Genomic DNA, 56,340 nt, shown 5'->3' on the forward strand with positions numbered 1-56,340 from the left:
CCAGCTCGCCACCGGCGCCGCGTCGGTCGCCTCGCAGGGTGGCACGGTGGTCGGTCAGGTGGTCGAGACCATGAGCGGCATCGAGGCCTCCTCGCGCAAGATCGCCGACATCATCAGCGTCATCGACGGCATCGCCTTCCAGACCAATATCCTGGCCTTGAATGCGGCGGTGGAAGCGGCGCGTGCCGGCGAGCAGGGCCGCGGCTTCGCCGTGGTCGCCAGCGAAGTGCGCACCCTCGCCCAGCGCTCGTCCAGTGCGGCCAAGGAGATCAAGGACCTGATCGACGACTCGGTCGGCCGCGTCGCCCAGGGCTCGGCACTGGTCGACCAAGCCGGCAAGACCATGCATGAGATCGTGGCCTCGGTGCAGCGCGTCACCGACATCATGGGCGAGATCTCCGCCGCCTCGCAGGAGCAGTCCGCCGGCATCGAGCAGGTCAACCAGACCGTGATGCAGATGGACGAAGCCACCCAGCAGAACGCCGCCTTGGTGGAAGAGGCCACCGCCGCCGCGCGGTCGATGGAGGACCAGGCCGGCCAGCTCAGCCAGGCCGTGGCCCTGTTCAAGATCGACCAGCAGGCGCCGACGGCACCGCGCCGCGCCGCGCCGCCGGCCGCGCTCGCCAGCGTCGGCGCCAAGCGACCGGCCAAGATGCCTGCACCGACAGCGGTCGCACGCCGGCCGGTGGCCGTTGCTGCAGCCAAGACCACAGACGTGGTTGCGGGCGGCAACGACTGGCAGGAGTTCTGATCGCGCTTCACCGCGCATCCCACTGACGCGGGTAACGAAGCCCGGGAGCGCCAGCTCCCGGGCTCTTTTTTTGAGTCATTCCACACGGCTGGAGGCGAATCGACGGGCGTGGCGCCCGGAAAAAGCGCGACGCCAATCCCTGTCGGAGTGAAGTCAACGTGAAGCGCATCTAAATCCGCACCATCCGGCCTTAAAGAACAGAGCGCACACGCCGATACGGCGGGAGCACACACAAATTGTCTACAAATTTGAACAAGAGTTGTCACAAGGCGACTGGAGCAAAGAAACGCCAAATAGCCGATTGAATTTCAATCGTAAACATCTATTAAATCTACAAAAACTATCAATTTCATGTTTTCTATTCGCAGACGAAATAGATAGGCACCACCCAGCGCCCCCGCGGACATCGACTCAGGCAAGGGGTACGCCATCCCCAACGCTTCACCTTTCCACCAGGACCACGACGATGACGCTCAAGAATCTCAGTCTTTCCGCCAGACTCGCGCTCAGTTTCGCGATCATCGTGCTGATCACGGTGATCATCGGCTCGATCAGCCTGAGCAGCCTCTCTTCGCTCAACAACGCCGCCGACATGAACGACCACACCTACAAGGTGATGGGCACCGGCGACATGATGGAAATCGATGCCCTCAACGTCGAGACCGGTGCGCGTGGCTATCTGCTGTCGGGTAACAAGGACCACCTGCAGCCGTTCACCAACGGCCTGGCCGCATTCGACAAGAACTATGCCGAAGCCAAGCGCCTGACGGCGGACAATCCGCGCCAGCAGGCGCGGTTGGAAAAGCTGCATGCCGCGTTCGACAACCTCGCCGGCGTGGAGAAGCAGATCACCGCATTGCGCGCGCAGTCCAACGATCCCGCGCAGATCGCCGCCGAGTTCAGCCAGGCCCGCGATCGCAAGGCGATGCAGGAGATCCGCGGCCTGCTGGGCGACTTCAGCAACGAGGAGCGCGGCCTGCTGGCCAAGCGCACCGAGACCCTGACCGCCGTGCGCGCGCAGAACAAGTGGGCGGTGCTGCTGGGCAACCTGCTGGTGATCGTGGCCGCGGTCGGCATGGCGATCGTGATCCGCCGCCAGTTGCTCAAGCGCCTGGGCACCGCGATCGGCGTGGCCGACGCCATCGCCCGCGGCAAGCTCGACAATGCGATCGACCTGCGCAGCAAGGACGAGGCCGGCGTGCTGCTGCTGAGCATGGACAAGATGCAGAGCCAGTTGCAGGCGGTGCTCGCCGCGCAGGCGGAGATGGCCCAGCGCCACGACGCCGGCCAGATCAGCTACCGCATGGACGAAACCGTGTTCCCGGGCGACTACGGGCGCATGGTCCGCGACAGCAACGCGCTGGCCGCCTCGCATATCGCGGTCAAGATGCGCCTGGCGCAGATCATGGGCCGTTACGCGATCGGCGACCTGTCCGAGGACATGGACCGCCTGCCCGGCGAAAAGGCCGTGCTCACCGAAACCATGGACACGGTCAAGCACAACCTGACCGCGATGAACACCGAGATCAAGCACCTGGCCGGCGCGGCGGCCGCAGGCGACTTCAGCGTGCGTGGGGATACCGAGCGCTTCCAGTACGACTTCCGCCTGATGGTGGAGAGCCTCAACCAGTTGATGGCCACCGCCGACGGCAACCTGCAGGCGTTGTCGGCACTGCTGCAGTCCATCGCCGCCGGCGACCTGACCGCGCGCATGCACGGCCAGTTCCAGGGCGTGTTCGCCACCATGCGCGACGATGCCAACGCCACCGCCGAACAGCTCGCGGCGATCGTCGCGCGGATCCAGACCGCGGCAGTCAGCATCAACGGCGCCGCCAGCGAGATCGCCGCCGGCAACGACGATCTGTCGCGCCGGACCGAGCAGCAGGCCGCCAGCCTCGAAGAAACCGCCGCGTCGATGGAGGAACTGACCTCCACCGTCAAGCAGAACGCCGAGCACGCCCGCCAGGCCAACCAGCTCGCCACCGGTGCAGCCACGGTTGCCTCGCAGGGCGGCGCGGTGGTCGGCCAGGTGGTCGAGACCATGAGCGGGATCGAGGCGTCCTCGAAGAAGATCGCCGACATCATCAGCGTCATCGACGGCATCGCCTTCCAGACCAACATTCTTGCCTTGAATGCGGCGGTGGAAGCGGCGCGTGCCGGCGAACAGGGCCGTGGCTTCGCCGTGGTCGCCAGCGAAGTGCGCACCCTCGCCCAGCGCTCGGCCAACGCCGCCAAGGAGATCAAGGGTCTGATCGACGACTCCGTCGGCCGTGTCGCCCAGGGCTCGGCGCTGGTCGACCAGGCGGGCAAGACCATGCAGGAGATCGTGACCTCGGTGCAGCGCGTGACCGACATCATGGGCGAGATCGCCGCAGCCTCGCAGGAACAGTCCGCCGGCATCGAGCAGGTCAACCAGACCGTCACCCAGATGGACGAAACCACCCAGCAGAACGCCGCGCTGGTCGAAGAAGCCACCGCCGCCGCGCGTTCGATGGAAGAACAGGCCGGCCAGCTGAGCCAGGCCGTGGCGGTGTTCAAGATCGAGGCGAGCAGCGCCCCGCTCGGCCATCCGGCTGTCCCCAGCGCACCGAGCCGCCCGGCCGCCCGGACGGCGGCCAAGCCGGCTGCCAAGCCCGCCGCCCGTCCGGTCCGGCAATCGGCCCGGCCGGTCGCGGTCGCGGCGGGCGACGACAGCTGGCAGGAGTTCTGAGCACGCGCCGTCGCCGCCGGTCCGCGTCGACGGCCCCGGGAGCGATCGCTCCCGGGGCTTTTTCGTTGTCATCGTCCTGTCGGCCGCCGAGCCGCCTTGGTCGTGCGTCACGGCGCCGCGACCGACGCTCGACATGCCGTGATCGGGGACCGATCGCGATGCGGTTGCCGTCCACCGCGACCGACAGAGCATCCGGTTCCGGCCGCAGGGCCGGTGCCGGGGCGCGTGTGGCGTTGCACCACAAACACGCCCTACATTTCTGGGACGCCGTGCCGATAACCGGAAGGTCGCGCACGTCTCCGCTCCGGTCTGCTGTGCCCGCAGGCAACAGGCTCCGGTCCACGACAGCGCGATCTTTCCCTCCTCTCCATCGAGACGACCGCGATGTCCACGACGTCCTCCACTCGCCCGAGCAGTGTCGCCACCCGCCTGATGCTCGGCGTGGCCGCGATCGCCCTGCTGTGCTTCGGCATTACCGCCGCCATCATCTACGCCCGCAGCAGTTCCGCCCTGCTCGCCTCCGCCAAGGTCGGCATGACCGACACCGCGCGCCTGGAATCGGAGCGCATCGGCAACACCATCGGCGCCTCCGCGGTCTCCAACCAGGCGCTGGCCAATGCCCTGCTCGCCCAGCGCGGCCACGACAAGGCCCGCGAGTTGTTCAGCGACAGCCTGCGCCGCGAACTGCAGCAGCATCCGGACTGGACCGGCATGGGCACGCTATGGGAACCGCAGGCGCTGGACGGCAAGGACGCGGACTACGTCAACAGCGCAGGCCATGACGCCAGCGGCCGCTACATGGTGTACTGGTCCTGGCAGAACGGGAAACTGGTGCGCGATCCGCTGCGCGACTACGACGTGGCCGGCGCCGGCGACTGGTATCTGAATCCGCGCAAGCTGCTGCGGCCGACCGTCGCCGAACCCTACGATTACGAGATCGCCGGCAAGAAGGTGCTGATGACCACGGTCAGCACGCCGATCCTGGAAGACGGCAAGTTCCTGGGCGTGGTCACCACCGATTTCGGCCTGGCCACGCTGCAGCAGCGCGTCGCCAAGCTGCGCCCGCTCGGTGCCGGCCACGTCCGCCTGCTCTCGCCGGGCGGCGCCATCGTCGCCGACCGCGATCCGGCACTGGTCGGCAAGAAGCTGCAGGATCCGGCCACCCGCGCCTTGCTGGCCGAGATCGCCCAGGGCAAGACCGTCGGCCGCGACAGCGTCGATCCGCAGACCGGCGCCACCGACGTGGAAGTGTATGTGCCGCTGCAGATCGGCCAGGCCCAGGAGCGCTTCGCGCTGGGCGTGGCGGTGCCGAAGGCGGTGCTGATGGCGCAGGCGCGCAGCCTGCTGTGGACCATCGTGGCGGTCGGCCTGTGCGCCGCGCTGCTGCTCAGCGGCGGCCTCTACCTGCTGCTGCGGCGGCTGGTGGTCAAGCCGCTGGCCAGTGCGGTGGAAGTCTCCAGCGCGGTCGCCGCCGGCCGCCTGGACAGCCGCATCCAATACGCGCGCAACGACGAATTGGGGCAGCTGCTGGGATCGCTGCAACGCATGCAGCAGCAGCTGCGCGCGGTACTCGACGCACAGAAGGAGATGGCCCAGCGCCACGACGCCGGCCAGATCAGCTACCGCATGGACGAAGCGGCCTTCCCCGGCGACTACGGGCGCATGGTCCACGACAGCAACGCCCTGGCCGCCTCGCATATCGCGGTCAAGATGCGCCTGGCGCAGATCATGGGCCGCTACGCCATCGGCGACCTGTCCGAGGACATGGATCGGCTGCCCGGCGAAAAGGCGGTGCTGACCGAAACCATGGACACGGTCAAGCGCAACCTCACCGCGATGAACACCGAGATCAAGCACCTGGCCGGCGCCGCCGCCGCCGGCGATTTCAGCGTGCGTGGCGACGCCGAGCGCTTCCAGTACGACTTCCGCCTGATGGTCGAGAGCCTCAACCAGTTGATGGCCACCGCCGATGGCAACCTGCAGGCGCTGTCCACGCTGTTGAAAGCGATCGCCGCCGGCGACCTGACCGCGCGCATGCACGGCCAGTTCCAGGGCGTGTTCGCGACCATGCGCGACGACGCCAATGCCACCACCGAACAGCTGGCCGCCATCGTCGCGCGGATCCAGACCGCCGCGGTCAGCATCAACGGCGCCGCGGCCGAGATCGCCGCCGGCAACGACGACCTGTCGCGCCGCACCGAACAGCAGGCGGCCAGCCTGGAAGAGACCGCTGCATCGATGGAGGAGCTGACCTCCACGGTCAAGCAGAATGCCGAGCACGCCCGCCAGGCCAACCAGCTCGCCGCGGGCGCCGCCTCGGTCGCCTCGCAGGGCGGCGCGCTGGCCAGCCAGGTCTCGGAAAAGATGAACGGCATCGAGGCCTCGTCGCGGAAGATCGCCGACATCATCAGTGTCATCGACGGCATCGCCTTCCAGACCAACATCCTTGCGCTCAACGCCGCGGTGGAAGCCGCGCGTGCCGGCGAGCAGGGCCGCGGTTTCGCCGTCGTCGCCAGCGAGGTACGTACCCTGGCCCAGCGTTCCTCGAACGCGGCCAAGGAGATCAAGACCTTGATCGACGATTCGGTCGAGCGTGTCGCCGAGGGGTCGGCCCTGGTCGAACAGGCCGGCACCACCATGCAGGAGATCGTCGCCTCGGTGCAGCGCGTCACCGACATCATGGGCGAGATCTCCGCGGCCTCGCAGGAGCAGTCCGCCGGCATCGAGCAGGTCAACCAGACCATCACCCAGATGGACGAGGCCACCCAGCAGAACGCCGCGCTGGTCGAGGAAGCCACGGCCGCCGCGCGTTCGATGGAAGACCAGGCCGGCCAGCTCAACCAGGCCGTGGCGCTGTTCAAGCTGGACACCAGCGCCGCGGTGGCGAGCGCCGCGCCGGCGCCTGTGCGCCGCCCCGCTCCGCCAGCCTCTGCTGCCCCGGCGGCAAAACCAAGGCGACCGGCAGCGGCGCCGTTGCGGGCGGTCCCGCGCGCGACCACGTCGACCGACGACGGGCAGTGGCAGGAGTTCTGAGCCGCTGCAGCGCCCCGCTGCCACCGCGAGGCGCGCTGTGCGTCTCGCGGTGCGGCTGCCGGGCACCGGGTGACGACGTCCACAGAACGCTTAGCGCGTCACGCTCGTAAAGAAAGTGTATTCAGGGTCGATATAGAAAGTGGAACTGCCATGCCATGGGCGCCGCGACGCGCGCCCCGGCGCCGGCCGCACTGCGCCCGGATCCACGGTTCCAACCGAACCGCCACGGGAGCCGCCATGAAGCGACGCGTCATCGCCACCTGTCTGACCTTGTGCGGCCTCGCCAGCCTCGCAGGCCATGTCCATGCCGAGGCCGAGCCGATCGCCACCGATCGCCCGGACTTCGTCGAATCCAGCCTCACCGTCGGCGACCGCTGCCTGCAGGTGGAAACCAGCGTGGCCTGGGAACGCGACGGCGATGTCGACGGCTATGCCACGCCCACGCTGTTCCGCTACGGCATCGGCCCGACCTGGGAACTGCGCCTGGAGACCGACGGCTGGCAGACCATCGACGTCCCCGTCGGCGGCGACGTCTCCGGCTTCTCCGACATCTCGCTGGGCCTCAAGCACCACCTGGCCAGCGAGATCGGCGGCGCCTCGCTGGCCTGGCTGCTGCACGTGGACCTGCCCAGCGGCGCGCGCAACGTGCGCGGCAGCGGCGCACGCCCCTCGTTCCGCCTGGTGGCCGAATGGGAACTCAGCGACAGCGTGTCCCTGGGCATGATGCCGGGCGTGATCCGCGACGAAGGCGACGGCGGACATCGCTACACCGCCGGCATCTTCGGCGTGGTGCTGGGCAAGGCCTGGAACGACCGCACCCGCTCGTTCGTGGAGCTGGCCCTGCCGCAGATCGCGCATGCCGACGACGGCGGCACCATCGCCCTGCTCGACATCGGCTCGGCCTGGCTGCTCACCCAGGACGTGCAGCTGGACGTGGTGTACAGCCGCGGCCTCAACGACCGTTCGCCGGACCACGCGCTCGGCGCGGGCCTGTCCTTCCGTTTCTGATCGGGCCACACCGATGAAAATCATGCATATGCTCGGGATCCTGGTGCTGGTGGCGGTGCTCGCCCTGCTCGCGCTGGGCGGGGTCGGCTACGGCGCGCAGCAGGGGCTGCTGCGCTCGGTCGCCGCGCAGGTCGTGTCCTCGGACGCGCTGCGCAACCACATGCAGGCCGACATGATGCACGACGCGCTGCGTGGCGACGTCACCGCTGCGCTGCTGGCGGCGGCGCACCAGGATGCGGACGGGGTCAAGGCGGCGCGCGCGGCGCTGGGCGAACACGCCGGCGAGTTCCGCAAGGCGCTGGACGACAACCAGAAGCTGCCGCTGGACGGCACCCTGCGCGCGCAACTGGATGCGGCGGGACCGGCGTTGCAGCGCTACATCGCCGCCGCCGACAAGGTGGTGACGCTGGCCGAGTCGCAGGGCGACAGCAGTGCCGCCTATGCCGACTTCACCGCGCAGTTCACGCGGCTGGAAGCCGAGATGGACACGATCAGCGACAGCATCCTGGCGCTGAACGAGCAGAGCCGCAAAGCCGCCGAACAGCAGAGCCAGCGCGCCACCTGGCAGCAGGCCGGCGCGGTGCTGGTGGCCGTGCTGTGCCTGGCCGCGGCCGCGGCCTGGATCCTGCGCTCGGTCGCGCAATTGCTCGGCGGCGAGCCGCGGGTGGCGATGGACGCGGCCCAGCACATCGCCGAGGGCCGCCTGGACCAGCCCATCCCGGTGGCGGCCAGGCACGGGCGCAGCCTGATGGCGGCGCTGGCGCGGATGCAGCGCGAACTGCGCGAGCGCATCGAACGCGAGCGCAGCGTCGCCGCGGAGAACCTGCGCATCCGCACCGCCCTGGACAACGCGTCCACTGGCATGTACATCGCCGATCCCGACCTGACCATCATCTACGCCAACACCGCGCTGCAGACCCTGCTGCAGACCCACGCCGAGGACATCCGCGCCTGCGCGCCGGCGTTCGACCGCTCTGCGCCCCTGCTGGGCCAATCGGTGGCGCTGCTGGAAGTCGGCAATTCGCAGGACGCGGAGATCTACCAGCGGCTGGATCGGCAGGGCGCGGCGCAGCGCGAGGTGCGCTACCGCGAGGTCTGCATCGCCCAGGAGATTTCCGCCATCCGCAATGCCGAGGGCGCGCACCTGGGCTTCGTCTGCGAATGGCGCGACCGCACCGCCGAGACCCGTGTCGAAGCGGAAGTGGCCGCGGTGGTGCGCAGCGCCGCCGCCGGCGACCTGTCGCAGCGCATCGACCGCACCGGCAAGCAGGGCTTCTTCCTGATGCTGGCGCAGCAACTCAACGGCCTGCTCGACGCCAACGCGATCAGCATCGCCGAGGTCTCGCGGCTGCTCAGCGCGCTGGCCGACGGCGACCTCGGCGCGCGCATGCACGGCGAGTTCCACGGCATCTTCGCCACCATGCGCGACGACGCCAACGGCACCGCCGAGCGCCTGGCCGACATCGTCGGCCGCATCCAGCGCGCCGCCGGCGACATCCACAGCGCCGCCACCGAAATCGCCCAGGGCAACAGCGACCTGTCGCAGCGCACCGAACAGCAGGCCGCCAGCCTGGAGGAAACCGCCGCCTCGATGGAAGAGCTGACCGCCACGGTCAAGCAGAACGCCGAGCACGCGCGCCAGGCCAACCAGCTCGCCGCCGGCGCCGCGGCGGTCGCCTCGCAAGGCGGCGCGGTGGTCGGCCAGGTGGTGGACACCATGAGCGGCATCGAAACCGCGTCGAAGAAGATCGCCGACATCATTTCGGTGATCGACGGCATCGCCTTCCAGACCAACATCCTGGCGCTCAACGCCGCGGTGGAAGCCGCACGCGCCGGCGAACAGGGCCGCGGTTTCGCGGTCGTGGCCAGCGAGGTACGGGTGCTGGCGCAACGCTCGGCCAACGCCGCCAAGGAGATCAAGGGTCTGATCGACGACTCGGTCGGCCGCGTCGCCACCGGCGCCGAGCTGGTACAGCGCGCCGGCCAGACCATGCAGGAGATCGTGGCCTCGGTGGGCCGCGTCACCGACATCATGGGCGAGATTTCCGCCGCCTCGCAGGAGCAGTCCGCCGGCATCGAGCAGGTCAACCGCACCGTCACGCAGATGGACGAGAGCACCCAGCAGAACGCTGCCCTGGTCGAAGAAGCCACGGCGGCGGCGCGGTCGATGGAGGACCAGGCGGCGCAGCTGAGCGAGGCGGTGGCGGTGTTCCGGCTGGAACAGCATGCCACGCGTGCCGCCCCTGCCCCAGCCTTCGTCGCCGCGGTGGTGGCCGGCCATTCGGCCACTGCTGCAACGTCGCATGCCACGCAGGCGTCCCAGCCGAACGCGCAGGCCCTCGCCGACGCGATCGGCACCCAGTGGCAGCCGCTCACCGCTTGAGGAGAAGTGTAGGGAAATGAATCAGACAGCGTCGGGAAGCGTCTTACGACCAACGACGCATCGAGAACTACGCCGTCACGCCGATATCACCCTCGAGCGATGGCGGCATGTTGTACGGCACGACATTGGGTTTCCTTTCTTCACTTTTCTGACCGCCACGCCCACCCCTCCGGTCACGTGAACGCAGCCGGAGTCTGTAGGGACAAGGACCTGGACGCCCCAGGGACACCGTCAACGAAGAGGTCGACATGAATGCCTTTCTGCAACGCTACAACGTGGGACGCCGCCTCGGCGGTGCCTTCGGCCTGCTGATCCTGCTGTCCTGCCTGCTTGTCGCGGCCGGCCTTTTATCCATGGCAGGCGCGCGCCATGAACTGGACAGCATCGTCAAGGTCAACGTCGAGAAGATGCGGATCAGCAACGGCATGCTCGATGCCAACTCAAACATCCTGGTCGCACTCGGCACACTGTCCATGGTGACCAGCGAGGATCTCAACCAGCAGGCGCTCGCCGAGATCAAGGATAAGCGCCAACGCTATAGCGACCTGCGCAACGAACTGGAAAAGTTTCCCGCAACCAGTGCAAGCGTGGTCAAATTGCGCGCCGACATCGATGCGGCGCGCGATATCGCGCGCACCCTCAACAATCAGGTGATCGACCTGGCGAACGCCGGGCGCAACGCCGAGGCGCAGACACTGCTGAGCGAGCGTTCGCGCCCGGCCACGCTGGCGTGGCAAGCGAAAATCCGCCAGAACGTCGCCTTGCAGGAACAGCAGACGCACGACGCCTACGCCACGGCAACGCGCGCCATGGCGCGCGGCCGCAACATGCTCATCGCAGGTGGAGTGGCCGTCCTGGTCGTCAGCGTCTTCCTGGCCTGGGCGATCACCCGCAGCCTGACCATGCCGCTGAACCGCGCCACGCGTGCCGCCGAGGCCATCGCCAGCGGCCGCCTGGACAACGACGTCACTACCGACGCTCGCGACGAGCCGGGCCGCCTGCTGCTGGCGATGGACGCGATGCAGCGACAGTTGCAGCGCTTCTCCGGCGAGACGGCGTTGATGATCGAACTGCATGCCGACAAGGACATCAGCCACCGCATGCCGCTGGATTTCCCGGGCGTGTACGGCGAGCTGAGCAAGGGCATCAACACCATGATGTTCGAGCACCTGGACGCCATCGTCGATGCCATCGGCGTGCTCAACGAATACGCCAACGGCGACCTGCGCCGCGACGCCCGCCGCCTGCCCGGCAGCCGCGCGGTCCTGCACGAATCGATGGACGCGGCCAAGGCCAGCCTGCTGGCGATCAACACCGAGATCAAGCGCCTGGCCGCGGCCGCCGCCGCCGGCGACTTCAGCGCCCGCGGCGATGCGGCGCACTTCCAGCACGATTTCCAGCTGATGGTGCAGGACCTCAACGCGATGATGGAGGTCAGCGACCACAACCTGGGCAAGCTGTCGGCCCTGTTGCAATCCATCGCCGCCGGGGATCTCACCGCGCGCATGGATGGCGAGTTCCACGGCGTGTTCGCGCGGATGCGCGACGACGCCAACGCCACCGTCGAACAGCTGACCGGCATCGTCGGTCGCATCCAGACCGCGGCGGTCAGCATCAACGCGGCCTCGACCGAGATCGCCGCCGGCAACGACGACCTGTCGCGCCGCACCGAGCAACAGGCGGCGAGCCTCGAGGAAACCGCCGCATCGATGGAGGAACTGACCTCCACGGTCAAGCAGAACGCCGAGCACGCGCGTCAGGCCAACCAGTTGGCGGTGGGCGCGGCTTCTGTGGCCTCACAGGGCGGCAACGTGGTCGGCCAGGTTGTTCAGACCATGAGCGGGATCGAGGCCTCGTCGAAGAAGATCGCCGACATCATCTCGGTCATCGACGGCATCGCCTTCCAGACCAATATCCTGGCCTTGAACGCGGCGGTGGAAGCGGCGCGCGCCGGCGACCAGGGCCGCGGCTTCGCCGTGGTCGCCAGCGAAGTGCGCACCCTGGCACAACGCTCGGCCGGCGCCGCCAAGGAGATCAAGTCGCTGATCGACGACTCGGTCACGCGCGTGGCCGAGGGCTCGGCGCTGGTCGATCAGGCCGGCCGCACCATGAGCGAGATCGTGGCCTCGGTGCAGCGCGTCACCGACATCATGGGCGAGATCTCGGCGGCCTCGCAGGAGCAGGCATCGGGGATCGAGCAGGTCAACCAGACCGTCACCCAGATGGACGAGGCCACTCAGCAGAACGCCGCATTGGTGGAAGAAGCCACCGCAGCAGCACGCTCGATGGAGGAACAAGCCGGCCAGCTCAGCGACACCGTGGCGTTGTTCAAGATCGACAACGTCGGCGTGCGTGCGGCGACGGCGCCGCATGCCACGGTCAACGCGCCGCGTGCGGCCAAGGTGACGGCGCGTCCGCAGCGGCAGCCCGCCAAGCGCACCGCGGTCGCGGCCGGCGGCGACTGGCAGGAGTTCTGAGTCGTACGGTCGCCATGCCGCCGGCATGGCGACCGGTCCCGGCGGTAACGCCCGGCGTTCGCAGCGCAGCCCTTACGCAGCTGCGCATTCCTGCAATACGCGAACCATAGCTTGGCGCATTACACGCCGGCGCATGTCGGAACCACGTCGGATTTTGCCTTCGCCGACCAACACGCGTCGGAAGGCAGACAGCTTCCTAACCGCCTGCCAACAAGGATCCGCACACCGCTCAATTCCTGGCCGCCATGTCGATATCCATGGGGTGGCAGCGCATCGCCACGAGGCGCCGCAACGCTGGCCTGCCAGCGCGTGCGACCCGACTCCTTCTGTCCCCAAAGGTCGGCTATGAACGCACTTCTGCAACGCTACAACGTCGGTCGGCGCCTGGGCATGGCGTTCGGCATCCTCATCCTGTTGTCCGGCGTGCTGGTCGCCATGGGGCTGCTGACCATGGCCAGGGCGCATCGCGAACTGGACAGCATCGTCAACGGCAACATGGAAAAGGTCCGCCTCTCCAACGAGATGCTGGACGCCAACACCAATGTGCAGATCGGGCTGCTGTCCATCACCATCGTGGATGGCGATGCGGCCAACCAGAAGATGATCGACATCGTGCAGCGCAACCGGGCGCGCTACAAGGCCGCGCACGATGCATTGTCGGCGATGCCGGCGACCCCGGCCGAACGCCAGGCCATGGCCATGATCGAGCGCACGCGGGCGCAGTCGGTGCAACTCAACAACCAGGTGCTGGCGCTGGGCGAGAAGGACCTGAACGCCCAGGCACAGGCATTGCTGCTGGGCGATGCCGCGGTGGCGATGGAGAAGCAGCAGGCGGCGATCCGCGCCAATGCCGATCTGCAGCGGCGCTTGAGCCGGGACGCCTATGCTGTCTCCTCGGAAGCGATGGCGCGGGGCCGCGTCATCCTCATTTCCGGCGGCCTTGCGGTCCTGCTGGTCAGCGGCCTGCTGGGCTGGACGATCACCCGCAGCCTCACCGGGCCGCTGAGCCGCGCCACCCGTGCCGCCGAAGCCATCGCCGACGGCCGTCTGGACAACGACGTGAGCACCGATGCGCGCGACGAACCCGGCCGCCTGCTGGTCGCGATGGGCCGCATGCAGACCCAATTGCAGCGCTTCTCCAGCGAAACCGCGTTGATGATCGAACTGCATGCCGACAAGGACATGTCCCACCGCATGCCGCAGGACTTCCCGGGCGTCTACGGCGAGCTGAGCAAGGGCATCAACACCATGATGTTCGAGCACCTGGACGCCATCGTCGACGCCATCGGCGTGCTCAACGAATACGCCAATGGCGACCTGCGCCGCGACGCCCGGCGCTTGCCCGGCAGCCGCGCGGTGCTGCACGAATCGATGGATGCGGCCAAGGCCAGCCTGCTGGCGATCAATACCGAGATCAAGCGCCTGGCGGCGGCGGCCGCCGCCGGCGACTTCAGCGCCCGCGGCGATGCCGCGCACTTCCAGCACGACTTCCGACTGATGGTGCAGGATCTCAACGCGATGATGGAGGTCAGCGACCACAACCTGGGCAAGCTGTCGGCCTTGCTGCAGGCCATCGCCGCCGGCGACCTCACCGCGCGCATGGAAGGCGAGTTCCACGGCGTGTTCGCCACCATGCGCGACGACGCCAACGCCACCGTCGACCAGTTGACCGGCATCGTCGGCCGCATCCAGACCGCGGCGGTCAGCATCAATGCCGCTGCCACCGAAATCGCCGCCGGCAACGACGACCTGTCGCGCCGCACCGAGCAGCAGGCGGCGAGCCTGGAAGAAACCGCCGCGTCGATGGAGGAGCTGACCTCCACGGTGAAGCAGAACGCCGAACACGCCCGCCAGGCCAACCAGTTGGCAGTGGGTGCGGCGGCGGTCGCCTCGCAAGGCGGCAGTGTGGTCGGCCAGGTCGTCGAGACCATGAGCGGCATCGAGGCCTCGTCGAAGAGGATCGCCGACATCATCTCGGTCATCGACGGGATCGCCTTCCAGACCAACATCCTGGCGCTCAACGCGGCGGTGGAAGCGGCCCGTGCCGGCGAACAGGGCCGCGGCTTCGCGGTGGTCGCCAGCGAAGTGCGCACCCTCGCCCAGCGTTCGGCCAACGCCGCCAAGGAGATCAAGACGCTGATCGACGACTCGGTCGGCCGTGTCGCCACCGGCTCGGCGCTGGTCGATCAGGCCGGCCGCACCATGAGCGAGATCGTGGCCTCGGTGCAGCGTGTCACCGACATCATGAGCGAGATCTCGGCGGCCTCGCAGGAGCAGTCCGCCGGCATCGAGCAGGTCAACCAGACCGTCACCCAGATGGACGAGACCACTCAGCAGAATGCCGCGCTGGTCGAAGAAGCCACCGCCGCCGCGCGTTCGATGGAAGAACAGGCGGTGCAGCTCAGCGATGCAGTCGCGCTGTTCAAGATCGACCGTGTCGCCACGATCGCGCCGCCGGCCGCGGTCCGCGCGGTACCGGCGAAGCCGGCGGCGCGGGTTGCGAGCAAGGCCGGCGCGGCGCCGCAACCGGCGGCACGCCGTCCGGTCGTGGCCGCCGCCAGCAACGGCGACGCCTGGCGGGAGTTCTGAGGCCACGGTGGCCAGGCGCACACGGCCTGGCCACCTCGCCTGCACCAGCGGCACATTCCGCCATCCCCTGCCTGATCGAACGCCGGCTGTCCCGACGCGCGCTCGACACGCGCCGCCATCGGCCATCGCCCTGCGCCTCCTCGCCACCATCGCGTGCCTGCCACGGCGCGCCAGCGCCCGACCGCCCCTGCCTCGCCCGACCTCGATGCCGGCCCGGCACGGCCGGATCACGCCCGCTGCAGGCGACACCAGCGACGGCGGCGCGGCACGTCCATCGGCGAATGGACCGAGCGAGGACATGCCAACACGCGCCGGTCACCGCGGTTCCCGCAGCCTTCTCGACAGGCCTGCACATCCCGGAATCGTGCGGCCGTTTGCAGATCGCGCAGCTCCTGCATCGGCGCTGCATCCGTAGCGCGCCGCAGCGCGTATGTCCTGCCCACTCCTTTCCTCACATGGGCGCCACAACCCTGATGGCCGCATAACTCCGCCGAGATCACAGATTCAATCTTTGTCTCAAGCCGCCGCTAAAGATCTGCCCGATTCGGCGGAGTGCTGGCGATCCCCTCGCATGCGCGCGTCTTCGCCCGGCGAAGTTCGATCGCTGTCCGCCCCCCCTTGCATTCCCACCGCATGCGCTTGCTCGCGAGCGCCTGCCTTCTTTCGCTTTTCCCCAGAGACCCGCGCAATGACGTCGCACTCCGCGAACCACGCCGCTCCGCCCGCCTCCGAACGCCGCTCCCGCCTGCGGATCTGGCACGACCTCCCCATCGCGCGCAAACTCAGCCTGATCGGGGTCCTGGCCCTGATCGGCCTGGCCATTCCGCTGCTGCTGTACACCCGCACGCTCAACGACGGCGTGGAGGTCAGCCGCGCCGAGTTGCGCAGCTATGCGCCACTGCGGCAGATGTTGACGCTGCTGGCAGCGCTGCAGGAAGAACAGGTCGGCGCCGTCGCCGACACGGCGCAGGCGCGCGACACCGCGGACCGGGCGCTGCGCGAACTGCAGCAAACCGTGCCCGCCCTGCCCGGCTTCGAGCGCAGCACGGCGGCGCTGGCGCAATTGCAGCGGACCCTGCAGACCAGGCGCAGCGACTTCGCGGCGGTCGCCGATCAGGCCGACGACGCGCTGGACGCCCTGCGCGACGACAGCCAGCTGGTCTATACGCCTTACGTGGAAAGCTACCACCTGGTGGTCAGCAGCCTGATCTACGCCCCGGCGACCAGCCAGACCCTGACCCGGCTGGACGCGATGCGCGACCCCTCGCAGGCCGGCGCCGACACCCCGGTCCTGCGCGCGCAGATCGCCGAACTGGCCCGCGATCAGGGCCGCCTGCGGCATGAGCTGAAGAAGGCGTTGGGCCTGCTCGAACAGCCGGATCCGGCCCTGTCCCAATCCGTCGCCGCCGAAGCCGCCGTCGCCGATCGCGCCCTGCCGCAACTGGCGCAGGCCCTGGACGGCCGCAGCGCCGATGCCGATCAGCGCTGGAACGCGGCCCTGCATGGCTGGGACGAGGCCTTGCACGGGCTGAGCGCCACCGCGTTGCAGGCGCTGCAGCGCCAGTCGCAGCGTCATCTGGACGCCTCGCTGCAGGCGATGTGGACCGCGGTGGCCGGGCTCGGCGTGCTGACGCTGCTGATCGCGGCGATCTGCGCGCACACCCTGATCACCCTGACCCGCAACGTGCGCCGCGCCGCCGGCGTTGCCGCCGACATCGCCGAGGGCCGCCTCGACGCCCGCATCGTGGTGCCCAGCCGCGACGAAAGCGGTCGGCTGCTGGCCGACATGCAACGCATGCAGCAGCAGTTGCGCGAGGTGCTGGCCGCCCAGACCGAGATGGCGCGGCGCCACGATGGGGGCCAGACCAGCTATCGCATGGACGAGAGCAGCTTCCCCGGCGACTACGGGCGCATGGTCCGCGACAGCAATGCCCTGGCCGCCGCGCACATCGCGGTGACCGAGCGCCTGGCGCAGATCATGGGCCGCTATGCCATCGGCGACCTGTCCGAGGACATGGACCGCCTGCCCGGCGAGAAAGCCCGCCTCAGCGAGACGATGGACACGGTCAAGCGCAACCTGACCGCGATGAACACCGAGATCAAGCACCTGGCCGGTGCGGCGGCCGCCGGCGACTTCAGCGTGCGTGGCGACGCCGAACGCTTCCAGTACGACTTCCGCCTGATGGTCGACAGCCTCAACCAGCTGATGGCCACCGCCGACGGCAACCTGCAGGCATTGTCCGCGCTGCTGCAGTCGATCGCCGCCGGCGACCTGACCGCGCGCATGCACGGCGACTTCCAGGGCGTGTTCGCGACCATGCGCGACGACGCCAACGCCACCACCGAACAACTGGCGGCCATCGTCGCGCGCATCCAGACTGCCGCGGTCAGCATCAACGCCGCCGCCAGCGAGATCGCCACCGGCAACGACGATCTGTCGCGCCGCACCGAACAACAGGCCGCCAGCCTGGAAGAAACCGCCGCGTCGATGGAAGAGCTGACCTCCACGGTCAAGCAGAACGCCGAACGTGCGCGCCAGGCCAACCAACTGGCCGCAGGCGCGGCCTCGGTCGCCTCGCAGGGCGGCGACGTGGTCGGCCAGGTCGTGCAGACCATGAGCGGCATCGAAGCGTCCTCGAAGAAGATCGGCGACATCATTTCGGTGATCGACGGCATCGCCTTCCAGACCAACATCCTGGCGCTCAACGCCGCGGTGGAAGCGGCGCGTGCCGGCGAGCAGGGCCGCGGTTTCGCCGTGGTGGCCACCGAAGTGCGCACCCTCGCCCAGCGCTCGGCCAACGCTGCCAAGGAGATCAAGACGCTGATCGACGAGTCGGTCGGCCGCGTCGCCGAAGGCTCGGCCCTGGTCGAGCGCGCCGGCACCACCATGCAGGAGATTGTGACCTCGGTGCAGCACGTCACCGACATCATGGGCGAGATCGCGGTCGCCTCGCAGGAGCAGTCGTCCGGCATCGAGCAGGTCAACCGCACCGTCACGCAGATGGACGAGAGCACCCAGCAGAACGCTGCGCTGGTGGAGGAAGCCACGGCCGCCGCGCGTTCGATGGAGGAGCAGGCCGGCCACCTGCGGCAGGCCGTGGCGGTGTTCAAGGTGCAGGCGGCGGCATCCTCGGTGCGTGCGCCGGCGGTACCGGCCGCGCGCAGGCCGACACACGCGGCCGCCTGAGTCCAGGCGCGCGGATCGCGCCACCCAGGCTCGGCCTGTCACGCCCCGGCCGGCGCACACCGCGCCGCCGGAACCACAACCCAATATGCCGATCGGCCGCGGAACGCCTCCGCGGCCGATTGCGTTTCCAGGCCTGCGCGACAGCCTTTTTTCGAAAACCCCACACCAGCGTCGTTACCACGGCGTGAAATGTGATGAATACGACCTTAAGGATCGACAGGTGCTGTCGATAACGTGAACAGCCGGTGAGTGCCGGCGTCGCGCTGGCCGGTTTCCAATGCAGGCACTATCCACCACGACGCCCCGTTGGGGAGGTTTCACCCGCCTGCCATGGGGGCTGTTGCTGCTGGTGCTCTGGAGCATCTGGGCGGCAAGCCGACTGGTAGCGCTCGCCAGCCCGCCGCCGGCCGACAGCGCCGAGGCCATTCGCGCGCGCCTGCTGGCCTTTGCGCCCGCCATCGACGCTGCCGACGGGCAGCCCGTGGCGTTCCGCCTGCGCGTGGCCGGCTGCGAGTGCGCCGCGCCTGCGGCGCTCGCACTCCCAGGGATGCGCAGCGTGGACCTGCGCGCCCGGCTGGCGCCGCCGTCCCTGCCCTATGCGCTGATCGTCCTCGATGCGCAGTCCCGCCTGATCTATGCCGGCCCGGCACAGCTGGCCGGATGCGGCACGTCCATCGCCGCCGCGTCGCTGCTGCCGCGGCTGCTCGCCACCGGCGGCGCTTCGCCGCTGATCTCTCCCGCCCAGTGCGGATGTCCCACCGACTCCAAGGAATCCCTCTCATGAGCGCCTCGCCTACCCAAGGCAGCTTTCTCGTCGGCAACGAGCGCTACGTCTACCTGCAGAAACTGGCGGCGCAGGCCGACCGGCTGTTCGTGGTCGTCGCGGTCCTGGCCACCCTCGCCAGCCTGGCCGCCGCCTGGCATCAGGGCGCGTGGACGCCGTGGCTGGCGGTCAGCCTGCCGACCCTGGCCGTCATCGCCCTGCAGGTGAAGCTGCATCCGGGCAGCCTGCTGAGCCGCTGCACCGTGGCCTTGGGCCTGATGGTGCTGGCCGCGGCGCTGATCCAGCAGGCCGGCGGCATGATCGAAGTGCACTTCGGCGTCATCCTGCTGATCGCGCTGCTGCTGTACTACCGCGACTGGCGGCCGATCATGGTCGCGGCCGCCGCGATCGCCGTGCATCACGTGCTGTTCTTCTGGCTGCAGCACCGCGGCCTGCCGGTGCGGGCGTTCACCGCCGAGGCCGGGATCGGCATCCTGGCGATCCATGCGCTGTACGTGGCGGTGGAAGCGGCGATCCTGGTGCCGATGGCGGTGCAGATGCGCCGGCAACTGCTGGACGTGGGCCACGACCCGCACGCCCTGGCCCAGGCCGCGCGCGCCATCGCCCAGCAACAGCCGCTGTCGGCCGCGATCCGCGAGCTGGACCTGCCGGAAGGCTCCATCGCCCACACCCTGGTGGCCGCCAACGCGCAGCTGCTGCGCAGCCGCGAGCAGGACAGCGAGGCCCAGCGCGAGACCCAGCGCATCCGCAGCGCGCTGGACGATGTCACCACCAACGTCATGATCGCCGATGCCGACCGCCGCATCGTCTACGTCAACCGCCCGCTGCTGCAGATGCTCAGCGAGGTGCAGGAAGACCTGCGCCGCGACCTGCCGCAGTTCGATGCCAGCGCATTGCTGGGCAAGACCATCGACGTGTTCCACCGCCATCCCGAACACCAGGCGCGCATGCTCGCCGAGCTGACCGGCACGCACCGCGCGCAGATCCGCGTCGGCGGCCACACCATGCGTCTGATCGTCAATCCGGTGACCGACGCGACCGGCAACCGCCTCGGCTTCGTGGTGGAATGGGCCGACCGCACCGACGAAGTGGCGGTGGAAGAGGAGATCGCCGGCATCGTGCGTGGCGCGGTCGCCGGCGACCTCGGCGGACGCATCCGCCTGGACGACAAGCACGGCTTCCTGCTGCAGTTGGGCGAGCAGATCAACGCCATGCTCGCCGCCAGCGCCTCCGGCCTGGGCCACATCCAGCAGATGCTGCGCGCGCTGGCCGAGGGCGACCTGTCGCGGCGCATCGACGCCGACCTGCTGGGCGTGTACGCGAACATGAAGGACGATGCCAACGCCACCGCCGAGCAGCTGTCGGCGATCGTGCGGCAGATCCAGGGCGCCTCGGACGCGATCAACACCGCCGCCGGCGAGATCGCCGCCGGCAACGACGACCTGTCGCGCCGCACCGAACAGCAGGCCGCCAGCCTGGAGGAAACCGCCGCCTCGATGGAGGAGCTGACCTCCACCGTGAAGCAGAACGCCGAGCATGCGCACCAGGCCAACCAGTTGGCGGTCGGCGCCGCGGCGGTCGCCTCGCAGGGCGGCAGCGTGGTCGGCAAGGTGGTCACCACGATGAGCGGCATCGAAGCCTCGTCGAAGAAGATCGCCGACATCATCAGCGTGATCGACGGCATCGCCTTCCAGACCAACATCCTGGCGCTCAACGCCGCGGTCGAGGCCGCGCGTGCCGGCGAGCAGGGCCGTGGCTTCGCCGTGGTCGCCAGCGAGGTGCGCGTGCTGGCGCAGCGTTCGTCCAACGCCGCCAAGGAGATCAAGGGCCTGATCGACGATTCGGTGACCCGTGTGGCCGAAGGCTCGGCCCTGGTCGACCAGGCCGGCCGCACCATGCAGGACATCGTGACCTCGGTCCAGCGCGTCACCGACATCATGCGCGACATCGCCTCGGCCTCGCAGGAACAGTCGGCCGGCATCGAGCAGGTCAACCAGACCGTCGTGCAGATGGACGAGGCGACCCAGCAGAATGCCGCCCTGGTCGAGGAAGCCAGCGCCAGCGCCCGGTCGATGGAACACGAGGCGGGCGAACTGGCACGGGCCGTGGCATCCTTCACCCTGGAGCAGCGCCCGCCGTCGAACGCGGTCGCCACTGGCGGCAACGTGCAGCCGGTCTACAAAAAAGTCCAGCTCAGCCGATAGCATGCGTGGGGCGGCCCGACGCGGTGCCGCCCCACCCACCTCCAGTACCCACTCTCCACCATGGCCGAAGGCACTCCCAGCGACTCCCCTGTCCCGACTTCGCCGGACGAAGAAGTGGAGGACGACCGTTTCCTGCTGACCAAGCCCCGGCAGATCCGCCAGTTGCTGCAGTCGCTGATCCAGCAGCGTTCGCAGGTCAGCGCGCACGTGGGCGGTCGCGACCAGGCCTTCTCGACCGCGTTGCTGGACCTGGACGAGGACAGCGTGCTGCTGGACCTGAGCGTCAACGAGGCCTCCAACCGCGCCGCCGAGCAGGCCGAGTACCTGCTGTGCTTCGCCCAGCTGGACAAGGTGCGGGTGCGTTTCCGCATCGAAAGCCCGCAGCGCACCGACGACAACGGCCAGCCGGGCCTGCGCGCGCCGCTGCCGGAATCGCTCTACTACCTGCAGCGGCGCGAGCATTTCCGCCTGGAGACCCCGATCACCGATTCGCCGTTGTGCGTGCTGCGCATCGACGACGATGCCGGCCAGGTCGAACTGAAACTGCGCGTGGTGGACATCAGCGGCGGCGGCCTGGCGGTGGCGCTGGTACAGGGCCAGCCGATGCCGCAGCTGCAGCAGAGCTATCCGAACTGCGTGCTGCAGCTGCCCGATGCCGACGCCATCCGACTGACCCTGCAGGTCTGCAACATGTATGTCTCCAAGCTCGCCAACGGCCAGGACACCCTGCGCGTGGGCATGCGCTTCCAGGACCTGCCGCGCGGTGCCGACGCGGCGATCCAGCGCTACGTGTTCCGCATCGAGCGCCAGCGCAGCGCCCGCAAGAGCGGCGTGCTTTCCTGAACGCCGCAAGCGGCCGGCCGATCCAGGTCTAAAGTTCGCCGTTGCCGCGCCGATCTAGCATCAGAGTCGCGCTTTCCCACCCACGCCACCACCCGCAATCCCGTGCGCACCAGGAGCACACGATGAACGACAAGACCACCTCCAATTCCGACGCCACCGGCGGCGAATTCCTCAGCTTCACCCTCGGCGAAGAACACTACGGCGTGGATATCCTCAAGGTGCAGGAAATCCGCGGCTACGACTCGGTCACCCGGGTCCCGGACGCCCCCGAGTACATCAAGGGCGTGATCAACCTGCGCGGCACCATCGTCCCGGTGATCGACCTGCGCCTGAAGCTGCGCCTGAAGGAAGCGCGCTACGACGCCTTCACCGTGATGATCGTGCTCAACGTCGAGAACCGCGTGGTCGGCATCGTGGTGGACAGCGTCTCCGACGTGATCCCGCTGAACGAAGAGCAGATCCGCCCGACCCCCGAGTTCGGCGCCGCGGTCGACACCCGCTTCATTTCGGGCATCGGCACCCAGGACGACAAGATGTTGATCCTGCTGGATATCGAGACCCTGCTCGACAGCGCCGAGTTCGGCCAGCAGCACGCCCACGTCGACGAGGCCGCCTGACCCCCGGCCGCTGCGGCGGCCGCCCGGCTGTAGACGAAACCCGCCGCAAGGCGGGTTTTTATTTGAAATGCGAACTGTTTATCACTTGGGCGAATCAAGTTAACCGGTTTCACGCCGATAGCTGAAGAGTGGCCGGCATCACACGGCCCTCACTTCAGCCCCCGTCCCCAAGGAGTCGTTCCATGAAACCGAGCTTTCCCATGCTGCTGGTCCTGCTGCTCGCCGCCAGCCCCAGCACCTTCGCCCAGTCCCAGCAGATGATCCCGCCGGAGATGGCCACCCGTTTCGTCGGCAAGGACGGCATGGTCTGCGGCAAGGTCGAGAAAGCCAAGTACGCGCAGAATTCCGAAGGCGAGCCGACCTTCCTGTACATGGGCGGCATGTTCCCGCGCCACACCTTCTCCGCCCGCATCGCCGGCGCCGACCGCAGCAAGTTCGGCTTCGCTCCGGAAACCCTGGAAGGCAAGGACGTGTGCGTGATCGGCAAGATCGAGCGGGACAGCTCGCGTGCCGAAATCCAGGTCAGCGCGCCGTCCAGCCTGAAGCTGGCCACCATCAAGTAAGCCATTGCGCCGCCGTGCTGGACCCGTGCACACGGTCCGGCGCGGCGGCGTTTGCTTTTTTGCCCCTTGTCGTCCCCCTCCGAATTATGGGAAACGCGCTCATGCAGTGGATTAAAGATCTGAAGGTGATGCCCAAACTGATGCTGGCGTTCGGCGTCGTGCTGGCGTTGATGCTGATCCAGGGCGTGGCCGCCTACCGCGGTCTTAACTCGCTCGATGGCGTGACCACGAATGTGTCGTCGCAGGTGGTGCCGAGCGTGCGCACCGGCGGCGAAATGCGCGGCATCCTCGGCGAATATCGCAATTCCGCCTACCAGAGTCTGATCCGCAGCAGCGATGCGCTGAAGAAGGAATCGGCCGCGCGCAAGGTTGCGCTGAAGAAGCAGATGGACCAGATCCTGGCCCAATATCCGCCCAAGATCGGCAGCCCGCAGGAAAAGACCATCTACGACCGTCTGGTCGCCGACTGGAAGAAGGCCAGCGCCTCCTACCAGTCCGTCGACGAAATGCTGCAGCTCGACCTGCACGACGACGCCATCGATACCTTCACCGGCGAGACCCGCACCCTGCACAACAAGGTGGTGGACGACGTCGTCGCCCTGATCGCCGAGAACGATCGCCAGGCCAAGGCCGCGGCAGACGCCGCCAGCGGCACCTATCGCAACGCCTCGGCAACCCTGCTGATCTGCCTGCTGATCGGCCTTGGCGCAGCGGTCGGTCTGGCCTTCCTGTTCGGGCGGATGCTGGCCAACAGCGTGCGCGATGCGGTCAAGGTGGCCAGCGACGTCGCCGCCGGCAAGCTCGACGGACATATCGACGCCAACAGCAAGGACGAGATCGGCGAGCTGATGCAGGCGCTCAAGCGCATGCAGCAGGACCTGCGCGGGCGCATCGAGCGCGACGCCGCGGTCGCCGCCGAGAACCTGCGCATCCGCACCGCGCTGGACAACTCCTCGACCGGCATGTTCATCGTCGACCTGGACTACAACATCGTCTACGCCAACCCGTCGATGCAGGGCCTCACCGACAAGTACGCCGAGCAGATCCACTCGGTGGCGCCGGCCTTCGATTCGAGCCTGCCGCTGGTCGGCTCGCCGGTGACGGTGCTGGAGTACGGCAACCAGCACGATCCCAAGACCCTGGCGGAACTGGAAAAGAAGGGGGTGATGGAACGCGAGATGGCCTACGTCGACGCGCGCGTCGCCCAGACCATCACCGCCATCCGCGACCAGCACGGCACGCACATCGGCTTTGTCTGCGAATCGCGCGACCGCACCCTGGAAGCGCAGGTCGAGCAGGAAGTGGCCAAGATCGTGCGCGAGGCCGCCGCGGGCGACCTCAGCGGGCGCGTCGGCATCGAAGGCAAGCACGGCTTCTTCCTGCAGCTGGCGCAGCAGCTCAATGGCCTGCTGCAGGCCAACGGCGACAGCATCGGCCAAGTGTCCAGGCTGCTGACCGCGCTGTCGCAGGGCGACCTCACCGCGCGCATGCATGGCGATTTCCAGGGCGTGTTCGCGACCATGCGCGACGACGCCAACGCCACCGCCGAGCAGCTGGCGGCCATCGTCGGCCGCATCCAGCAGGCGGCGAACGCGATCAATGCCGCCGCCGGCGAGATCGCCGCCGGCAACGACGACCTGTCGCGCCGCACCGAGCAGCAGGCGGCGAATCTGGAAGAGACCGCCGCCTCGATGGAGGAACTGACCTCCACCGTGCGCCAGAACGCCGAGCACGCGCGCCAGGCCAACCAGTTGGCCGGCGGCGCCGCCACGGTCGCCTCGCAGGGCGGCAGTGTGGTCGGCCAGGTGGTGCAGACCATGAGCGGGATCGAGGCGTCCTCGAAGAAGATCGCCGACATCATCAGCGTCATCGACGGCATCGCCTTCCAGACCAACATCCTGGCGCTCAACGCCGCGGTGGAAGCCGCACGTGCCGGCGAACAGGGCCGCGGCTTCGCGGTGGTCGCCAGCGAAGTGCGCACCCTCGCTCAGCGCTCGGCCAACGCCGCCAAGGAGATCAAGGGCCTGATCGACGCCTCGGTGAGCCAGGTGGCCAACGGCTCGACCCTGGTGCGCCAGGCCGGCCAGACCATGACCGAAATCGTCGCCTCGGTGCAACGCGTCACCGACATCATGGGCGAGATCGCCGCCGCCTCGCAGGAGCAGTCGGCCGGCATCGAGCAGGTCAACCAGACCGTCACCCAGATGGACGAGACCACCCAGCAGAACGCCGCGCTGGTCGAAGAAGCCACCGCCGCCGCGCGTTCGATGGAAGAGCAGGCCGGCCAGCTGATCGAGGCCGTGTCGATCTTCCGCGTCGAGCAGTCGGCGCAGGCCAGCGCGGTCCACGCGCCGCAGGCCGTGTCCGCGCCGCGGGCGGCAGCGCCGGCGAAGAAGCCTGCGGCCGTCGCCGCCGCCAAGCCGGCGGCGGTGCGTGCCCGCAAGGTCGAGCCGGCCCTGGCCGATTCGGACTGGCAGGAGTTCTGAGACAGGCCCGGCCTGTCGCTGCATCCCCCCATCCCCGGCCTTCGCGCCGGGGATTTTTTTGACCGCCGCGCCAGCGCGAGGATTGTCTACGGATCGGTCGCGCCGCACGCTCAATTTCCCCGTTCCCGGAGCCGTTAAACCTTTGGGAACCTTTCCAAGGATCAGGTCGATGTCGTCTCGCTCGTTGCTCACCCGCCTCTCGGATCTGCCGCTGCGCCGCAAGTTCCTCTGGCAGACCTTGTTGCTGGGTGCCGGCATCGTCCTGCTGGCAGTGATTGCCGCGCGCATGCAGTACCTGGACATCCGCAACACGCGCGAGCAGGCACTGAAGAGCCAGATCGAGCTGGCGCTGGGCGTGGTGCGCGCCTATGCGGCCGAGGTGGACAAGGGCAGCATGCCGCTGGCCGAGGCGCAGCGCACCGCCCTGCGCACCCTGGAATCGATGCGCGCCCGCGACGGCGTGGACTACTTCTACGTGCACGACCTGCACCCGACCATGCTGATGCACCCCACCCGCCACGACCTGGTCGGCAAGGACATCGGCCAGGTGCTCAGCGCCGACGGCAAGCCGATCTTCCGCGAGTTCGTGAAGGCAGCCGAGGCCGGCGGCGGCTACGTCGACTATCTGTGGCCTAAGCCCGGCAGCGACAAGCCGGTCGAAAAAATCTCCTACAACGCCGCGTTCGCGCCCTGGCACTGGGTGATCGGCACCGGCGTGTATATGGACGACGTGCAGGCGCAGGCGCTGGTCTTCACCGGGGTGATGACCCTGGCCGGCGGCATCCTGGTGCTGCTCACCTTCGGCATCAACTGGTTGATCGGCAGTTCGGTGCTGCGACCGGTATCGCGCAGCCTGGAGGCGATCCGCGCGGTGTCGCGCGGCGACCTCAGCGTGCGCATCGACAATCCCGGCCGCGACGAGACCGGCGAGATGCTGCGCGCCACCGGCGAAATGATCCGGATGCTGGAACGCTTCTCCAGCGAGACCGCGCAGATGGCGGTGCTGCACGCCGACAAGGACATGTCCCACCGCATGCCGGAGGATTTCCCCGGTGTGTACGGCGACCTGGCTGCCAGCATCAACCGCATGATGTTCGAGCACCTGGACGCGATCGTCGACGCCATCGCGGTACTCAACGAGTACGCCAACGGCGACCTGCATCGCGACGCGCGCCGCCTGCCCGGCAGCCGCGCGGTCCTGCACGAATCGATGGACGCGGCCAAGGCCAGCCTGCTGGCGATCAACACCGAGATCAAGCGCCTGGCCGCGGCCGCTGCCGCCGGCGACTTCAGCGTGCGCGGCGACGCCGGGCGGTTCCAGCACGACTTCCGGCTGATGGTGCAGGACCTCAACGCGATGATGGAGGTCAGCGACCGCAACCTGGGCAAGCTGTCGACCCTGCTGCAGGCCATCGCCGCCGGCGACCTGAGCGCGCGCATGCACGGCGACTTCCACGGCGTGTTCGCGCGGATGCGCGAGGATGCCAATACCACCGCCGACCAGCTCGCCGACATCGTCGGCCGCATCCAGACCGCGGCGCGCAGCATCCACGGCGCCACCACCGAACTGGCCGCCGGCAACGACGACCTGTCGCGCCGCACCGAACAACAGGCGGCCAACCTGGAAGAGACCGCGGCCTCGATGGAGGAGCTGACCTCCACGGTCAAGCAGAATGCCGAGCACGCCCGCCAGGCCAACCAGCTCGCCACCGGCGCGGCCGCGGTGGCCTCCCAGGGCGGCCAGGTGGTCGGCCAGGTGGTCACCACCATGAATGGCATCGAGGCCTCGTCGAAGAAGATCGCCGACATCATCGGCGTGATCGACGGCATCGCCTTCCAGACCAACATCCTGGCACTCAATGCCGCGGTGGAAGCCGCCCGCGCCGGCGAACAGGGCCGCGGCTTCGCGGTGGTCGCCACCGAGGTGCGCACCCTCGCCCAGCGCTCGGCCAACGCCGCCAAGGAGATCAAGACGCTGATCGACGACTCGGTCGGCCGCGTGAGCGAGGGTTCGGCCCTGGTCGACCAGGCCGGTCGCACCATGCAGGAGATCGTCGCCTCGGTGCAGCGGGTGACCGACATCATCGGCGAGATCGCCGCGGCCTCGCAGGAACAGTCGATGGGCATCGAGCAGGTCAGCCGCACCGTGGCGCAGATGGACCAGGCGATCCAGCAGAACGTCGCCGTGGTCGAGGAAGCCAGCGCCTCGGCGCGCGCGCTGGAAGACCAGGGCCGCAGGCTCGGCGAGGCGGCGGCGGTGTTCCGGCTGGACCCGGCGCAGGCCGGCGCGAACGGCGGCGCAGGCCCCACGCCCGCGGCCCCCGCACGCGGCGCGGCGCGGCAGGCGCCGCTGCGGCTGGTGCGCACGGCAGTCCCGGCCATCGAGGCCGATTGAGCGGCCATACCGTTGCGATAGAAACAATCACGCACGACACGCTGATTCGCACCACGGCGCGGTTCAAGCTATCGCCGCGCTAGTCGATATCAGGATCACGCTTCGTGGTCCGCGCCCGTCATCGCCGGATCACCACCGCGACCGTTCAGGGAGCACGTGATGCCCAGCCGCCGACATCCGCCATCGTCCACCCTGCCGTCGCGGCGCCGCGGCGCCGCACGCGCGCCCCTGTTCGGCATGGGTTCCCGCCCGCCTGCGCGCGCCGCCACTGGCGCGGCGCGGCCCTCGCCCCGCTTCGTCTCCGCCGGCTGACCGCCGGCCGCCCTGCCTTTTTTCAACCGCTGCTGCACATGGAATGCCCATGAACGTACTTGCGCACCTGAAAATCCGCGACAAGCTGATCTTCGCCTTCGCCGTGACCACGCTGCTGACGGTCGTGCTGGGAGGCTTTACCTACTCCCGGACCAACCTGTCCATCGCCGAGCTCACGCACATCCAGCACGATTGGGTGCCGGCGACCCAGGCACTGGCCGAGGTGCGCGCGCAACTGGGCGAATTCCGTACCTACGAACTGGCGCAACTGTCGCGCGCCGGCGATCCCCAGGCGCAGGCCGATTACTTCAAGCGCATGCAGAAGGTGCGCACGGAGGTGGCGAAGAACCAGCAGGTCATCGCCGCGATGATGCGCGACCAGAAGCAGATGCAGATGTACGCCGGCGTGCAGGAGACGCTGAAGGCCTACCTGCAGGCCAACACCGAGATGGGTGCGGCGCTGCGCGCCGGCGACGTGGCAGGCGCACAGAAGATCTCCGACACCCAGTCGCGGACGCTGCGCCGGACCCTGTTCGAGCGCATCGTGGCGCTGACCCAGTACAACGTCGCCGAACTGAACCGGGAGATGGAGCGCGCCGACAGCCAGCTGGCCAACACCAAGACCCTGATCGTGACGCTGCTCGGGCTGGCCGTGCTGTTCGCCAGCGTCACCGCCTGGCTGATCGCGCGCGGGATGGCGCGCCAGTTGCACGCGGCCAAGCGCCTGTCGCAGGCGGTGGCGCGCGGCGAACTGGAGGGCGCCACCTATCCGCACGGCAAGGACGAGATCGGCGAGCTGATGGACGACATGCTGATCATGCGCTCGCGCATCCACAGCGTGATCCGCGCCCAGGACGAGATGGCCCGGCAGCACGCGTGCGGCACCATCAGCTACCGCATGGACGAGAACGCCTTCCCCGGCGAGTACGGGCAGATGGTCAAGGGCACCAACGAACTGGTGGCCTCGCACATCGCGGTGAAGATGCGCCTGCTGCAGATCATCCAGCGCTATGCGATCGGCGACCTGTCCGAGGACATGGACCGCCTGCCCGGCGAGAAGGCCGTGCTCACCGAAACCATGGACATGGCCAAGCAGAACCTGACCGCGATGAGCGAGCAGATCAAGCAGCTGGCGGAGGCGGCCGCGGCCGGCGCCTTCGGCACGCGCGGCGACCCGGAACGCTTCCAGTACGGGTTCCGGGTGATGGTGCAGGATCTCAACGCGATGATGGAGGTCAGCGACCGCAACCTGGGCGAGCTGTCCACGCTGCTGCGGGCCATCGCCGCCGGCGACCTGACCGCGCGCATGCACGGCGAGTTCCATGGCGTGTTCGGTCGCATGCGCGACGACGCCAACGCCACCGCCGCGCAGCTGGCGGCGATCGTCGGCCGCATCCATGCCGCCGCCGCCAACATCAATGTCGCCTCCACCGAGATCGCCAGCGGCAACGGCGACCTGTCGCGCCGCACCGAACAGCAGGCGGCCAGCCTGGAGCGCACCGCCGCCTCGATGGAGGAGCTGACCTCCACGGTCAAGCAGAACGCCGAGTACGCACGCCAGGCCAACCAGCTTGCGGCCGGCGCCGCCGCGGTGGCCTCGCAGGGCGGCGACGTGGTCGGCCACGTGGTCACCACCATGAACGGGATCGAGGCCTCGTCGAAGAAGATCGCCGACATCATCGGCGTGATCGACGGCATCGCCTTCCAGACCAACATCCTGGCACTGAACGCGGCCGTCGAGGCCGCGCGCGCCGGCGATCAGGGCCGTGGCTTCGCCGTGGTCGCCACCGAGGTGCGCACCCTCGCCCAGCGTTCGGCCAATGCCGCCAAGGAAATCAAGACGCTGATCGACGAGTCGGTGGGCCGCGTCGCCGAAGGCTCGGCCCTGGTCGACCAGGCGGGCCGCACCATGAGCGAGATCGTGACCTCGGTGCGCCGCGTCACCGACATCATGGGCGAGATCGCCGCCGCCTCGCAGGAGCAGTCCGCCGGCATCGAGCAGGTCAACCAGACCGTGGTGCAGATGGACGAGAGCACCCAGCAGAACGCCGCCCTGGTGGAAGAAGCCACCGCCGCGGCGCGCTCGATGGAGGAACAGGCCGGCCAGTTGGGCGCGGCCATCGCCGCTTTCAAGCTGGACACCTACCACGGCGTGGCCGCCAACGCGCCGACTGCGCAAGCCGCGCCGGCCCCGGCCCGCGCCAGGCCCCGTGGGGCGGCGCGCCCGCGCCCCGCCAGCCCCGCCGCCAGCGAGGCCCAGTGGCAGGAGTTCTGAGCCCGCAGGCCACCGCCGGCGGTCTTTCCTGACTGCCGGCTGTCAATTTCGTCCGTTCCCGGCCGATAACCCGATTGACCGACCATCGCTGCGCACCATGGCCATCCAGACTCCCGCTTCGCCCTCCTCCGGTTCCGACAATCGCGACTTCGACTTCAGCGACCGCGATTTCAAGCGGGTCTGCGACCTGATCTACCAGAAGGCCGGCATCGCCCTGGCCCCGGCCAAGCGCGACATGGTCTACGGCCGGCTGTCGCGGCGCCTGCGCGTGCTGGGCCTGCGCTCGTTCCGCGACTACCTGGACTGGCTGGAGCGCGAAGGCGGCGACGAATGGGAGGCGTTCACCAATGCGCTGACCACCAACCTGACCTCGTTCTTCCGCGAGCCGCACCATTTCGAGCGGCTGCGCGAAGAGTTGCAGAAGCACTCCGGCGCGGCGCCGCTGAAGATCTGGTCCTGCGCCTCGTCCACCGGCGAGGAGCCCTACTCGCTGGCGATCACCGCCTGCGAGGCGTTCGGCACGCTGACCCCGCCGGTGCGGATCCTGGCCACCGACGTCGACACCCAGGTGCTGGCCACCGCCTCGCGCGGCGTCTACGCGCTGGAACGCGTCGCCAGCCTCGATCCCGCCCTCAAGCGCAAGTATTTCCAGCGCGGCAGCGGCGCCAACGAAGGCCACTGCCGGGTGCTGCCGGCGCTGCGCGACCTGCTCGAGTTCCGCCAGCTCAACCTGCTGGAACCGCGCTACGACGTCGCCGGCCCGTACCTGGCGCTGTTCTGCCGCAACGTGATGATCTATTTCGACAAACCCACCCAGCGCGGCATCCTGTCGCGGCTGATTCCGCACCTGGACGACGACGGCATGCTCTACACCGGCCATTCGGAGAACTATCTGCATGCGGCCGACCTGATCCAGCCCTGCGGCCGCACGCTGTATCGCCGGGCGCAGAAGGATCGCGCATGAGCGCCGCGGCCATGGCCCTGGACCAGGTGATGCGCTATCACGACACGCGCTTCCAGACGATGGCGGCCAAGCTGTTGCCGACCCAGTACCTGGTGGTGGACGACGACACCGCGCTGACCACCATCCTGGGCTCGTGCGTGGCCGCCTGCATCCGCGACCCGCTGCTGAAGATCGGCGGCATGAACCACTTCATGCTGCCCGACGGCCAGAGCGGCGACGGCGCGCCGGCCCGCTACGGCAGCTACGCGATGGAAGTGCTGATCAACGACCTGCTCAAGCGCGGCGCCGCCCGCAACCGCCTGGAAGCCAAGGTGTTCGGCGGCGGCAACGTGCTCAAGGGCTTCACCAACAATCCGGTCGGCACGCGCAACGCCGACTTCGTGCTGAACTACCTCAAGGCCGAACATATCCCGGTGGTGGCCGAGGATCTGCGCGGCATCCATCCGCGCAAGATCTGGTTCTTCCCCGCTACCGGCCGCGTGGTCGTGCAGCGCCTGCCGCACGCGCACGAGGAAGCCGAAATCGCCGCGGCCGAGTCGGCGGTGCGCGCCCGTCTCGCCAAAGCCCCCGTCACCGGTGCCGTGGAGTTGTTCGAATGAGCCTGGAAGCCCCTTGCCGCGTGCTGATCGTCGACGACTCGGCGGTCGTGCGACAGATCCTTACCGAAATCCTGTCGGGCGCGCCCGGCGTGGAAGTGGTCGGCTCGGCCGCCGACCCGCTGCTGGCGCGCGAGAAGATCAAGCGCCTGAATCCGGACGTGATCACCCTGGACGTGGAAATGCCGCGCATGGACGGGCTGGCGTTCCTGGAAAACCTGATGCGGCTGCGGCCCACGCCGGTGGTGATGATCTCCTCGCTGACCGAGCGCGGCGCCGACACCACCCTGCAGGCGCTGTCGCTGGGCGCGGTCGACTTCGTCTCCAAGCCCAAGCTCGACGTGGCCCGCGGGCTGGAGGAGTACGCCGAAGAGATCATCGCCAAGGTCAAGAATGCGTCCAAGGCCAAGGTCCGCGCCCTGGACCGGCCGGCCGCGCCGAAACCGGCCGGCGCCACCGCCACGCCCGCCGCGGTGTCCTCGCTGAAGTTCCGCACCACCGACCGGCTGATCGCCATCGGCGCCTCCGCCGGCGGCACCGAAGCGCTGCGCGTGGTACTGGAAGGCATGCCGGCCGACGCGCCTGCGGTGGTCATGACCCAGCACCTGCCGGCCGGCTTCAGCACCGCCTTCGCCGACCGCCTCAACCGGCACTCGGCCATGGCCGTGCGCGAGGCCAGCGAAGGCGAAGCGATCCTGCCCGGCCACGCCTACCTGCCGCCCGGCGGCAAGCACCTGCAGGTGATCCGCGACGGTGCGCGCTGGCGCTGCAAGATCGACGACGGCCCGCCGGTCAACCGGCACAAGCCGGCGGTGGACGTGCTGTTCCAGTCGGTGGCACGCAACGCCGGCGCCAACGCCATCGGCGCGATCCTCACCGGCATGGGCGACGACGGCGCGCGCGGCCTGCTGGAAATGCTCCAGGCCGGCGCCAGCACCCTGGTCCAGGACGAGGCCACCAGCGTGGTCTGGGGCATGCCCGGCACCGCCTTCCGCCTGGGCGCGGCGCAGGAGGTCTTGCCGCTGGACAAGATCGCCGAGCGGCTGATCGCGCTGTCCGTGCAGGCGCGCTGACACCATGCCGGGCCGCCGCGTCACAACGTCGAGCGTGCCCAGCGACGTCAGCGTGGAGGCGGCGCGGGTGGCATCGGCCCGTTCCGAACTGGACCTGCTGCTCTGCCTGCAATACGCACCGGAAGGCGTGCTGATCGTCGATCCGCAGGCGCGTGTGGTTGCCTTCAACCACACCGCCGAGGCGCTGTGGAACCGTCCCCGCGCGCAGGTGCTGGGGCGTCCGCTCGGCGAGTTGGCCGATGCCGACGTGCGCGACGACTTCATCGCGCATTGCCTGCACGACGGCGGCAGCGGCAGCTACGAGCTGCTGTTGCGCGACTACGATGGCGCAGCGCGCTGGCTGGCGGTGAGCGCGGCGCGGGCACCGCAGCACTACAGCCAATTGCAGGTGCTGTTCGTGCGCGACATCAGCGCCGAGCGCGCCCGCGACGCCAGGATGCGGCTGCTGTCGCTGGCACTGGACTCCAGCGACGCCGCCATCGTCGTCTGCGATCCGGAGTTGAACATCCTCTACGTCAACGCCGGCTTCAGCCAGGTGTTCGGCTATGCCGAGAGCGAAGTGCTGGGGCATCTGCCGAGCAACGTGTTGGCCGGCCCCGGTACCGACATGCAGACCGTGCAGCACACCCGCGAGCGCGTGCGCGCCGGTTTCGGCCACCAGGCCGACATCCTCGCCTACCGCAAGGACGGCACCCCGCTGTGGGCCACCCTGGTGGCCACCCCCATCGCCAGCGAGGATGGCAGCCAACAGCACTACATCCTCTCGTTCACCGACATCACCCAGAGCAAGATGCACGAGGTGCTGCACAAGAACGTGCTGGATGCGCTGGTCCGCGAACAGCCGCTGATCGAGGTCGCCACGCTGATCTGCAAGGAGGTCGAGCGCATCGCGCCGGAACTGATGGCCGCGATCGTGAGTGTCGACGGCAGCGGCTGCCTGCAGCCGCTGGCGGCGCCGAGCATGCCGGCGCGGTTCGGCGAGACCATGAGCAACATGCGCGCCGGACCGCGTGCCGGCGCCCTCGCCACCTCGATCTGGCGCGGCAAGCAGGTACTGGTCCTCGACCCGCACACCGACCCGCTGTTCGCCGACTACATGGGGCTGGTGCAGCATGTGCAGCTGGGCACCTGCGTGGCCACCCCGATCAAGTCCAGCAGCGGTCGCGTCCTCGGTAGCTTCGCGCTGTGCTATCGGCAGGTGCGCGAGCCATTGGCCTGGCACCTGCGTCTGATCGAGCTCTGCGTGCATCTGTGCGCCCTGGCGCTGGAGCGCGAGCAGACCAGGGCACGCGTGCACCAGCTCGCCTTCTACGATTCGCTCACCGGCCTGCCCAACCGGGTGATGTTCAGCGCCCGCGCCGAGCAGGCGCTGGCCGCCGCCGAGCATCAGGGCGCACCGGTGGCGATCCTGTTCGTGGACCTCGACCGCTTCAAGCGCATCAACGAGACCCAGGGCCATGCCGCCGGCGACGGCCTGCTGCGCGACATCGCCCGGCGCATCGGCGACACCCTGGGCCTGACCGATCTGGTCGGTCGCCAGGCCGGCGACGAGTTCGTCCTGATGCTGCCGAACTGCAGCGTCGAGCAGGCCGCCGGCGTCGCCGAACGCCTGCTGCTGGCGCTGGCCGAGCCGCTGGTGGTCGGCCAGGTGACCCTGCACCCCAGCGCCAGCATCGGCGTGGCCATGTTCCCCGACGACGGCCGCGACATCGAGACCTTGCTGCGCCATGCCGACCTGGCCATGTTCCGGGCCAAGCGCGAGGGCGGCGACAGCGTGTGCTACTTCAGTTCCGACATGAACCGCATGGCGCAGGAACGCGTGGCGATGGAGACCGCGCTGCGCGACGCCCTGCATCGCGACAAACTGCAACTGCACTACCAGCCGCAGCTGGACAGCCAGGCGCCGCACGCGCTGTACGGCGTGGAGGCGCTGCTGCGCTGGGAACATCCCAATCTCGGCGCGATCTCGCCGGCGCGGTTCGTGCCGATGGCCGAAGAATGCGGGCTGATCGACGAACTCGGGCAGTGGGTCTTGCGCGAAGCCTGCCGGCAGATGGCCGACTGGCGTCTGCGCGGCATCGCGGTGCCGCGCGTGGCGGTGAACCTGTCGGCGAACAACTTCGCCGACCCCGAATTGCCCACGCGGGTGGAAGCCCTGCTCGCCGCGTCCGGCCTGCAACCGGCCGACCTGGCACTGGAAATGACCGAGAGCGTCATGCTCTCCAACACCAACGCGGTGCTGGCCAACCTGCGCCAATTGCAGGCCAGCGGCGTGCTGCTGTCGCTGGACGACTTCGGCACCGGCTATTCCAGCCTCAGCCATCTGCACCAGTTGCCGGTCAACGAGCTCAAGCTGGACATGAGCTTCGTCAGCGACCTGGAGCACTGCCAGACCTCGCGGGCGCTGACCACCTCGGTGCTGCGGATCGGCGAGACCCTGGGCATGCACACGGTCGCCGAGGGCGTGGAAACCGAAGCGCAACGCGCGTTCCTGGCGCGGCTGGGCTGCCGCGTGCTGCAGGGCTTCCTGTTCGCGCCGGCGCTGCCGGCGGCGGCGCTGGAACACTGGCTGCAGGGGCGAGCGTCCGCACCACAGGCCTAGCGCAGGCAAGCGGCGAACCCGCCGTCGTACGCAGCGCAGGCACCACCAACGAAGAAGCCCGGCAGTGCCGGGCTTCTTCGTTGCGACCGTGCCGCATCGGCGGCACGTCGCGTCAGCGCATCGCCGGGGCGATCAGGCCGCGACCGTGGCGGCCACGTCCTGGTAGTCCTGGATCTGATCGAAGTTCATGTAGCGATAGATCTGTTCGCCACTGGTCTTGATCACGCCCACGTCGGCCATGTACTCGTCCTTGGTCGGGATCCGGCCCAGGCGCGAGCAGATCGCCGCCAGTTCCGCCGAGCCCAGGTACACGTTGGTGTTCCGCCCCAGGCGGTTGGGGAAGTTGCGGGTGGAGGTCGAGAACACCGTGGCGCCCTCGCGCGCCTGCGCCTGGTTGCCCATGCACAGCGAGCAGCCCGGCATTTCCATGCGCGCGCCGGCGGCGCCGAAGGTGCCGTAGTGGCCTTCCTTGGTCAGCTCCGAGGCGTCCATCTTGGTCGGCGGCGCGACCCACAGGCGGGTCGGGATGTCGCGCTTGCCTTCCAGCAGCTTGGCCGCGGCACGGAAGTGGCCGATGTTGGTCATGCACGAGCCGATGAACACTTCGTCGATCGCCGCACCGGCGACGTCGGACAGGGTCTTCACGTCGTCCGGGTCGTTCGGGCAGGCCACGATCGGCTCGTGGATGTCGGCCAGGTCGATCTCGATCACCGCCGCGTACTCGGCGTCGGCATCGGGCTCGAGCAGCTGCGGGTCGGCCAGCCACTCCTCCATCTTCTTGATCCGCCGCGCCAGCGAACGCGCGTCGGCATAACCTTCGGCGATCATCCACTTCAGCAGGGTGATGTTGCTGGTCAGGTACTCGACGATCGGTTCCTTGTTCAGGCGCACCGTGCAGCCGGCGGCCGAGCGCTCGGCGGAGGCATCGGACAGTTCGAACGCCTGCTCCACCTTCAGCTCCGGCAGGCCTTCGATCTCCAGGATGCGGCCGGAGAAGATGTTCTTCTTGCCTTGCTTGGCCACGGTCAGCAGGCCCTGCTTGATCGCGTACAGCGGGATCGCGTTGACCAGATCGCGCAGGGTCACGCCCGGCTGCATCTGCCCCTTGAAGCGCACCAGCACGCTCTCGGGCATGTCCAGCGGCATGACGCCGGTGGCGGCGGCGAAGGCCACCAGGCCAGAACCGGCCGGGAACGAGATGCCGATCGGGAAGCGGGTGTGCGAGTCGCCGCCGGTGCCGACGGTGTCGGGCAGCAGCATGCGGTTGAGCCAGCTGTGGATCACGCCGTCGCCCGGACGCAGCGACACGCCGCCGCGGGTGGAGATGAACTCCGGCAGGGTGTGGTGGGTCTTGACGTCCACCGGCTTCGGATACGCCGCGGTGTGGCAGAACGACTGCATCACCAGATCGGCGGAGAAGCCCAGGCAGGCCAGATCCTTCAGCTCGTCGCGGGTCATCGGGCCGGTGGTGTCCTGCGAGCCGACCGAGGTCATCTTCGGTTCGCAGTAGGTGCCCGGGCGCATGCCCTGGCCTTCCGGCAGCCCGCAGGCGCGGCCGACCATCTTCTGCGCCAGCGAGAAGCCCTTGCCGGTGTCCGGCGGGTCCATCGGCAGGCGGAACAGGGTCGAGGCCGGCAGGCCCAGGAACTCGCGCGCCTTGGCGGTGAGGCCGCGACCGACGATCAGCGGGATACGGCCGCCGGCACGCACTTCGTCGAACAGCACGTCCGACTTCATCGCGAACTCGGCGATCACCTGCCCGTTCTTCAGCGCCTTGCCTTCGTACGGACGCAGTTCGACCACGTCGCCGTGCTCCATCTGCGACACGTCCAGCTCGATCGGCAGCGCGCCGGCGTCTTCCATGGTGTTGTAGAAGATCGGCGCGATCTTCGAACCCAGGCACACGCCGCCGAAACGCTTGTTGGGGATGTACGGAATGTCCTCGCCGGTCCACCACAGCACCGAGTTGGTCGCCGACTTGCGCGAGGAACCGGTGCCGACCACGTCGCCGACGTAGGCGACCAGGTGGCCCTTGGCCTTGAGGTCGGCGATGGCCTGGATCGGGCCGCGCTTGCCGTCCTCTTCCGGCTCGAACGGGGCGCCGTCGCGCTTGTTCTTCAGCATCGCCAGCGCGTGCAGCGGGATGTCCGGGCGGGTGGTGGCGTCCGGCGCCGGCGACAGGTCGTCGGTGTTGGTCTCGCCCGGCACCTTGAACACGGTGATGGTCAGGCTCTGCGGCACTTCCGGCTTGCTGGTGAACCACTCGGCCTCGGCCCAGCTCTGCAGCACCGCCTTGGCGTGCGCATTGCCGGCCTCGGCCTTTTCCTGCACGTCGTGGAAGGCGTCGAAGATCAGCAGCGTGTGCTTGAGGCCCTCGGCGGCGACGGCGCCCAGCTCGGCGTTGTCCAGCAGCTCGACCAGCGGATGGATGTTGTAGCCGCCGAGCATGGTGCCCAGCAGTTCGGTGGCGCGGGTGGGCGAGATCAGCGGGGTCTTCTCGCTACCGAAGGCGACCGCGGCCAGGTACGAGGCCTTGACCTTGGCGGCGTCGTCGACGCCGGCCGGCACGCGCTGGCTCAGCAGCTCGACCAGGAACTGCTCCTCGCCGGCCGGCGGGTTCTTCAGCAGTTCGATGACCTGCGCGGTCTGCTGCGCGCTCAGCGGCAGCGGCGGGATTCCGAGCGCGGCGCGCTCTGCAACGTGGTGGCGATAGGCTTCCAACATGCGGGTTCTCCGGAAAAATACGGTGGGGATGTGCGGCAGCGGCGGCGCGGCGTCAGCCGGCAGGCTTGGGGACGATGATCTTCAGGCCTTTGAAGTAATCGCGGAAAAAACGGTCGTCGTGGGTGATCAGGCCATCGCATTGCAGCAGCGCATGCGCACCGATCAGGAAATCGGCCACCACCCGTTCGCGCTTGCCGCCACGGGCGCGGAAGCGGCGCTGCATCTCGCCGGCGCGCAAGGCCGACTTGGCCTCCAGCGCGCTGAAGCGGATGCTCATGTCCTCCAGCACCGACAAGGCCTCGGCGCCGTCGCGCAGCGCGCTGCAGACCTCGGCCAGGACGATGTCGCAGACCACCACCGGGCCGGTGCTCAGGCACTGTCGCAGGCAGGCTTCGGTGGCGTCGGCCTGCGGGCCGTCGGCCAGCAGGTCCACCAGCACGGACGAGTCGATGGCGATCATGCGCCGGCGTCGGGCTCGGGTTCGAACGGATCGCCCGGGGCACGGCCGCGGATCGCGCGCATCGCCTCGTCGGTGCTGGCGAAGCCGTCGAGCTTGAAGCGGCCGCGGGCGCGCGAGATGGCATCGTCCACGCTCTTGCGCAGGATGATCCGGCCGCCGTCCAGTTCCACCTTCAGGATGGTGCCCTTGCTCAGGCCCAGCGCATCGCGCACGGCCTTGGGCAGGGTGATCTGACCGCGTTCGGCGACAGTGGCTTCCATGGGACGGGCTCCGCAAGGTATGTACGAATTTTACATACTTGAAGCGTCATACTCAAGCCCGCATACAGCGGCGGTCACACCTGCCATACACACTGAATCGGTCAGAATGACCGCAGTCCCTACAGCCGCGACGCCATAGGAGTTCCGTGATGAGCGATTCCTTTTCCACCCGCGCCTCGCTCGAGGTCAACGGCCAACGCTACGCCTACTACAGCCTGCCCAAGCTCGCCGAGCGCTTCGATATCGCCCGCCTGCCCTACTCGCTGAAGATCCTGCTGGAAAACCTGTTGCGCCACGAAGACGGCGGCGTGACCGTGGGCAAGGACCACATCGAGGCAGTGGCCAAGTGGGATCCCAAGGCCGAACCCGACACCGAGATCGCCTTCATGCCGGCGCGCGTGGTGCTGCAGGACTTCACCGGCGTGCCCTGCGTGGTCGACCTGGCGGCGATGCGCGATGCGGTGGTCAAGCTCGGCGGACGCCCGGAGCAGATCAACCCGCTGATCCCCTCGGAACTGGTGATCGACCATTCGGTGCAGGTGGACGTGTTCGGCAAGCCCGACGCGCTGGACCTCAACGGCAAGATCGAATTCCAGCGCAACAAGGAACGCTACGGCTTCCTGCGCTGGGGCCAGAAGGCCTTCGACAACTTCAAGGTGGTGCCGCCGAACACCGGCATCGTGCACCAGGTCAACCTGGAGCACCTGGCGCGGGTGGTGATGACCGGCGAGCGCGACGGCGAGGCGATCGCCTACCCGGACACCGTGTTCGGCACCGACAGCCACACCACGATGATCAACGGCATCGGCGTGCTCGGCTGGGGCGTGGGCGGCATCGAGGCGGAAGCGGCGATGCTCGGCCAGCCCTCGTCGATGCTGATCCCGCAGGTGGTGGGCTTCAAGCTCACCGGCAAGCTGCCCGAAGGCGCCACCGCCACCGACCTGGTGCTGACGGTGACGCAGATGCTGCGCAAGCACGGCGTGGTCGGCAAGTTCGTCGAGTTCTTCGGCGAGGGACTGCAGCACCTGCCGCTGGCCGACCGCGCCACCATCGGCAACATGGCGCCCGAGTACGGCGCCACCTGCGGCATCTTCCCGATCGACGCCGAATCGCTGACCTATCTGCGCCTGTCCGGGCGCAGCGAGGAGCAGATCGCGCTGGTCGAGGCATACGCCAAGGCGCAGGGCCTGTGGCACGACGCCGACAGCGCGCATGCCGAATACAGCGCCGTCCTGGAACTGGACATGGGCGAGGTCAAGCCGTCGCTGGCCGGTCCCAAGCGCCCGCAGGACCGCGTGCTGCTGGAAGACATGCAGCGCAACTACCGCGACAGCCTGGTGCCGTTCGCCGACGCGCGCGCCAAGCGCCGCAGCGATGCCGTGCAGGAAGACCGGCTCAAGAACGAAGGCGGCGGCGGCACTGCGGTCGGCGCCCAGGCGGCGCATGCGCAGGACGCCGAGGCCAGCGGCGCCGGCTGGCAGTTGCGCGACGGCGCGGTGGTGATCGCGGCGATCACCTCCTGCACCAACACCTCCAACCCGGCGGTGATGCTCGGCGCCGGCCTGCTCGCGCGCAATGCCGTGGCCAAGGGCCTGAAGGCGCAGCCGTGGGTCAAGACCTCGCTCGGGCCGGGTTCGCTGGTGGTCACCGACTACCTGAAGAAGGCCGGGGTCATGCGCGACCTGGAACAGCTCGGCTTCTACGTGGTCGGCTACGGCTGCACCACCTGCATCGGCAACTCCGGCCCGCTGCCCGAGGACGTCTCCGCGGCGATCGCCAAGGACGACCTGGTGGTGGCCTCGGTGCTGTCGGGTAACCGCAACTTCGAAGGCCGCGTGCATCCGGAAGTGAAGATGAACTACCTGGCCTCGCCGCCGCTGGTGGTCGCCTATGCCATCGCCGGCACCACCGACATCGACCTGACCCGCGACCCGCTGGGTACCGGCAGCGACGGCCAGCCGGTGTACCTGCGCGACATCTGGCCGAGCAACAAGGAGATCGGCGACACCATCGCCGCCACGGTCGGCCCGGAGATGTTCAAGCAGAACTACGCCGACGTGTTCAAGGGCGACAGCCGCTGGAACACCATCGCCTCGCCCGATGGCGAGCTGTACGCGTGGGATGGCGCCTCCACCTACATCAAGAACCCGCCCTACTTCGACGGCATGACCATGCAGGTCGGCCGCATCGAGGACGTGCACGGCGCGCGCGTGCTGGGCCTGTTCGGCGATTCGATCACCACCGACCACATCTCCCCGGCCGGCAACATCAAGAAGGACTCGCCGGCGGGCCGCTTCCTGCAGGAGCGCGGCGTGCAGCCGGCCGACTTCAACAGCTACGGCAGCCGCCGCGGCAACGACGACGTCATGGTCCGCGGCACCTTCGCCAACATCCGCATCAAGAACCTGATGTTCGGCGGCGAGGAAGGCGGCAACACCCTGTACCACCCGCCCGGCGGTGGCCAGCCGGAAAAGCTGGCGATCTACGACGCGGCGATGAAGTACAAGGCCGACGGCGTGCCGCTGGTGGTGATCGGCGGCAAGGAGTACGGCACCGGCTCCTCGCGCGACTGGGCGGCCAAGGGCACCAACCTGCTCGGGGTCAAGGCGGTGATCGCCGAGAGCTTCGAGCGCATCCACCGCTCCAACCTGGTCGGCATGGGCGTGCTGCCGCTGCAGTTCCTGCAGGGCCAGAACGCGCAGTCGCTGGGCCTGGACGGCTCGGAGGTGTTCGAGATCACCGGCCTGCAGGACGGCGCCAGCAAGCGCGCCCAGGTCAGCGCGACCAAGGCCGACGGCGCCGTGCAGACGTTCGAGGTGGCGGTGATGCTGCTGACGCCGAAGGAAGTGGAGTATTTCCGCCACGGCGGTCTGCTGCAGTACGTGCTGCGTCAGTTGGCCGCGCGCTGACCGACCCTGCGGTTTCCGGCAGCGGAAACCCGGCCCCCGCGCCAGCGCGGGGGCGCTGCGCCGGCACGCGAACCAATGGTTCGCAAGCGTGCCGGCTCGCCCACCACGGCGGTCTGCTGCAGTACGTGCTGCGTCAGTTGGCTGCGCGCTGATCCGCCCGCGGGTGTCCGACAGCGGAAGCCCGGCCCCCGCGACTGCGCGGGGGCGCTGCGCCGGCGCGCGAACCCGTGGTTCGCAAGCGCGCCGGCTCGCCCACCACGGCGGCCTGCTGCAGTACGTGCTGCGGCAGTTGGCTGCACGCTGATCGACCCGGCGGTTTCCAACAGCGGAAGCCCGGCCCCCGCGCCAGCGCGGGGGCGCTGCCAGGGTCCGCGAATTGACGCTTGCATGCGCGCGCACGCGAGAGCAAAGGCTTTCGCCTTTCGGCGAGTTACTTTTCTTTGCTTGTGCAAAGAAAAGTAACCAAAAGAAAGCACACCCTGCCTCGCGCCCTCCGCGCTGCGCGCTCCGGGTCCGCGTCCAGCCCGGGGATCCGCGGAAGGGGCATCCTGCCCCTGCCGCGGACGGCGCACGTCCTTGTGCGCCGCCCCTTCGGGGTTTTTCCCCGAACTGGCCGCCGCTTCGGAAGGGAACAGGTAAAAGCAACAGCAACAGCAGAGATGGTCTTCGGCACGCTTGCCCTAACAACGCAAAACACGCTCGCCCGCGAGGCAACCACCCCACCCCTGTTCGCCTTTTCCCTACGGAACGGTATGCTGCCGTTGCCGGTTCTAGCGGATACTGTCCGTACAGAGCCCAACAATACGTTTCCTGGAGGGGGAATATGAGTCTGGATCGTCCGTGGTTGCAGAGTTATCCGGCCGGCGTTGGCGCCGACATCAACGTCGACGAGTACCGCTCCGTCGCCGCGGTGTTCGAAAGCTCCGTGGCCAAGTTCGGAGACCGCCCCGCCTACTGCAACTTCGGTAAGACCCTGACCTACCGCGAGGCCGGCGAACTGGCCCGGCAATTCGCCGGCTACCTGCTGGGCGAACTGCAGCTCAAGAAAGGCGACCGCGTCGCCCTGATGATGCCCAACTGCCTGCAGTACCCCATCGCCACCTTCGGCGTGCTGCTGGCCGGCATGACCGTGGTCAACGTCAATCCGCTGTACACCCCGCGCGAACTGCGCCACCAGCTGATCGACTCCGGCGCCAGCGCCCTGGTGGTGATCGACAACTTCGGTACCACCGTGCAGGAAGTGCTCGCCGATACCCCCGTCAAACAGGTCATCACCACCGGCCTGGGCGACATGCTGGGCTTCCCCAAGGGCCCGCTGGTCAACTTCGTGCTGAAGTACGTCAAGAAGCTGGTGCCGGACTACGACATCCCCAACGCGATCCGCTTCCGCGACGCGCTGACCCTGGGCCGCCTGCACACGCTGCCTCAGATCGACATCGAACCGGACGACATCGCTTTCCTGCAGTACACCGGCGGCACCACCGGCGTGGCCAAGGGCGCCATGCTGACCCACCGCAACCTGGTCGCCAACATGCTGCAGGCCGGCGCCTGGATCTCGGCGACCGGCAAGCTGGAGGAAGGCAAGGAAGTCATCATCACCGCGCTGCCGCTGTACCACATCTTCGCGCTGACCGCGAACGGGCTGGTCTTCATGAAGCTCGGCGGGCTCAACCACCTGATCAGCAATCCGCGCGACATGCCGGGCTTCGTCAAGGAGCTGCAGAAGACCCGCTTCACCGCCTTCACCGGCGTCAACACCCTGTTCAACGGCCTGCTCAACACCCCCGGCTTCGACAAGGTGGATTTCTCCTCGCTGAAGTTCACCCTCGGCGGCGGCATGGCGGTGCAACGCGCGGTGGCCGAGCGCTGGAAGCAGGTCACCGGTGTCACCCTGGTCGAAGCCTACGGCCTCACCGAGACCTCGCCGGCGGCCTGCATCAACCCGCTGACCCTGACCGAATACAACGGCGCGATCGGCCTGCCGATCCCGTCCACCGACGCCTGCGTCAAGGACGACCAGGGCCAGGTCCTCGCCCATGGCGAGGTCGGCGAGCTGTGCATCCGCGGGCCGCAAGTGATGAAGGGCTACTGGCGCCGGCCGGAGGAAACCGCAAGCGCCATCGATGCCGACGGCTGGCTGCACACCGGCGACATGGCGCGGATGGATCCGCAGGGCTTCTTCTATATCGTCGACCGAAAGAAGGACATGATCCTGGTGTCCGGCTTCAACGTGTATCCGAACGAGGTCGAGGACGTCATCGCGATGATGCCCGGCGTGCTGGAAGTGGCCGCGGTCGGTGTGCCGGACGAAAAATCCGGCGAAGCGGTCAAGGTGGTCATCGTGAAGAAGGACCCCAACCTGACCGCCGACGAGGTGAAGGCGCACGCCCGCGCCAACCTCACCGGCTACAAGCACCCGCGCATCGTCGAGTTCCGCAAGGAGCTGCCCAAGACCAACGTCGGCAAGATCCTGCGGCGCGAACTGCGCGACGCGCCGCCGCAATAAGCAGGTCCGACGGGCGCCCACGCGGCGCTCGTGCAGGCGCTGGCGGGGCGAGTTCCGGCCGCGGCACCCGGGTGTAGCATCCGCCGAGTGGAAACGCACTCGCCCGCTGCGCCACGCCATCTCCGCGGGCGTCTTTCCGAGAGCCCGCCATGAGCACGATCGACACGCTGCCCCGTACCCGCGCCTACTCCAGCATCCGCATCGATGCGGACGGCGACGACGATAGCCATTGGCTGTACATGCATGCGAATCCGCAACTCGGAACGCGTCCCTGCTTCCATAGCCAGATGCTCGATGACGTCCTTGCAGCGCTGGAGGTCATGACGACGCGATCGCAGGCGCCCAGGAAGAGCGCGCTGCAGCATCTGGTCATCGCCTCGGACGCCAATGTCTTCAACCTCGGCGGCGATCTCGCGCTTTTTTCCGACCTCATCCGCCGCAAGGACCGTGCGCAACTGCTCGACTACGCCTATCGCTGCGTCAACGGCGTCCATCAACTGCATCGCGGCCTGTCGGGCGATGTGCGCACCATCGCCCTGCTGCAGGGCGATACGCTGGGCGGGGGGCTTGAGATGGCGTTGGCCTGCCACACCATCGTTGCGGAGGAAGGCGTCACCATGGGCTTGCCCGAGGCGATTTTCGGGCTGATTCCCGGCATGGGCGCTTATTCGTTCCTGTGCAAGCGGGTCGCTCCGCATGTCGCCGAACGGATCATTCTGAGCGCCGACCTCTACAGCAGCGAGCAGATGCATGCGATGGGCATCGTCGATGTGCTGGTCCCGCGGAATCAGGGCATCGACCGCGTGAAGCAACTCATCCACGACCAGCGCCGCAATCCGCAGTCGTACCTGGCGATGAACGCCGTGCGCAATCTGGCGCAACCCGTGACGCTGCAGGAACTGCAGGCGATCACCGACATCTGGGTCGACTCCGCGTTGGCGTTGGACGAGAAATCGCTGCGCACGATGGATCGGCTGGTACGCGCGCAGACCCGGCGTGCGCGGGACGTCGCAGCCTAGGGCAAGACGTCAGCGGTCTGCGATCAGTGGTCGGCCCGGTGCCATGCCCGGGCCCTACTGCGGGGTCAGCGCAGCTCGTTCTCTTCGGAACTCGCGCTGCGGCGCGCGCGCGCCTCGAGTACTTCCCTGCCCTCGGTCAGACTGGCATTGAGTGCCATCAATCGGGAGCGCCATTCGCTGCGCATCTGCCATTCCGCCATCTGCATCAGTTCGCCACCGAGGCTGGCCAACCGGATCAGACCCAGATTGCTCGCCACGCCCTTGATCGCGTGGGCATGTTCGCGCAGGCGTTCCCAATGCTCCGCGTCGCCTGCGATCTGCATGCCGCCCAGACAGCCTTCGGCGTCGTTGAGGCACTGCGAAATGAACTCGCGCTCGAATCCCTCGCCCATGCCCAGCCCGGCCAGTTCGTCGAGCACAGAGGAATCCAGCACCCCTTCGGCGGTGGCACTCAACTGCCTGACCTGAGCCTCGCCCGAACCGCGCAGGCGTCCTTCCACCGCGATGTCGGCCAGGGTATCCAGCAAACGGCTGGCCACCACCGGCTTGGCCAGGAACGTGTGCGCACCGGCCTGCTCGCAACGCTGGATCGCATCGGGCGTGACGTCCGCGCTGAGCACCACCACAGGCGTTCGCGGGCCGCCAGCCTGCATGATCCGCAACTGCTTCAGCATGTCCAATCCGCTCATGCCCGGCATGTGCAGATCGACGATGACCCCGTCGAACTCGCTCTCCGCCAAGGCGTCCAGCACCGATTCGGCCCCTTCGACGCAGATCGGACGGTGACCGGCCTTCTGCAGCAGGCGCTGCAGCACCATGCGATTGGCGGCATGATCGTCGGCCACCAGAATGCGCATGCTGCGGATGCGTGCACGGTGGCGCAGGAAGGGATCGGAAAAGGCGATGACGTTCCCGGGCTGACCGTTTTCCTCGGGATGTTCGGCAGCAGCCGCTTCCGTTTCCGGCGCTTCCTCGACGCTGCTCGCAGCGATCTCGAAAGGCAGATCGAACCAGAACCGGCTGCCGCGCGGCAGGTTCTCCTGATAACCGATACTGCCGCCCATCGATTCCACCAGGCCTTTGGCGATCGTGGTCCCTAGCCCGGTGCCCTCGTAGCGCCGGGCCAGCCCCACATCCGCCTGCTCGAACGCATCGAACAACCGCGATCGCATCGATTCCGGCACCCCGATACCGGTATCGACAATATCGAAACTCAGCCACGTCCGCTCTGCGTCGCTGCGCAGCAGCTTGACCCGCACGTCGACGCGACCGGAATCGGTGAACTTGATCGCGTTCCCGGCCAGATTCAGCAGCACCTGGCGCAGGTGACCCGCGTCGCCCAACAGATGGTTCGGCACTTCGGCAGCGATGTCGACGAAATAGCCGATCGCCTTGGCCCGCGCCTGCGGCTGCAGGATCAGCCCGATCTGCTCCACGGTCTCGCGCAGCGAGAAGGCGCTCTTGTCGACGCGGACCTTTCCGGCCTCGATGGCGGAGATGTCCAGCACCTCTTCGACCAGCGAGAGCAGGCTCTTGGCAGAGGCCTGGATGGTGCTGACGCACTCGCGCTGCTCGGCATCGAGCCTGGTTGTCGACAGCACCTCGGTCATGCCCGAGAGGCCATTGAGCGGCGTGCGGAACTCGTGGCTCATATTCGCCAGAAAGCGGCTCTTCGCCTCGTTGGCGCGCTGCGCTTCCTTGGTCGCCTGGGTCAATTGCCGCAGCAGCCCAGACAGATAGAGCGGCACCGCCAGCAGGCCGACGACCAGACCGATCCCCAGCCCAAGGTTGTTGCGCCAGTAGGGTGTCACCAGCACGGTGGTGCCGAAGCTGGTCACCCCCATGGCCACCGCCAGATACAGATATCGGTTGCCGTAGCGCAAACCGTTGCCGACCGTCACCCACAGCACCACGACGTACATCCAGGCCAGCGGCTCGCCCATGCCGATCATGGCCGCGGCGATCAGGCCGTAGTCGGCGATCATGCCGATGATCCGTCGCGTGTCGCAACGCTCCGGCCGCCACAGCAGCCAGGCCAGCACGCCCAGCGACAGCACCAGACCGGACGACACCACGGCGACCACGTTCAGGTACTCGCGCATCGGCAAGGTCGCGCGCGGACCCGGCAGCAGCACGTAGCTCAGGATGATGGAGATCAGGGCGATCCGCACCAGGGCCTGCGCATGCTCGGTATCCTTGCGCTCCGCGAACCGTTGCCGCACCCACGTGATCGCCGAGGTCATGTCAGACTCCTGGTCGCGCCGAGGCGGTGGAGAATTTCTCGCAGATCACCTGCAGCTGCTCGCGGCCGCGGAACAGCGCGTCCACGCAGCGCGGGTCGAACAGGCGGCCGCGCTGGGCGTAGAGATAGGCCAGCGTCGCATCCATGGTCCAGGCTTCCTTGTAGGGGCGCGGCGAGATCAGCGCGTCGAACACGTCGGCGACCGCCACGATCCGCGCTTCCAGCGGAATCGCCTCGCCGACCAGGCCGTCCGGGTAGCCGCTGCCGTCGTAGCGCTCATGGTGGCGCAGGGCGATCAGCGCGCCGACCTGGATGAAACGGTTCTGGCTGCCGCTGAGCAGTTCGTAGCCGATGCGCGGGTGCATGCGCATCACCGCCATCTCGTCCTCGTTGAGCTTGCCCGGCTTGAGCAGCACCGCGTCGGGAATGGCGATCTTGCCCATGTCGTGCAGGCTCGCGGCCATCTCGATGACCCGCACCTCGTCCTCGGACAGGCCCAGTTGCTCGGCGATCAGCCCGGCCACGTGCGCCATGCGTTCCAGGTAGGCACTGGTACCGACGTCGCGGTACTCGATGGCCCGCGCCAGCCGCGACAGGGTCTCGCGCTCGCGTTCCTCGACCTCGCGCATGCTGGCCAGCAGGCGCTGCTCCAGCGACATCGCGCGCTGCTTGATGTTCTCGCTCTGCAGCCGCAGCTGCAGCAGGTTGTGGCAACGCGCGCGCAGCTCGCGCGGGCGGATCGGCTTGACCAGGAAGTCGATCACCCCCGCTTCCAGCGCCGCCTGGCGGATCGGCTCGTCGCCGACCACGGTGATCAGGATGATCGGGATGTCGCGGTGCTTGGGCAGCCGGCGCAGGCGCCGCGCGAACTCCAGCCCGTCCATGCCCGGCATGCGGTAGTCGAGCAGCAACAGGTCGACCTTGCCGGCCTCGCACCAGGCCAGCGCGGCCTGCGAGTCGCCGAAGTCGCGCACGGTCAGTTCCGGGGCGATGTCCTCGATGACATGCCGCAGCATCGTCCGCGCGGAGGTCTGATCGTCGACGATGACGATGTTCAAACGATTGTCGCTTCCGTCCGCCCAGTGGAGACGGTCCCCGTTCGAGGACGCGCCGGAGAGGCTCATGCTGGCATCATGCATCTGCAATCCTCCGCCCGTCGCATCTGCGCGGGCTGCTGAGACGACAACGGGAACGCGCCGACGCTGACTCACCCCGGCCCGTCCACCTCACTTCCTTTTGCGTGCAACGCCTGGTGCAAGAACCGCGCCACCTCGTCCGCGGCTAGATTAAGCCTCCGGACGCATGTACGGAAACAGCAGCACGTCACGGATCGAGCTGCTGCCGGTGAGCAACATTACCAGTCGGTCGATGCCGATGCCCAGGCCGCCGGTCGGCGGCAGCCCGACTTCCAGCGCCCGGATGTAGTCGGCGTCGAAGTGCATGGCCTCGTCGTCCCCCCCGTCCTTCGCCGCCACCTGTGCCTGGAACCGCGCCGCCTGGTCTTCCGGGTCGTTGAGCTCGGAGAAGCCGTTGGCGATTTCCTTGCCGTTGATGAACAGCTCGAAGCGGTCGGTGTAGCCCGGCTCGGTGTCGCTGGAGCGGGCCAGCGGCGACACCTCGACCGGGTGGTCGGTGATGAAGGTCGGCTGGATCAGGGTGTGCTCGACCGTGGCCTCGAAGATCTCCAGCAGCAGCTTGCCCCAGCCGTAGGACGGCTTGGTGCGGATCTTCAGCCGCTCGCAATGGCGCAGCAGGGCCTCGCGGTCGGTGCAGTCGGCGGCGCTGATCTCCGGGTTGTGGTGGCGCACCGCCTCGTCCATGCGCCAGCGGCGGAACGCCGGCGCCAGGTCGATGTCGGCGCCGTCCCAGTGCACCTGGGTGGTACCCAGCACCTCGCGGGCGACGTCGCGGATGACGTTCTCGGTCAGGTCCATCACCTCGTGGTACGTGGCGTAGGCCTCGTACAGCTCCATCATGGTGAATTCCGGATTGTGCCGGGTGCTGACGCCTTCGTTGCGGAAATTGCGGTTGATTTCGTAGACCCGTTCCAGGCCGCCGACCACCAGGCGCTTCAGGTACAGCTCCGGAGCCACCCGCAGGTACAGGTCCAGGTCCAGGGCGTTGTGGTGGGTGGTGAACGGCTTGGCCGTGGCGCCGCCGGGGATGTAATGCATCATCGGCGTCTCCACTTCCAGGAAGCGGCGCGCGTCCAGCCAGGCGCGCATGGCGCGGATGATCTTGGAGCGCTTGACGAACACCTCGCGCGCCTCCGGCGACACGATCAGGTCGACGTAGCGCTGGCGGTAGCGCTGCTCCACGTCCGACAGGCCGTGCCACTTGTCCGGCAGCGGCCGCAGCGCCTTGGTCAGCAGGCGCAGGCCGGTGGCCTTGACCGACAGCTCGCCGGTCTTGGTGCGGGTCAGCCCGCCTTCCACGCCGATGATATCGCCGATGTCCCAGCCCTTGAAGGCGTCGTAGGCCTCGCCCAGGGCGTTGGCCTGCAGGAACAGCTGGATGCGCCCGGACTCGTCCTGCAGTTGCACGAAGCTGGCCTTGCCCATCACCCGCTTGGCCAGCAGACGCCCGGCCAGGCGCAGGCTGCGGCCCTGGGCCTCCAGCGCCTCGGCGGTCCAGCGCTCGGTGTCGGCGAACTCGGCCTGCAGATCGCCGGCGAAGTCGCTGCGGCGGAAATCGTTCGGATAGGCCACGCCCTGCGCGCGCAGCGCGGCGAGTTTGGCGCGCCGTTCGGCGATGAGGCTGTTCTCGTCGACGGGAAGGGACGGCGCGGGGGTCTGCTCGGTCATGGGATGGGGGATGCGTGAGGAAGGGAAAGAATGCACCAGCCGGCGGGCCGTGTGCCGCCGCACGGCCTCCGTCGCCAGGACGGAGGCCGCCGGTTCAGGCGTCGCTACGTTTCGCGCCGGCTTCCAGGCCGGACTTGAGGCTGGCCTCGACGAACTCGTCCAGGTCGCCGTCGAGCACCTTCTGGGTGTCCGAGCGCTCCACGCCGGTGCGCAGGTCCTTGATCCGGCTCTGGTCGAGCACGTAGTTGCGGATCTGGCTGCCCCAGCCGATGTCGGACTTGGTCGCCTCCACCGCATCGCGTTCGGCGTTGCGCTTCTGGATCTCCAGCTCGTACAGCTTGGCGGCGAGCATCTTCATCGCGTTGTCGCGGTTCTGGTGCTGGCTGCGCCCGGTCTGGCAGGCCACCACGATGCCGGTGGGCACGTGGGTGATGCGCACCGCCGACTCGGTCTTGTTGACGTGCTGGCCGCCCGCGCCGGAGGACCGGTACACGTCGGTCTTCAGATCGGCCGGATTGATGTCGATGTCGATGTTGTCGTCCACTTCCGGCGACACGAACACCGAGGTGAAGCTGGTATGGCGGCGGTTGTCCGAGTCGAACGGCGACTTGCGCACCAGCCGGTGCACGCCGGTCTCGGTCTTCAGCCAGCCGTAGGCGAAGTCGCCCTCCACGCGCAGCGTGGCGGACTTGATGCCGGCCACTTCGCCGCCGGAGACTTCCATCAGCTCGGTCTTCCAGCCGCGCGACTCGCACCAGCGCAGGTACATGCGCAGCAGGATCTCGGCCCAGTCCTGGGCCTCGGTGCCGCCGGCGCCGGCCTGGATGTCGACGAAGGCGTTGCTGGCGTCCATCTGCCCGGAGAACATGCGCTGGAACTCCAGCTTCTCCACCTGCGCCTGGAAGCGGTCGACGTCGGCGAGCACCGCCTGCGCGGTGGCCTCGTCGTTCTCGCTCTCGGCCAGTTCCAGGAATTCCAGCGATTCGTTCAGGCCATCGAGCACGCTGGCGATGCCGCCGACGGTCTTCTCCAGGCTGGCGCGTTCACGGCCCAGGCCCTGGGCGCGCTCGGGGTCGTTCCAGACGTCGGGGCTTTCCAGCTCCCGGGTGACTTCCTCTAGACGCTCCTTCTTGGCGTCGTAGTCAAAGAAACCCCCGTAGCGACAGCACCCGATCGGACAGATCGGCGATGCGGTGGCGAATCGGATTGAGTTCGATCATTGCGGCGTTTCCGGCAGACAAGAGCGCGATTCTAGCAATTCCGGCCGCCGCGCCACAGCGCCGCCGGACTACTCGACGGGGGCGGCCTCGCCCTCCCCGGCCGCCACCCGCAGCGCGGCGCGGTAGCGGCGGCTGCACGGGACCTGGCTGCCGTCGCGCAGGTGCACGCGCGCCTCGCCTGCCTCCAGCGGCTCGATCGAGACCACGCTGGCCAGGTTGACGATGTAGCTGCGGTGGATGCGCACGAACCGCGCCGGGTCCAGCCGCGCCTCGATCGCGGCCATGGTGCTGCGCAGCGGGTAGTCGTGGCCGCGCACGCGCAGGTTGACGTAGTTGCCGGCCGCCTGCAGCCATTCGATATCGGCCGCGGCGACCAGGAAATCGCGGCCCAGCTTGCGCACCAGGAAGCGCTCCGGCCGTTCCAGCGAGCCCACCGGCGGGCCAGCGTCGGGCGCACCGAGCAGCGCCGCCTCGCCCTGCCAGCGCCGCAACAGGAACCGGTACATCTCCACGCACAGCGCGATCGAGGCCAGGCTGCGCACGTCCTTGAGGTATTCGTAGGCCAGCCCCTGCGGCCACGGCCCGAAGTCGTACTGCTGGCCCTGCAGGCGGTAGACCAGGCTGCGCAGGGCGACCATTCCCACCACGTGCAGCACCGACAATGCCACGCTGCCCAGCAGGTAGCCCGGCAGCCGGCGCCGCCAGGTGTCCCAGTGCAGCGGGTAGCGCCGGGTCAGCAGCACCACCAGCGGCACGATCAGCAGGAACATCAGTTGGCTGGACCACTCCCAGACCACCGGCTCCCAGGCGGCGAAGTGCAACCCGGTGGTGCGGATGTCGATCAGCACCGTGATGCTGTTGGCGGTGGCGTTGATCAGGGTCAGCGCGACCCAGAAGCCGATTTCGAAGCTGCGGCGCCAGGGCTGGAAACGGGAATAGGCGCTGGCGCCGGAGGGGTCTGACATCGGCAAAGTGTAGCGCGCCGGCATGACCGCACCGGCGCGCCCCGGGCGGATCAGCGCACCTCGAACTCGCCGACCAGCACCGTCTCCTTGCGCTCGGTCAGGCGCAGCGTCACCTCCTGGTCGCGTTGCGCGGCCGTGCCCCAGCCCGTGCTCAGTTGCAGGTGCAAGGTGGTGGCACCGGTGACCAGCGGCTGGCGCTCGCCGAAGAAGTTCGCTTCCACCTTGTACTTGCCGGGCTTGGCGGTGCGCAGCGAGAACTCCTCCGGCCCGTAGCCGCCGGTGAAGTCCGGCGACAGCTGGCCGCCCTGGTAAGTCGCGCGGTTTCCGTAAAAGCAGCGCTCGCCATTGGGGTCGGTCACCCACAGGTCCATGTCGCTGTTGTCGCTGTCCCAGTTCAGCACCACGCGCAGGTCCAGCGGCAGGTTGCGCAGCAGCCGTGGATCGACGAAGCCGGTGTCCAGCGGCCGCGGCGCCCGCGCCACGATCGCGTTCAGTTCGTTGAGCGCGATCATGCTCACCCCGTCGAAGCGCGTGTCCCAGTCGCGCACCACCACCTGGTACAGCTGCGCGATCGCCGCCTGCGCGTCGCCGCGCGCGGCATAGGCCAGGCCCAGGTCGCGGAAACTCTGCGGCTCCTCTTCGCCCAGCCGCAGCACCTGCTCGAACACCGGCACCGCCAGGTCGGCGCGACCGGCCTGCAGCAGCCTGTAGCCGAGCACGCGCAGCACGTGGCGATTTTCCAGTTGCAGCTCGGCCAGGTTGGACAGCACCCGCAGGGCCAGGTCGCGCTGGCCGCGCTCGAACAGCACATCGGCCACGTCCAGGTAGAACGCCACGCTGTCGGCGTGCGCCGCGCGTTCGCTCAGATACAGCGGATACACCGCGTCCGCCGCGGCCGCACGCAGGCGCCGCGCATACGGCGAATCCGGCTGCCAGGGCTGCACGGCCAGGGAGATCGTGGCCGGAGCCGCCACACGCTCGCGCGCAGTCGCCGACGCGGCCGCGTCGCTGGGCGCGCCGGACGAACCGCCGACGATGTCCAGCTCCAGCGGCGCGAGTGCAGGCGCGGCAGCGGGCATCGGCGCAGGCGCTGCGAGGGCCATGGACCGTTGCGGGGCCGACGGGGCCTGCATGCGCTGATCGGCAGTGTCAGCGGCGGCGATCGCCACTGGCGGCGCGTCCTTGGGAAAGCGCCGCTGCCACCAGGCGACACGCTGCGCGAACGCGTCGGCGATCGCGTCGATGCGTCGCTTGCGCGTGTCGTCCTGCAGCTTCTGCTGCCGCACCTGCGCACCCGCCACCGCCGCACGCAGCGCCGGGGGCGCCGGGATGCCATAGCGGGCGTAGTCGTCGGCATTCTCCAGCACCAGCAACGAGGTGTCGGCGCTGACCAGCCCGAAGCGCGTCGCCAGCGCCTGGCGGCGCGCGGCCGATCCCTGCGGATCGGCGGACAGGCTGCGCAACATGGCCCGTGCCCAGGCGCCCGGCACCAGGTCGCCTGGAACTTCCTCCGCCTCGCGCAACGGCAGACTCAGGCGTCGGGTGCTGGCGGCGGTGGCGATCTCCAGGTGCAGCGTCGCATCGGCGCCGAGCAGGCGCCCGGCGATGCGCAGGTAGCCATCGTCGGCGTCGCGCGAATCGGCGACCAGATCGGCAACGTGGCTACCGTCCAGCGCGACCAGTTCGCCGCCACGCCGCAACAGCCGCTCGCTGGCCAGTTGCACGCCCGGCAGGCCCTGCAATGCGATCGCGCGTCCGCCGCGCGCTTCCGCGATCGCCGCCAGGCGCGCGGCATCGGCGTGCACGCCGGCCGAGTCGATCGCATACAGGCGCTGCCCCGGCGCCAGCGTCGGCATGGTCTGCGCGCCGTAGTTGCCCAGGCCATCGCTGAACAACAGATACTCCTGCACGTGCGCCGCCGGTTGCCAGGCGCCCAGCGCACTGGCGCCGTCGGGCTGCTCGGCCTGCAACGCCGCCTTCAGGGCGCTCCAGTCGCCGTTGCGCACCTGGAATCTGCGCGGCGCCGCGGCACGGTCGCGCAGCACGATCAGATCGACCTGGGCAGTGCCGACCGCGGCGAAATAGCGCTGCAGCAAGGCCAGTTCGGCCGGAATGTCGCGCTGTCGTGCCGAACCCGACGCATCCCAGAGCAGGCCGATGCGTTGCGGCAGCGGGCGCGGGCCATGCAGGTCGGCGATCGGCACCAGCGCCTGGAAGTAGCGCTGGCCATCGTGGAGACCGGTCGCCACGCGCGGCGCGGCGCTTGCGCGCAGCGACAGCACCAGCTCCGACGGCAACTGCGCCGGGCTGCCGGACCAGGACGCGGCGTAGCCACCATCCGCCGTCGGCAGCAGCCGCATGCCGGGCGTCGCCGCGCGTTCATCAGGCGCGGCCTGGGTACTCAGCGCGACCTGCAGCGACCGCGCGCCGACCGCATACGCCAGCGGCAAGCGCCATTGCCAGCCGGCGGCGGTGCGCTGTAGCGATTCGCGATAGACCAGGCGCACATGGCGGCTACCATGCGCCGGCAGCGGGTAGACGCGCAGCCGGAACTGGTTGCCGGCGGTCTGCTCGAGCAGGCCCGGATCCACGCCGCGCCGCTCGACCGCTTCGAACACCTGGCGCCCGCGCGCCTTGGGTACCGGCACCGCGTCGCGCATCTGCCCGTCGACATCCAGGGCGAAACCGCTGAGTTGCTGCCCCTCGCGCAGCGGGAACGTCAGCTGCCCTTCCAGCACGCGCGCGTTGGGATTGAAGAACTCCAGCTCCACCGTGGTTTCGGCCAGGCCAGCGGCGGCATGCGCACGCACGGTCGCCGAGCGCAGCTCGACCGGACGTTCGCCGGCGTCGGTGTGCAGCAACGGCGCGACCAATTGCCGCTGCGGCGCGGACTGTGCCCCGGCCGGGACCGCGGCGAGTAACGACAACGAAAGCAACAACACGTACACGCTTCTGCGCATGGTGGACGGCATGGATCGCTCCTTGCTGGGACGGTATGGCTTGAACGTCCGCCGTGACGCGATGGGGTTGCTCGTGTGCGTCCACACCTCAGGCGACGCGCAAGCCCCTCTCCCATCGGGAGAGGGGTTGGGGGGGAGGGTGCGGCGCAAGGCGCAGCGCTTTGGCGATGCGAGGCTGCGCCCGTACCCTCATCCGCCCCTGCGGGGCACCTTCTCCCGGGGGAGAAGGGAAAGCAAAGCCCCTCTCCCTCCGGGAGAGGGGTTGGGGTGAGGGTCCGGCACAGGCGCGATGCAACAGACGGCGCGAGGCTGCGCCCGTACCCTCATCCGCCCCTGCGGGGCACCTTCTCCCGAAGGGAGAAGGGAAAGCAAAGCCCCTCTCCCACCGGGAGAGGGGTTGGGGTGAGGGTCCGGGGCGC

32 protein-coding genes are annotated in these 56,340 nt (G+C 68.5%); 23 read left to right on the plus strand and 9 right to left on the minus strand.

Annotated features, from left to right (window positions below):
• From CEK69_RS12280 to CEK69_RS12375, 20 genes are all read left to right on the plus strand, one after another.
• On the plus strand, positions 1 to 751 hold a 751-nt coding region (locus CEK69_RS12280), incomplete at its 5' end, for a methyl-accepting chemotaxis protein (RefSeq protein ID WP_226975148.1).
• Between the two features lie 466 nt (positions 752 to 1,217).
• A complete protein-coding gene (locus CEK69_RS12285) occupies positions 1,218 to 3,461 on the plus strand; it encodes a methyl-accepting chemotaxis protein (RefSeq protein WP_152245874.1) in 2,244 nt (747 codons plus the stop codon).
• A 384-nt stretch (positions 3,462 to 3,845) separates the two neighbouring features.
• On the plus strand, positions 3,846 to 6,494 hold the full coding sequence (locus tag CEK69_RS12290; RefSeq protein WP_152245876.1) for a methyl-accepting chemotaxis protein: 2,649 nt from the start codon (positions 3,846 to 3,848) through the stop codon (positions 6,492 to 6,494).
• Positions 6,495 to 6,731: 237 nt separating this feature from the next.
• Complete coding sequence (locus tag CEK69_RS12295) at positions 6,732 to 7,502, plus strand: transporter (protein ID WP_152245878.1); 771 nt, start codon at positions 6,732 to 6,734, stop codon at positions 7,500 to 7,502.
• 13 nt (positions 7,503 to 7,515) lie between these two features.
• Entirely contained in the window at positions 7,516 to 9,885 is a 2,370-nt protein-coding gene (locus CEK69_RS12300) for a methyl-accepting chemotaxis protein (protein ID WP_193313974.1), read from the plus strand.
• Between the two features lie 248 nt (positions 9,886 to 10,133).
• Positions 10,134 to 12,362, plus strand: a complete 2,229-nt coding sequence (locus tag CEK69_RS12305) for a methyl-accepting chemotaxis protein (protein WP_152245880.1) — start codon at positions 10,134 to 10,136, stop codon at positions 12,360 to 12,362.
• A gap of 345 nt (positions 12,363 to 12,707) precedes the next feature.
• A complete protein-coding gene (locus tag CEK69_RS12310) occupies positions 12,708 to 14,951 on the plus strand; it encodes a methyl-accepting chemotaxis protein (RefSeq protein ID WP_152245882.1) in 2,244 nt (747 codons plus the stop codon).
• A 688-nt stretch (positions 14,952 to 15,639) separates the two neighbouring features.
• Positions 15,640 to 18,138, plus strand: coding sequence for a methyl-accepting chemotaxis protein (locus tag CEK69_RS12315; protein WP_152245884.1), 2,499 nt, complete (start codon positions 15,640 to 15,642; stop codon positions 18,136 to 18,138).
• 349 nt (positions 18,139 to 18,487) lie between these two features.
• Positions 18,488 to 18,922: a hypothetical protein gene (locus tag CEK69_RS12320; RefSeq protein ID WP_226975151.1), complete on the plus strand. Its 435-nt coding sequence runs from the start codon at positions 18,488 to 18,490 to the stop codon at positions 18,920 to 18,922.
• Entirely contained in the window at positions 18,919 to 21,126 is a 2,208-nt protein-coding gene (locus tag CEK69_RS12325) for a methyl-accepting chemotaxis protein (protein WP_152245888.1), read from the plus strand. Before CEK69_RS12320 ends, CEK69_RS12325 begins: the two co-directional genes overlap by 4 nt.
• A 60-nt stretch (positions 21,127 to 21,186) precedes the next feature.
• Positions 21,187 to 21,969 (plus strand): flagellar brake protein, encoded by a 783-nt coding sequence (locus CEK69_RS12330; RefSeq protein WP_191091374.1) that lies wholly within the window; start codon positions 21,187 to 21,189, stop codon positions 21,967 to 21,969.
• A 122-nt stretch (positions 21,970 to 22,091) separates the two neighbouring features.
• The gene (locus CEK69_RS12335; protein WP_017910573.1) at positions 22,092 to 22,586 is read left to right on the plus strand and encodes a chemotaxis protein CheW; all 495 of its coding nucleotides are present in this window, start codon (positions 22,092 to 22,094) and stop codon (positions 22,584 to 22,586) included.
• Between the two features lie 200 nt (positions 22,587 to 22,786).
• Positions 22,787 to 23,149, plus strand: coding sequence for a hypothetical protein (locus CEK69_RS12340; RefSeq protein WP_017910574.1), 363 nt, complete (start codon positions 22,787 to 22,789; stop codon positions 23,147 to 23,149).
• Between the two features lie 101 nt (positions 23,150 to 23,250).
• Entirely contained in the window at positions 23,251 to 25,635 is a 2,385-nt protein-coding gene (locus tag CEK69_RS12345) for a methyl-accepting chemotaxis protein (RefSeq protein WP_152245890.1), read from the plus strand.
• A gap of 169 nt (positions 25,636 to 25,804) precedes the next feature.
• The gene (locus tag CEK69_RS12350; protein ID WP_152245892.1) at positions 25,805 to 28,030 is read left to right on the plus strand and encodes a methyl-accepting chemotaxis protein; all 2,226 of its coding nucleotides are present in this window, start codon (positions 25,805 to 25,807) and stop codon (positions 28,028 to 28,030) included.
• A gap of 361 nt (positions 28,031 to 28,391) precedes the next feature.
• Positions 28,392 to 30,617, plus strand: a complete 2,226-nt coding sequence (locus CEK69_RS12355; protein WP_152245894.1) for a methyl-accepting chemotaxis protein — start codon at positions 28,392 to 28,394, stop codon at positions 30,615 to 30,617.
• Between the two features lie 97 nt (positions 30,618 to 30,714).
• Positions 30,715 to 31,581 (plus strand): CheR family methyltransferase, encoded by an 867-nt coding sequence (locus tag CEK69_RS12360; RefSeq protein ID WP_017908722.1) that lies wholly within the window; start codon positions 30,715 to 30,717, stop codon positions 31,579 to 31,581.
• Positions 31,578 to 32,180, plus strand: coding sequence for a chemoreceptor glutamine deamidase CheD (cheD, locus tag CEK69_RS12365; protein ID WP_017908723.1), 603 nt, complete (start codon positions 31,578 to 31,580; stop codon positions 32,178 to 32,180). Before CEK69_RS12360 ends, cheD begins: the two co-directional genes overlap by 4 nt.
• Positions 32,177 to 33,250 carry a chemotaxis response regulator protein-glutamate methylesterase gene (locus CEK69_RS12370; protein ID WP_043091300.1) on the plus strand — a complete coding sequence of 358 codons (1,074 nt, stop codon included), beginning with the start codon at positions 32,177 to 32,179 and terminating at the stop codon, positions 33,248 to 33,250. The genes cheD and CEK69_RS12370 overlap by 4 nt, the downstream gene beginning before the upstream one ends.
• A 4-nt stretch (positions 33,251 to 33,254) precedes the next feature.
• Entirely contained in the window at positions 33,255 to 35,852 is a 2,598-nt protein-coding gene (locus CEK69_RS12375) for an EAL domain-containing protein (RefSeq protein WP_152245896.1), read from the plus strand.
• 132 nt (positions 35,853 to 35,984) lie between these two features.
• Here CEK69_RS12375 and acnB read toward each other — a convergent pair whose 3' ends face one another.
• The 3 genes from acnB to CEK69_RS12390 are packed head-to-tail and all read right to left on the minus strand — an operon-like array spanning position 35,985 to position 39,296.
• Positions 35,985 to 38,576: a bifunctional aconitate hydratase 2/2-methylisocitrate dehydratase gene (gene acnB / locus CEK69_RS12380; protein ID WP_152245898.1), complete on the minus strand. Its 2,592-nt coding sequence runs from the start codon at positions 38,574 to 38,576 to the stop codon at positions 35,985 to 35,987.
• Between the two features lie 52 nt (positions 38,577 to 38,628).
• The gene (locus tag CEK69_RS12385) at positions 38,629 to 39,036 is read right to left on the minus strand and encodes a type II toxin-antitoxin system VapC family toxin (RefSeq protein WP_017908728.1); all 408 of its coding nucleotides are present in this window, start codon (positions 39,034 to 39,036) and stop codon (positions 38,629 to 38,631) included.
• Positions 39,033 to 39,296 carry an AbrB/MazE/SpoVT family DNA-binding domain-containing protein gene (locus CEK69_RS12390; RefSeq protein WP_010343322.1) on the minus strand — a complete coding sequence of 88 codons (264 nt, stop codon included), beginning with the start codon at positions 39,294 to 39,296 and terminating at the stop codon, positions 39,033 to 39,035. Before CEK69_RS12390 ends, CEK69_RS12385 begins: the two co-directional genes overlap by 4 nt.
• Before the next feature lie 149 nt (positions 39,297 to 39,445).
• Between CEK69_RS12390 and acnA the strand changes: the two genes are divergently transcribed.
• The 3 genes from acnA to CEK69_RS12410 all read left to right on the plus strand — a co-directional run bounded on the left by acnA (position 39,446) and on the right by CEK69_RS12410 (position 45,730).
• Positions 39,446 to 42,205, plus strand: a complete 2,760-nt coding sequence (gene acnA, locus CEK69_RS12395) for an aconitate hydratase AcnA (protein WP_152245900.1) — start codon at positions 39,446 to 39,448, stop codon at positions 42,203 to 42,205.
• 823 nt (positions 42,206 to 43,028) lie between these two features.
• Complete coding sequence (locus CEK69_RS12405; RefSeq protein ID WP_152235688.1) at positions 43,029 to 44,711, plus strand: long-chain fatty acid--CoA ligase; 1,683 nt, start codon at positions 43,029 to 43,031, stop codon at positions 44,709 to 44,711.
• 149 nt (positions 44,712 to 44,860) lie between these two features.
• A complete protein-coding gene (locus CEK69_RS12410; RefSeq protein WP_152245902.1) occupies positions 44,861 to 45,730 on the plus strand; it encodes a crotonase/enoyl-CoA hydratase family protein in 870 nt (289 codons plus the stop codon).
• A gap of 65 nt (positions 45,731 to 45,795) precedes the next feature.
• On the opposite strand, the gene CEK69_RS12415 is transcribed toward CEK69_RS12410, so the two are convergent.
• From CEK69_RS12415 to CEK69_RS12440, 6 genes are all read right to left on the minus strand, one after another.
• A complete protein-coding gene (locus CEK69_RS12415) occupies positions 45,796 to 47,973 on the minus strand; it encodes an ATP-binding protein (protein ID WP_152245904.1) in 2,178 nt (725 codons plus the stop codon).
• 1 nt (position 47,974) lies between these two features.
• Complete coding sequence (locus CEK69_RS12420; RefSeq protein WP_043086876.1) at positions 47,975 to 49,111, minus strand: two-component system response regulator; 1,137 nt, start codon at positions 49,109 to 49,111, stop codon at positions 47,975 to 47,977.
• A gap of 147 nt (positions 49,112 to 49,258) precedes the next feature.
• Complete coding sequence (gene lysS / locus CEK69_RS12425) at positions 49,259 to 50,776, minus strand: lysine--tRNA ligase (RefSeq protein WP_017917554.1); 1,518 nt, start codon at positions 50,774 to 50,776, stop codon at positions 49,259 to 49,261.
• Between the two features lie 94 nt (positions 50,777 to 50,870).
• Positions 50,871 to 51,996, minus strand: a protein-coding gene (gene prfB, locus CEK69_RS12430; protein WP_100224025.1) for a peptide chain release factor 2 whose coding sequence is annotated in 2 segments (ribosomal slippage) — positions 50,871 to 51,920 and positions 51,922 to 51,996 — 1,125 coding nt in all. Because the reading frame shifts where the segments join, the coding sequence is not laid out codon by codon here.
• Positions 51,997 to 52,064: 68 nt separating this feature from the next.
• Positions 52,065 to 52,961 (minus strand): LytTR family DNA-binding domain-containing protein, encoded by an 897-nt coding sequence (locus tag CEK69_RS12435; RefSeq protein WP_226975149.1) that lies wholly within the window; start codon positions 52,959 to 52,961, stop codon positions 52,065 to 52,067.
• Positions 52,962 to 53,011: 50 nt separating this feature from the next.
• Positions 53,012 to 55,933, minus strand: a complete 2,922-nt coding sequence (locus CEK69_RS12440; protein WP_226975150.1) for a VIT domain-containing protein — start codon at positions 55,931 to 55,933, stop codon at positions 53,012 to 53,014.
• Positions 55,934 to 56,340 lie beyond the last annotated feature (407 nt).

The organism is Xanthomonas sp. LMG 12462 (genome assembly GCF_009192885.1).
GTDB classification, from domain to species: Bacteria; Pseudomonadota; Gammaproteobacteria; order Xanthomonadales; family Xanthomonadaceae; genus Xanthomonas_A; species Xanthomonas_A sontii.

Excerpts from the sequence above, each read along its gene's own strand:
- CEK69_RS12285 (WP_152245874.1), top strand. The coding sequence starts at position 1,218 with ATGACGCTCAAGAATCTCAGTCTTTCCGCCAGACTCGCGCTCAGTTTC.
- CEK69_RS12290 (WP_152245876.1), top strand. The coding sequence starts at position 3,846 with ATGTCCACGACGTCCTCCACTCGCCCGAGCAGTGTCGCCACCCGCCTG.
- CEK69_RS12295 (WP_152245878.1), top strand. The coding sequence starts at position 6,732 with ATGAAGCGACGCGTCATCGCCACCTGTCTGACCTTGTGCGGCCTCGCC.
- CEK69_RS12300 (WP_193313974.1), top strand. The coding sequence starts at position 7,516 with ATGAAAATCATGCATATGCTCGGGATCCTGGTGCTGGTGGCGGTGCTC.
- CEK69_RS12305 (WP_152245880.1), top strand. The coding sequence starts at position 10,134 with ATGAATGCCTTTCTGCAACGCTACAACGTGGGACGCCGCCTCGGCGGT.
- CEK69_RS12310 (WP_152245882.1), top strand. The coding sequence starts at position 12,708 with ATGAACGCACTTCTGCAACGCTACAACGTCGGTCGGCGCCTGGGCATG.
- CEK69_RS12315 (WP_152245884.1), top strand. The coding sequence starts at position 15,640 with ATGACGTCGCACTCCGCGAACCACGCCGCTCCGCCCGCCTCCGAACGC.
- CEK69_RS12325 (WP_152245888.1), top strand. The coding sequence starts at position 18,919 with ATGAGCGCCTCGCCTACCCAAGGCAGCTTTCTCGTCGGCAACGAGCGC.
- CEK69_RS12330 (WP_191091374.1), top strand. The coding sequence starts at position 21,187 with ATGGCCGAAGGCACTCCCAGCGACTCCCCTGTCCCGACTTCGCCGGAC.
- CEK69_RS12335 (WP_017910573.1), top strand. The coding sequence starts at position 22,092 with ATGAACGACAAGACCACCTCCAATTCCGACGCCACCGGCGGCGAATTC.
- CEK69_RS12340 (WP_017910574.1), top strand. The coding sequence starts at position 22,787 with ATGCTGCTGGTCCTGCTGCTCGCCGCCAGCCCCAGCACCTTCGCCCAG.
- CEK69_RS12345 (WP_152245890.1), top strand. The coding sequence starts at position 23,251 with ATGCAGTGGATTAAAGATCTGAAGGTGATGCCCAAACTGATGCTGGCG.
- CEK69_RS12350 (WP_152245892.1), top strand. The coding sequence starts at position 25,805 with ATGTCGTCTCGCTCGTTGCTCACCCGCCTCTCGGATCTGCCGCTGCGC.
- CEK69_RS12355 (WP_152245894.1), top strand. The coding sequence starts at position 28,392 with ATGAACGTACTTGCGCACCTGAAAATCCGCGACAAGCTGATCTTCGCC.
- CEK69_RS12360 (WP_017908722.1), top strand. The coding sequence starts at position 30,715 with ATGGCCATCCAGACTCCCGCTTCGCCCTCCTCCGGTTCCGACAATCGC.
- cheD (WP_017908723.1), top strand. The coding sequence starts at position 31,578 with ATGAGCGCCGCGGCCATGGCCCTGGACCAGGTGATGCGCTATCACGAC.
- CEK69_RS12370 (WP_043091300.1), top strand. The coding sequence starts at position 32,177 with ATGAGCCTGGAAGCCCCTTGCCGCGTGCTGATCGTCGACGACTCGGCG.
- CEK69_RS12375 (WP_152245896.1), top strand. The coding sequence starts at position 33,255 with ATGCCGGGCCGCCGCGTCACAACGTCGAGCGTGCCCAGCGACGTCAGC.
- acnB (WP_152245898.1), bottom strand. The coding sequence starts at position 38,576 with ATGTTGGAAGCCTATCGCCACCACGTTGCAGAGCGCGCCGCGCTCGGA.
- CEK69_RS12385 (WP_017908728.1), bottom strand. The coding sequence starts at position 39,036 with ATGATCGCCATCGACTCGTCCGTGCTGGTGGACCTGCTGGCCGACGGC.
- CEK69_RS12390 (WP_010343322.1), bottom strand. The coding sequence starts at position 39,296 with ATGGAAGCCACTGTCGCCGAACGCGGTCAGATCACCCTGCCCAAGGCC.
- acnA (WP_152245900.1), top strand. The coding sequence starts at position 39,446 with ATGAGCGATTCCTTTTCCACCCGCGCCTCGCTCGAGGTCAACGGCCAA.
- CEK69_RS12405 (WP_152235688.1), top strand. The coding sequence starts at position 43,029 with ATGAGTCTGGATCGTCCGTGGTTGCAGAGTTATCCGGCCGGCGTTGGC.
- CEK69_RS12410 (WP_152245902.1), top strand. The coding sequence starts at position 44,861 with ATGAGCACGATCGACACGCTGCCCCGTACCCGCGCCTACTCCAGCATC.
- CEK69_RS12415 (WP_152245904.1), bottom strand. The coding sequence starts at position 47,973 with ATGACCTCGGCGATCACGTGGGTGCGGCAACGGTTCGCGGAGCGCAAG.
- CEK69_RS12420 (WP_043086876.1), bottom strand. The coding sequence starts at position 49,111 with ATGCATGATGCCAGCATGAGCCTCTCCGGCGCGTCCTCGAACGGGGAC.
- lysS (WP_017917554.1), bottom strand. The coding sequence starts at position 50,776 with ATGACCGAGCAGACCCCCGCGCCGTCCCTTCCCGTCGACGAGAACAGC.
- CEK69_RS12435 (WP_226975149.1), bottom strand. The coding sequence starts at position 52,961 with ATGTCAGACCCCTCCGGCGCCAGCGCCTATTCCCGTTTCCAGCCCTGG.
- CEK69_RS12440 (WP_226975150.1), bottom strand. The coding sequence starts at position 55,933 with ATGCCGTCCACCATGCGCAGAAGCGTGTACGTGTTGTTGCTTTCGTTG.